General features: G+C 59.4%; 46 protein-coding genes and 2 riboswitches (1 of these 48 running past the window's edge). Of the genes, 21 read left to right on the top strand and 25 right to left on the bottom strand.

Annotation, left to right across the window (positions count from 1 at the left end; translation table 11 throughout):
• Positions 1-190: 190 nt before the first annotated feature.
• The 4 genes from ccmB to V6R85_RS13810 are packed head-to-tail and all read left to right on the top strand — an operon-like array spanning position 191 to position 2449.
• Entirely contained in the window at positions 191-850 is a 660-nt protein-coding gene (gene ccmB / locus V6R85_RS13825; RefSeq protein WP_003505065.1) for a heme exporter protein CcmB, read from the top strand.
• Between the two features lie 60 nt (positions 851-910).
• Complete coding sequence (locus V6R85_RS13820; RefSeq protein ID WP_111834639.1) at positions 911-1672, top strand: heme ABC transporter permease; 762 nt, start codon at positions 911-913, stop codon at positions 1670-1672.
• Positions 1673-1676: 4 nt separating this feature from the next.
• Positions 1677-1850 carry a heme exporter protein CcmD gene (gene ccmD, locus V6R85_RS13815; protein ID WP_035221713.1) on the top strand — a complete coding sequence of 58 codons (174 nt, stop codon included), beginning with the start codon at positions 1677-1679 and terminating at the stop codon, positions 1848-1850.
• Positions 1847-2449, top strand: coding sequence for a DsbE family thiol:disulfide interchange protein (locus tag V6R85_RS13810; protein WP_003505071.1), 603 nt, complete (start codon positions 1847-1849; stop codon positions 2447-2449). Before ccmD ends, V6R85_RS13810 begins: the two co-directional genes overlap by 4 nt.
• A 16-nt stretch (positions 2450-2465) precedes the next feature.
• Here the strand turns inward: V6R85_RS13810 and V6R85_RS13805 are convergent, their stop codons facing one another.
• The 7 genes from V6R85_RS13805 to V6R85_RS13775 all read right to left on the bottom strand — a co-directional run bounded on the left by V6R85_RS13805 (position 2466) and on the right by V6R85_RS13775 (position 9845).
• Positions 2466-3647 (bottom strand): GGDEF domain-containing protein, encoded by a 1182-nt coding sequence (locus V6R85_RS13805; RefSeq protein ID WP_162695550.1) that lies wholly within the window; start codon positions 3645-3647, stop codon positions 2466-2468.
• A 119-nt stretch (positions 3648-3766) separates the two neighbouring features.
• Positions 3767-4363 carry a DUF2585 domain-containing protein gene (locus V6R85_RS13800; RefSeq protein WP_111834638.1) on the bottom strand — a complete coding sequence of 199 codons (597 nt, stop codon included), beginning with the start codon at positions 4361-4363 and terminating at the stop codon, positions 3767-3769.
• Entirely contained in the window at positions 4360-5010 is a 651-nt protein-coding gene (locus tag V6R85_RS13795; RefSeq protein WP_111834637.1) for a septation protein A, read from the bottom strand. The genes V6R85_RS13800 and V6R85_RS13795 overlap by 4 nt, the downstream gene beginning before the upstream one ends.
• 2 nt (positions 5011-5012) lie before the next feature.
• Complete coding sequence (ftsY, locus tag V6R85_RS13790; protein ID WP_111834636.1) at positions 5013-6446, bottom strand: signal recognition particle-docking protein FtsY; 1434 nt, start codon at positions 6444-6446, stop codon at positions 5013-5015.
• A gap of 32 nt (positions 6447-6478) precedes the next feature.
• Positions 6479-7753: a tRNA (N(6)-L-threonylcarbamoyladenosine(37)-C(2))-methylthiotransferase MtaB gene (mtaB, locus tag V6R85_RS13785; RefSeq protein WP_111834635.1), complete on the bottom strand. Its 1275-nt coding sequence runs from the start codon at positions 7751-7753 to the stop codon at positions 6479-6481.
• Positions 7750-8652, bottom strand: coding sequence for a diaminopimelate epimerase (dapF, locus tag V6R85_RS13780; RefSeq protein ID WP_060725469.1), 903 nt, complete (start codon positions 8650-8652; stop codon positions 7750-7752). The genes mtaB and dapF overlap by 4 nt, the downstream gene beginning before the upstream one ends.
• A 122-nt stretch (positions 8653-8774) precedes the next feature.
• Positions 8775-9845, bottom strand: coding sequence for an MBL fold metallo-hydrolase (locus V6R85_RS13775; protein WP_080868365.1), 1071 nt, complete (start codon positions 9843-9845; stop codon positions 8775-8777).
• Between the two features lie 44 nt (positions 9846-9889).
• On the opposite strand from V6R85_RS13775, the gene V6R85_RS13770 reads away from it, so the two are divergent.
• The 6 genes from V6R85_RS13770 to trmD all read left to right on the top strand — a co-directional run bounded on the left by V6R85_RS13770 (position 9890) and on the right by trmD (position 13871).
• Positions 9890-10180, top strand: a complete 291-nt coding sequence (locus V6R85_RS13770) for a hypothetical protein (RefSeq protein WP_077998725.1) — start codon at positions 9890-9892, stop codon at positions 10178-10180.
• On the top strand, positions 10173-11741 hold the full coding sequence (gene ffh, locus V6R85_RS13765) for a signal recognition particle protein (RefSeq protein WP_099085819.1): 1569 nt from the start codon (positions 10173-10175) through the stop codon (positions 11739-11741). Before V6R85_RS13770 ends, ffh begins: the two co-directional genes overlap by 8 nt.
• Positions 11742-11752: 11 nt before the next feature.
• Positions 11753-12070: a chorismate mutase gene (locus tag V6R85_RS13760; RefSeq protein WP_003520511.1), complete on the top strand. Its 318-nt coding sequence runs from the start codon at positions 11753-11755 to the stop codon at positions 12068-12070.
• Positions 12071-12103: 33 nt separating this feature from the next.
• The gene (rpsP, locus tag V6R85_RS13755; RefSeq protein WP_003505093.1) at positions 12104-12481 is read left to right on the top strand and encodes a 30S ribosomal protein S16; all 378 of its coding nucleotides are present in this window, start codon (positions 12104-12106) and stop codon (positions 12479-12481) included.
• Between the two features lie 120 nt (positions 12482-12601).
• On the top strand, positions 12602-13168 hold the full coding sequence (gene rimM, locus V6R85_RS13750; RefSeq protein ID WP_020809776.1) for a ribosome maturation factor RimM: 567 nt from the start codon (positions 12602-12604) through the stop codon (positions 13166-13168).
• Positions 13169-13172: 4 nt separating this feature from the next.
• Positions 13173-13871, top strand: coding sequence for a tRNA (guanosine(37)-N1)-methyltransferase TrmD (trmD, locus tag V6R85_RS13745; protein ID WP_111834634.1), 699 nt, complete (start codon positions 13173-13175; stop codon positions 13869-13871).
• On the opposite strand, the gene V6R85_RS13740 is transcribed toward trmD, so the two are convergent.
• On the bottom strand, positions 13853-14599 hold the full coding sequence (locus V6R85_RS13740; RefSeq protein ID WP_111834633.1) for a sulfite exporter TauE/SafE family protein: 747 nt from the start codon (positions 14597-14599) through the stop codon (positions 13853-13855). The two genes, trmD and V6R85_RS13740, sit on opposite strands and share 19 nt — an antisense overlap.
• 268 nt (positions 14600-14867) lie before the next feature.
• On the opposite strand from V6R85_RS13740, the gene rplS reads away from it, so the two are divergent.
• From rplS to V6R85_RS13720, 4 genes are all read left to right on the top strand, one after another.
• Positions 14868-15407, top strand: a complete 540-nt coding sequence (gene rplS / locus V6R85_RS13735; RefSeq protein ID WP_003505101.1) for a 50S ribosomal protein L19 — start codon at positions 14868-14870, stop codon at positions 15405-15407.
• Positions 15408-15744: 337 nt separating this feature from the next.
• A complete protein-coding gene (locus V6R85_RS13730) occupies positions 15745-17478 on the top strand; it encodes a type I secretion system permease/ATPase (protein WP_080866478.1) in 1734 nt (577 codons plus the stop codon).
• Positions 17471-18784 (top strand): HlyD family type I secretion periplasmic adaptor subunit, encoded by a 1314-nt coding sequence (locus V6R85_RS13725; protein ID WP_060725366.1) that lies wholly within the window; start codon positions 17471-17473, stop codon positions 18782-18784. The genes V6R85_RS13730 and V6R85_RS13725 overlap by 8 nt, the downstream gene beginning before the upstream one ends.
• Positions 18785-18965: 181 nt before the next feature.
• Positions 18966-19928, top strand: a complete 963-nt coding sequence (locus V6R85_RS13720; protein WP_111834632.1) for a rhizobiocin — start codon at positions 18966-18968, stop codon at positions 19926-19928.
• Between the two features lie 122 nt (positions 19929-20050).
• Here the strand turns inward: V6R85_RS13720 and V6R85_RS13715 are convergent, their stop codons facing one another.
• A complete protein-coding gene (locus V6R85_RS13715; protein WP_003505106.1) occupies positions 20051-21328 on the bottom strand; it encodes an MFS transporter in 1278 nt (425 codons plus the stop codon).
• Between the two features lie 426 nt (positions 21329-21754).
• Here V6R85_RS13715 and leuC point away from each other — a divergent pair, with 426 nt between their 5' ends.
• Positions 21755-23164, top strand: a complete 1410-nt coding sequence (gene leuC, locus V6R85_RS13710; RefSeq protein ID WP_003505108.1) for a 3-isopropylmalate dehydratase large subunit — start codon at positions 21755-21757, stop codon at positions 23162-23164.
• 61 nt (positions 23165-23225) lie between these two features.
• Here leuC and V6R85_RS13705 read toward each other — a convergent pair whose 3' ends face one another.
• A complete protein-coding gene (locus V6R85_RS13705; RefSeq protein ID WP_060725364.1) occupies positions 23226-23732 on the bottom strand; it encodes a DinB family protein in 507 nt (168 codons plus the stop codon).
• Between the two features lie 97 nt (positions 23733-23829).
• On the opposite strand from V6R85_RS13705, the gene V6R85_RS13700 reads away from it, so the two are divergent.
• Complete coding sequence (locus tag V6R85_RS13700; RefSeq protein ID WP_003505112.1) at positions 23830-24426, top strand: TetR/AcrR family transcriptional regulator; 597 nt, start codon at positions 23830-23832, stop codon at positions 24424-24426.
• Positions 24427-24438: 12 nt separating this feature from the next.
• Here V6R85_RS13700 and V6R85_RS13695 read toward each other — a convergent pair whose 3' ends face one another.
• The 7 genes from V6R85_RS13695 to V6R85_RS13665 all read right to left on the bottom strand — a co-directional run bounded on the left by V6R85_RS13695 (position 24439) and on the right by V6R85_RS13665 (position 32745).
• Entirely contained in the window at positions 24439-25899 is a 1461-nt protein-coding gene (locus V6R85_RS13695) for a M48 family metalloprotease (protein ID WP_065695313.1), read from the bottom strand.
• Between the two features lie 307 nt (positions 25900-26206).
• Complete coding sequence (locus V6R85_RS13690; RefSeq protein WP_111834631.1) at positions 26207-26923, bottom strand: thiamine ABC transporter ATP-binding protein; 717 nt, start codon at positions 26921-26923, stop codon at positions 26207-26209.
• Positions 26920-28545, bottom strand: coding sequence for a thiamine/thiamine pyrophosphate ABC transporter permease ThiP (thiP, locus tag V6R85_RS13685; RefSeq protein WP_111834630.1), 1626 nt, complete (start codon positions 28543-28545; stop codon positions 26920-26922). The genes V6R85_RS13690 and thiP overlap by 4 nt, the downstream gene beginning before the upstream one ends.
• A gap of 19 nt (positions 28546-28564) precedes the next feature.
• A complete protein-coding gene (gene thiB / locus V6R85_RS13680; RefSeq protein ID WP_060727360.1) occupies positions 28565-29578 on the bottom strand; it encodes a thiamine ABC transporter substrate binding subunit in 1014 nt (337 codons plus the stop codon).
• Between the two features lie 37 nt (positions 29579-29615).
• A riboswitch (TPP riboswitch) is annotated at positions 29616-29726 on the bottom strand.
• 45 nt (positions 29727-29771) lie between these two features.
• Entirely contained in the window at positions 29772-30164 is a 393-nt protein-coding gene (locus V6R85_RS13675; protein WP_003505120.1) for a VOC family protein, read from the bottom strand.
• A 96-nt stretch (positions 30165-30260) separates the two neighbouring features.
• Positions 30261-32087 carry an ABC-F family ATP-binding cassette domain-containing protein gene (locus V6R85_RS13670; RefSeq protein WP_060727359.1) on the bottom strand — a complete coding sequence of 609 codons (1827 nt, stop codon included), beginning with the start codon at positions 32085-32087 and terminating at the stop codon, positions 30261-30263.
• Positions 32088-32091: 4 nt separating this feature from the next.
• On the bottom strand, positions 32092-32745 hold the full coding sequence (locus V6R85_RS13665; protein WP_003505123.1) for a thiamine diphosphokinase: 654 nt from the start codon (positions 32743-32745) through the stop codon (positions 32092-32094).
• A gap of 90 nt (positions 32746-32835) precedes the next feature.
• Positions 32836-32912: riboswitch (SAM riboswitch) on the top strand.
• Between the two features lie 83 nt (positions 32913-32995).
• On the opposite strand from V6R85_RS13665, the gene metA reads away from it, so the two are divergent.
• Together metA and V6R85_RS13655 are read left to right on the top strand one after the other, a co-directional pair.
• Positions 32996-33922, top strand: coding sequence for a homoserine O-acetyltransferase MetA (gene metA / locus V6R85_RS13660; RefSeq protein ID WP_003505125.1), 927 nt, complete (start codon positions 32996-32998; stop codon positions 33920-33922).
• A gap of 176 nt (positions 33923-34098) precedes the next feature.
• Complete coding sequence (locus tag V6R85_RS13655) at positions 34099-35118, top strand: aldose epimerase family protein (protein ID WP_060727358.1); 1020 nt, start codon at positions 34099-34101, stop codon at positions 35116-35118.
• Positions 35119-35133: 15 nt separating this feature from the next.
• Here the strand turns inward: V6R85_RS13655 and mtgA are convergent, their stop codons facing one another.
• A complete protein-coding gene (gene mtgA / locus V6R85_RS13650; RefSeq protein ID WP_020010807.1) occupies positions 35134-35880 on the bottom strand; it encodes a monofunctional biosynthetic peptidoglycan transglycosylase in 747 nt (248 codons plus the stop codon).
• Between the two features lie 137 nt (positions 35881-36017).
• Here mtgA and V6R85_RS13645 point away from each other — a divergent pair, with 137 nt between their 5' ends.
• Positions 36018-36932 carry a polyprenyl synthetase family protein gene (locus V6R85_RS13645; RefSeq protein WP_026363750.1) on the top strand — a complete coding sequence of 305 codons (915 nt, stop codon included), beginning with the start codon at positions 36018-36020 and terminating at the stop codon, positions 36930-36932.
• A 32-nt stretch (positions 36933-36964) separates the two neighbouring features.
• Here the strand turns inward: V6R85_RS13645 and V6R85_RS13640 are convergent, their stop codons facing one another.
• The 6 genes from V6R85_RS13640 to V6R85_RS13615 all read right to left on the bottom strand — a co-directional run bounded on the left by V6R85_RS13640 (position 36965) and on the right by V6R85_RS13615 (position 45503).
• On the bottom strand, positions 36965-37627 hold the full coding sequence (locus V6R85_RS13640; RefSeq protein WP_003505133.1) for an OmpA family protein: 663 nt from the start codon (positions 37625-37627) through the stop codon (positions 36965-36967).
• Positions 37628-37693: 66 nt separating this feature from the next.
• The gene (gene ispG, locus V6R85_RS13635; protein ID WP_003505135.1) at positions 37694-38944 is read right to left on the bottom strand and encodes a flavodoxin-dependent (E)-4-hydroxy-3-methylbut-2-enyl-diphosphate synthase; all 1251 of its coding nucleotides are present in this window, start codon (positions 38942-38944) and stop codon (positions 37694-37696) included.
• Between the two features lie 120 nt (positions 38945-39064).
• Complete coding sequence (locus tag V6R85_RS13630; protein WP_003505136.1) at positions 39065-40255, bottom strand: MFS transporter; 1191 nt, start codon at positions 40253-40255, stop codon at positions 39065-39067.
• A gap of 12 nt (positions 40256-40267) precedes the next feature.
• Complete coding sequence (locus tag V6R85_RS13625; RefSeq protein WP_087745164.1) at positions 40268-41068, bottom strand: DeoR/GlpR family DNA-binding transcription regulator; 801 nt, start codon at positions 41066-41068, stop codon at positions 40268-40270.
• Between the two features lie 129 nt (positions 41069-41197).
• Positions 41198-44659 carry a pyruvate carboxylase gene (gene pyc, locus V6R85_RS13620; protein WP_111834629.1) on the bottom strand — a complete coding sequence of 1154 codons (3462 nt, stop codon included), beginning with the start codon at positions 44657-44659 and terminating at the stop codon, positions 41198-41200.
• Positions 44660-44765: 106 nt separating this feature from the next.
• The gene (locus V6R85_RS13615; protein ID WP_003505141.1) at positions 44766-45503 is read right to left on the bottom strand and encodes a helix-turn-helix transcriptional regulator; all 738 of its coding nucleotides are present in this window, start codon (positions 45501-45503) and stop codon (positions 44766-44768) included.
• A 338-nt stretch (positions 45504-45841) separates the two neighbouring features.
• On the opposite strand from V6R85_RS13615, the gene V6R85_RS13610 reads away from it, so the two are divergent.
• Positions 45842-47608 carry a glucan ABC transporter ATP-binding protein/ permease gene (locus V6R85_RS13610; protein WP_026363748.1) on the top strand — a complete coding sequence of 589 codons (1767 nt, stop codon included), beginning with the start codon at positions 45842-45844 and terminating at the stop codon, positions 47606-47608.
• Positions 47609-48342: 734 nt separating this feature from the next.
• Here the strand turns inward: V6R85_RS13610 and V6R85_RS13605 are convergent.
• Positions 48343-56838, bottom strand: a complete 8496-nt coding sequence (locus V6R85_RS13605) for a GH36-type glycosyl hydrolase domain-containing protein (protein ID WP_111834627.1) — start codon at positions 56836-56838, stop codon at positions 48343-48345.
• 576 nt (positions 56839-57414) lie between these two features.
• Here V6R85_RS13605 and V6R85_RS13600 point away from each other — a divergent pair.
• Positions 57415-57671, top strand: partial view of a M20 aminoacylase family protein gene (locus V6R85_RS13600; protein WP_162695549.1) — the start only. The gene runs 922 nt beyond the window's last position; only the first 257 of its 1179 coding nucleotides appear in the window; its start codon is at positions 57415-57417; its stop codon lies beyond the right edge, outside the window.

Raw genomic sequence — 57671 nt, 5'->3', positions numbered from 1 at the left:
TGCGGCTTACCCCCCTCTGCCCTGCCGGGCATCTCCCCCTCAAGGGGGGAGATCGACTCGCGGTTAGGTCTCGACAATCTCAACGTTTGAGAATGAAGCGTCGGGAAAGCCTCCTGCTGATCTCCCCCCTTGAGGGGGAGATGCCCGGCAGGGCAGAGGGGGGTAACGCCGCGAACACGAGGACGCCCCAATGACCGCCCTCTTCCTCCGCGATATCAAACTCTCCATCCGCGCCGGCGGCGGCGCGCTGATCGGCGTGCTGTTCTTCATGACCGTGGTTGCCGTCATCCCGTTCGGCGTCGGTCCCGATCTCAACCTGCTCGCCCGCATCGGCCCGGCCATCGTCTGGATCGGCGCGCTTCTATCAGCTCTTCTCGGCCTCGACCGGCTGTTCCAGGCCGAACGGGATGACGGATCCCTCGATCTGATCCTGATGCAGGAAACCCCGCTCGTCCTGACCGTCTTCGTGAAATGCCTGGCGCACTGGGTCACGACCGGTCTGCCGCTGGTGCTTGCCTCGCCGCTGCTCGGCCTGTTCATGAACATGGACGAGGTGGCGATCGGCGCCGTCATGCTCACCCTTCTCGTCGGTTCACCCGCCATTACCTTCATCGGCGCGGTGGGCGCAGCGGTTGCCGTTGCCCTGCCGCGCGGCGGCCTTCTGGTCTCCATCCTCGTCCTGCCGCTCGCCATTCCCGTCTTGATCTTCGGCGTCAGCGCTTCCTACGCAGCCGTGCAGGACCCGGCGCCCTTCATGCCGCCATTTCTCATCCTCTGCGCGATCACGTTATTTTCAGCCGTGACCGGCCCTTTCTTTGCCGCTTTGGCATTGCGCAATGTTATGGATTGATGAAGCACCGATTGACAGGGATCAATTGCGGGACGGCCATTCTCGGGTTACACAAACGGCATGAACGAGCAGACCTTCACCATCACCAAATTCAGTGATCTCGCCAACCCCACGCGGTTCCTGGCGCTGGCGGCACGCATTCTGCCTTGGCTCGCGGCTCTGACAGCACTGGTACTGGCATCAGGCCTTTATCTATCCTTCACCACCGATGGCGATTACCAGCAGGGTTATACCGTGCGCATCATGTATGTGCATGTCCCCTCCGCCTGGCTTGCCATGATGTGTTATTCGGTCATGGCGATCTCTGCGATCGGCACCCTCGTCTGGCGTCACCCGCTCGCGGATGTCAGCCATAAGGCCGCCGCCCCCATCGGCGCCGCCTTCACGCTCATCGCACTCATCACCGGCTCGCTCTGGGGCAAACCCATGTGGGGAACCTGGTGGGTATGGGACGCACGGCTGACCTCCGTTTTCGTGCTTTTCCTGATGTATCTCGGGCTCATCGCACTCAACCGGGCCATGGATGATCCGTCCAGGGCGGCCCGCGTCAGCGCCGTGCTGATCCTCGTCGGTTTCGTGAATATCCCCATCATCAAATTTTCGGTCGAGTGGTGGAATACGCTTCACCAGCCGGCAAGTGTCATCCGCATGGGCGGTTCCGCCATCGATGCGGAATTTCTCTGGCCGCTTCTGACGATGGCCATCGGGTTCACGCTGCTGTTCTTCACCTTGCATATCGCCGCCATGCGCAATGAAATCTGGCGTCGGCGTGTCGCAGCGCAACGGCGGCTTGCCGCCCGCATCGCGAACCGGGAGGGCTGAGAGGATGACACACGCCTTTTATATCGGCATGTCCTATGCGGCCACCGGCCTCGTCGTTCTCTGTCTCATCGCCTGGGTCGTCATGGACGGCCAGGCGCGCAAACGGGAACTGAAAGAACTGGAGGCCTCCGGTGTGCGCCGCAGGGCAAGAGCCGGTTCCGCAGGTGACGCGCAATGACGCAGGCCAACCACGACGACACCAAAGCCAAAACGACGGGCCGTGCACGTTATGCGCTGGCGCTTCTCCCGTTGCTGCTGTTTGGCGGTTTCGCCCTCATCGCCGGCAAGATGCTCTACGATCAGGACGTGAACGGGCTTGACATCAGCGCCATTCCCTCGGCGCTTATCGGTACCAAGGCACCCGCCCTGTCGCTACCGCCGCTGGAGGGCTCGAACCTTCCGGCGCTGACCGATACCGCCATCAAAGGCAGGCTGACGCTGGTCAACGTCTTCGCCTCCTGGTGCATTCCCTGCCGGCAGGAGCACCCGCTGCTTCAGGAATTGGCGAAGGACGACCGCATCACCGTCGTCGGCATCAATTACAAGGACAAGCAGGATAATGCGCTGCGTTTCCTCGGCGAGCTCGGTAATCCCTTTGCGGCGATAGGCGTCGATCCGAACGGCAAGGCGGCGATTGACTGGGGTGTCTATGGTATTCCCGAAAGTTATCTGGTCGGCGCGGATGGCACGATCCTTTATAAAAAGGTCGGCCCCTTCGATGCCCGCAGCGTCGAACGGGACCTGCTGCCAGCCATCGCGGCCGCAGCCGGGAAATAACCCACTCCGCAAGGTATCACCCCTTGGTAACGACCCTCAGCGACGGGCCTTCAGCCGGCAGACGCATGCCTTCCAGCACGACTTGGTCGCGACCGCCACGTTTTGCGGCATAGAGACTATCATCGGCACGCTTGATGGCATCGTGGATTGAATGATCCCCCCTCGCGACGGCCGAGACACCGAAGCTTGCCGTGATCTGGCTGGTTACACCCCGGTTGCGCCAATCGAGCGACGAAAGACCTGTACGCATGCCATTGGCAAGTTGGCCGGCTGCGGCAGCCGTCTGGCCGGGCAGGAAGACAACGAATTCCTCACCGCCAAAGCGCGCCACCAGCGCATCCCCGGGCGCGTTTTTTCTGAGAAGATCGGAAAGGCCGATGAGAACGATATCTCCTGCCGCATGACCGTAGACGTCGTTGATGCGCTTGAAATGATCTATGTCGCAGACAATGACCGCGCCCTCAGGCGTATCGTTGCGAAAATCGGGAACACGGTGATCAAAGCCGCGGCGGTTCAGCACGTCAGTCAGAGGATCATGTTCCGCCGCATGCAGATGCCGGTCGACGGTGACGGAAATCTGGCTCGCAAGCACGGAAAGCGCAAGCAGGAAACCGAAAATGCTCGCGGCGAGCTGCATGTAGAAGGCATAATCCGACTCGAAGAATTCGCTGAGCTCGATCATTGAGCCCCCCGGCGTCATCACCAGCAGCATGCCGATGCGCACCAGCGTTTCCACCACCACAAGACAGGCAATTCCCACCATCAGCCTGTCGGCGAGCGCGACGGGGCGCTTTCGCACGAGCCAGACCGGGATCGCAAGCAAAAGGGCGCAGACGAGATCGCCAATGACGAGCTCGCGTTTCAGATCCGGCGTGATGAAAACATGGAAAGAGACCAGCAACACCGCAACCACGACGATCGACAGTCGGGCCGCGGTATGAAGCGGCCGGTCAAAATGGGTAAGCAGCGCGTGGCCATAGAGGAAGAAGGCGGAGAAGAACAACAGGTTCGAAAGGATCGCCTGGACTTCGAAAGGCAGGCCACCGAGCACCAGAGGCGTCGCAAAACCAAAGGCCGCCGAAAGATATCCGATACCCCAATAGCGGGCGGAAGCGTGACCGATCCTCTGCAGGAACAGGAACACCACGCCGAATGTCAGCATGATGAAGGGGAGAAGATAGGCGAAATTATCTTGCAACGGGTTCTGCCAGGAAGAGACGGGTCTTTGAACCCGGACGATACCGCAATGCCCTTAAAAAAAGCCTGCATGTCTCGCGTGGTTTCAGTCCATCCCGGCCAAAATCCTGGCGGCTGCGTTCACATTTGCGGGAGCGCGTTCTGCCATTCCTTGATCGCCTCCACAGGCCAGACCAGCATGACGACGTTCAGCGTCAGATTATCGCGGATCAGCCAGCCGGTGAAGATTTCGAAGAAGATGGCGATCACAACCGTCAGCCACACCGGCACGCGGGCGGCGAAGAGGAAACCCAGCACCATAAAAACCGTATCCATCGCCGAGTTCAGGATGCTGTCGCCGGTGTAACCCAGCGCCATGGTCGCCGTGCGGTAACGATCGATGATGAGAGGCGAGTTTTCAAGGATCTCCCATGCCGCTTCCACCAGAACCGCAAGTGACAGCCGCATGGAAAGCGGTTTGTTGCGGAAGAGCAGCCAGGCGAACCAGTAGAACAGGAAGCCGTGAATGATATGCGAGGGCGTATACCAGTCGGCCAGATGCTGGGAATTGCCCAGTGTGTTCACGCCCGGCTCGAACAGCTTCACATAACCGCATTCGCAGATCGGAATGCGGCCCATGGCATAGAGAATGACGATCTGCAGGAGAAGCAGCCCGGCGGCCACGCCGAACCATTTGAGCGAGCGCGAACGGGAAGCCGACATCTCTGCAATTGTCATTTTTCGTCCTTGTTGAGCGGTTCCAGCGAATGGCGCATGACGAGCGGCATTTGCGCCATGGTGAAGATGATGGTGATCGGCATCGTGCCCCACACCTTGAAGGCGACCCAAGTGTCGGTGGTGAACATGCGCCACACAACCTCGTTCATCACCGCGAGGAAGAGGAAAAACACGCCCCAGCGCAGCGTCAGCTTGCGCCAGCCCTCATCCGTCAGCCTGAAGGCCGAATTGAAGACGTAACCCAGCAGCGATTGCCCGAAGAACAGGCCGCCCAGCAGAATGACGCCGAACAGCGTGTTGACGATGGTCGGCTTCATCTTGATGAAAGTGTCGTTCTGCAGCCACAAGGTCAGCGCGCCGAAGACGAACACCACGATGCCTGATATCAGCGGCATGATCGGCAGTTTCCGAGTCAGCGCCCATGAAACCGAGAGAGCCAGCGCCGTTGCGATCATGAACAGGCCGGTGGCAATGAAGATCGGCCCGCCGAATTCCGTCAGCACGGGGAAGGTGGAGGCCAGCCATTCGCCCCGGGAATTGGCGAAGAAGAACACCATGAGCGGGCCAAGCTCGAGCACGAATTTCAGGAGCGGGCTGATTTCCGCAACCATCTTTTCGCTTTCCTTGGAATTGCTTTCAATATCCATACTCACACTCCCGCAATGGCCTTGGCGAAATCTTCCGCCTCGAAGGGCTCCAGATCATCAACACCTTCACCCACGCCGATGAAATAAACCGGCAGCTTGTGTTTGGCAGCGATGGCGACGAGGATACCGCCCCGCGCCGTGCCATCCAATTTTGTCATAATCAGGCCCGAAACGCCCGCGACATTGCGGAATATTTCCACCTGGTTCATGGCGTTCTGTCCCGTCGTTGCATCCAGCGTCTGCAGCACCGTGTGCGGCGCGTCCGGATCGAGCTTGCCGAGCACGCGCACGATCTTTTCCAGCTCCGCCATCAGTTCCGTCTTGTTTTGCAGACGGCCGGCCGTATCGATGATGAGCACATCGCTTTTCTGCGCCCGCGCCTGCTCATAAGCGTCGTAGGCAAGCCCCGCCGCATCCGCGCCGAGCTTGGTGCCGATGAATTGCGACCCGGTCCGATCGGCCCAGATCTTGAGCTGTTCGATGGCCGCCGCGCGGAAGGTATCGCCGGCCGCAAGCATGACCTTGAGGCCAGAGCCCGAGAGCTTGGCGGCAAGCTTGCCGATAGTGGTCGTCTTGCCGGTACCGTTCACGCCGACGACGAGAATGACATGCGGCTTGTGCGAGAGATCGAGTTCCAGCGGCTTGGCGACAGGCTTCAGGACCTTGGTGATCTCACCCGCCATGATGCGCGCCACATCTTCGCCGCTGACATCCTTGCCGTAACGTTCGGAAGACAGGGCGCCGGTGATGCGCATGGCGGTCTCCACACCCAGATCCGACTGGATGAGAAGGTCTTCCAGCTCATCGAGCGTGTCCTCATCCAGCTTGCGCTTGGTAAAGAGCGCCGAAATCTGCGTCGTCAGCTGCGACGACGTGCGGGCAAGCCCGGCCCGCAGGCGCTGAAACCATGTCAGTTTTACCTGCGGTGCGATAGGGGCGGGTTCCTGCCGTTCACTTGCCGACGAAAAACCCTTGGGCAATGCCGTTGGAACCGCAGGTTCGACGGCACTCGCAGCCTCCGCCTCGTCGAGCAGCGCATCCATCGCATCCGCATCCAGCACGACATCCACAGCTTCCGACAAAGCTTCGTCCTGCTCTTCCGCGGCGGCTTCCGCCTGTAGCAACGACAATGGAACCACGCCCATATCGCCGGAAAGCTCGGCACCGGGAAGAAGCGGCGCGTCCTCTTCCTCATCTTCTTCGGAGAGCACTACATCCGTCGCCTCGTCCGGGGCCGGGCCACCGGCCGTCTCCATCTCCAGTTCGGAAACCGGGTCCTTGTCGACAGCGCCATGCACTTGCGCGTCGCTCAGCGCCGCTTCGAAGGAGGCGTTTTCATTGCCGCGCTCAGACGCGGCGTCCTCTTGCGGCCGCTCTTCCGTTTCGGCCTTGTCCTTGCCGAACGAAAAGACTTTTTTGATGAAGCCGAGGGCCATGGTCGTTCCCGTGTCTTTTCTCTTTAGCCGCCTCAGGCCGCATTTGCCGCCAGAAGCTTCATGTTCAGATGTTTGCCGTTGTGGCCGGTAATCGCAACCTGCGCAAGAGTACGCGCAGGAAGATCAGGCGCCGCGACCAGCGTGAAATTATTGGTATGGGCAAAACCGTTGTTTTCGACGAGGATCGTCTGCATCGAACCGACCATACCTTGCAGATGCGTGAGCCGCAGCGCTTCTCCGCGTTCACGAAGCCTCGCCGCCCGCTCCTTCACCAGCGCGCGGTCGAGCTGCGGCATGCGAGCCGCCGGCGTGCCGGCACGCGGGCTGTAGGGAAATACATGCAGGCTGGAAATGCCGCATTCTTCCGCCAGCGTCGCGGCATTTTCGAACATCTCTTCCGTCTCTGTCGGAAAACCGGCGATCATATCCGCGCCGAAGGCGATCTCCGGCCGCAGCGCCCGCACGTCGCGACAGAAGCGGATGGCATCGGCCCGTGAATGGCGGCGTTTCATGCGTTTCAGGATCATGTCGTCGCCATGCTGGAGGGACAGGTGCAGATGCGGCATGAAACGCGGCTCATCAGCAATCAGATCCATGAGATGATGATCGGCCTCGATACTATCGATGGAGGAAAGGCGCAGGCGCAGAATATCCGGCACCTGCTTCAGCAATGTCTTGGCAAGATAACCAAGCGACGGCTCACCGGGCAGGTCAGCGCCATAGCTGGTCGCATCCACCCCGGTCAGCACGATTTCGCAATAGCCGCTTTCCGTCAGCCTGCGCGCCTGATCCACAACCGCACCCATGGGCACCGAGCGCGAATTGCCGCGCCCATAAGGAATGATGCAGAAGGTGCAGCGATGATCGCAGCCATTCTGTACCTGAATGAAGGCGCGCACATGCCCGTCTATGTGCTTCACCATCTGCGGCGCTGTCGCCTTGATGCTCATGATGTCGTTGACGCGCAGCTTTTCTTCCGCCGAGACGCCGAAATCCGGTAGCGCGCGATAGGAGGCGCTTTTCAGCTTTTCCTCATTGCCCAGCACCGCATCCACCTCGGGCATTTCGGCAAAGGTCTGTTTTTCCGTCTGTGCGGCGCAGCCGGTAACAATGATGCGTGCATGCGGATTGTCGCGCCGTGCGCGGCGGATGGCCTGGCGCGCCTGACGCACCGCCTCGCCCGTCACGGCACAGGTATTGACCAGCACGGCATTGTTGAGCCCGGCTTTTTCGGCCTCCGCCCGCATCACTTCCGATTCATAGGTGTTGAGACGGCAGCCGAAGGTTATGACCTCGACGCCACTCATACGGCCCCCTGTTCGGCCGCAGCATCACGCGACCAGACGCCGGTAACGGGATCGACCATGCCGGACCATTCCCATTCGGCAGGGCCGGTCATGATGACGTGATTGTCCTCACGCCAGTCGATGGTCAGCGGCACGCGGATGGGGCTGGAGGCGACATCGATGGTGACCTTCCGGCCGGTACGGCCGGTGCGGGCGGCGGAAACGGCTGATGCGCAGGCGGCCGAACCGCAGGCGAGTGTCAGCCCTGCGCCGCGCTCCCAGGTGCGGGTGCGAAGCGCACTGTCGGAAATCACCTGCGCCAGCGTGATATTGGCCTTCTCCGGAAACATCGGATGGTTTTCGAGCAGCGGCCCGAAACGTTCGAGGTCGAATTCCATCGGATCACGATCCACCCAGAAGATCGCGTGCGGATTGCCCATGGACATCACAGCAGGCGAGTGCAGGATCGGCGCATCGATCGGGCCAATCTGCAATTCGATGCGGCTGGTATCGTGGAACTCCTCCGAAAGCGGAATGTCGCTCCAGCGGAACCGCGGCAGGCCCATATCGACTGATATCATGCCATCTTCATGTTCGACGGCGTTCAGGATGCCCGCCACCGTCTGGAAGGTGAAGCTAGTCTTGCCCGTTTCGGAAGACAGCGCCTGCACCACGCAGCGCGTGCCATTGCCGCAGGCCTGCGCCTTCGTGCCGTCGCAATTGAGAATATCGATGAAGGCATCCGTGCCGCCAACACGCGGATCGTGGATCGCCATGATCTGGTCGAACTGTGTGGCAGCATCGGCGTTCAGCGCAATCGCCGCCTCCGGCGTGACCATATCTTTACGGCCGCGCATGTCGATAACGAGGATCTTGTTGCCAAGCCCGTTCATCTTCGCAAATTCGACCGTATCCGCCATCGCCTTAAACCTGAAAACTGTCTGAAAACCGGTTTGCATTCGGGATTTGCCCCGCGCTTTCGCCCTATATGGCGGAAAGACCGGCAAATTACCAGACTGTTGCGGCGCAAACGGGGCTGCGGTCAGACGGAAGGCACGTCGAAAACTTCACCGGGACGCATTGGCCGGAAACGGCTTTCGTCGACCCCCTGCTCCGTCAACGCAACCTTGAGGGCCGCAAGCGGCGCATCCACGGCCTCGTCCGTCAACTGTACTGTCCCCCAATGGTGCCCGCAAACATGCGCCGCGCCGCAAAGCTTCATTCCTTCCACGGCTTCCGCCGGGTTCTGGTGCTGGCCCTTCATGAACCAACGGGGCTCATAGGCACCGAAAGGCAGGTTGGCGAGACGGAACTCACCGTGCTTCTTGCGCGCGGCGTGATAGTTGAGGCCCTCGTGAAAGCCGGTATCGCCTATATGGTAGATTTTACCGCCTGGCGTTTCGATGACGAAGGCGGCCCAGAGCGCCATGCGTCGGTCGTTAAGACCGCGGGCCGACCAGTGGTGGCACGGTTCGAAATGAATTTTCACCGAACCTGTCTCCACCACATCGCCCCAATCGCCGACCTTGATACGCGCCGCCTCGACACCGGTGCGAATAATCGCGTCATTGCCGAGCGGCGTGATGAAAAGCGGCTTGTGCGCCACATGCAGGCGCTTCAACGTTTCCATATCCAGATGGTCGTAGTGATTATGGGTCACCAGCACCAGATCGATGGGCGGCAGATCCTCGAAACGGATGCCGGGCGGATTGACCCGTTTGGGACCGGCAAAACTGAAAGGGCTGGTGCGCTGCGACCACACCGGATCGACGAGAATATTCAAACCCGCCGTCTGGATGAGAAATGAAGCATGGCCCACAAAGGTGACGCGCATGTCCCTGCCTTCGATGCGGGCTTCCGGCTTTGCGAAGGGAAAGGGGCTCGGATAGCTTTCCGGCCATGTGGCGCGCTCGCCATTGAAGCGCCATTTCAGCAGCCCCATGAAATTGCCGGGCGGCGAACCGCCGGGGTTGAAGAAGCGCATCCCGTCGAAATGATCGGAGATCGGGCCGCTATAATAGGCGCTGGCGCTCGAACGGCGGGCATAAAGGCCACCACCCGCCAGAGCGAGCAGGCCAAGAGCGGAAAAACGAAAAAATTTTCGACGGTTCATGACAAATGTATAGGGAGCGAAAGAGGGCCGTTCAAGCACCGCCAATGGTGGCCGGCGACCAATCACGCAAAGATGAAATGCAGGCCTTCGCGCCTGAAACCCGGCACCGCCTTGACTTTTCCCGCGCTTTCCTGTTTATCGCCGCCAATCAGCTGGCAGTTTCACGACTCCAAGCCGCCGACCGGGACCCGCAAAGGTATAAAGAGATCCCGGAGGTCAACACCCGACAGCGCGATGCGCCCTCGGGTGCTTTTTGGCTTTGCGTCTTGTTTTTGGCAGCGAAAGCACCGACGTTTCGGAAACCCCGGAACGAAGAAGGAAGAAACGATGTTTGAAAACCTCCAGGACCGCCTTGGTTCCATTCTGAATGGACTGACCGGCCGTGGCGCGCTGACGGAAGCCGATGTTGCTGCCGCCCTGCGCGAGGTTCGCCGTGCGCTTCTGGAAGCGGACGTTGCGCTGGAAGTCGTGCGTTCCTTCACTGACAAGGTGCGTGAAAAGGCTGTCGGCGCAGCCGTTCTGAAATCCATCAAGCCCGGCCAGATGGTCGTCAAGATCGTGCATGACGAGCTTGTCGAAATGCTCGGCACCGAAGGCGTCTCGATCGACCTGCATGCGGCCGCCCCCGTCGTCATCATGATGGTGGGTCTGCAGGGTTCGGGCAAGACCACGACAACAGGCAAGATCGCCAAGCGCCTGACCGACCGTGACAAGAAGAAGGTGCTGATGGCATCTCTCGACACGCGTCGTCCGGCCGCACAGGAACAGCTTCGCCAGCTCGGCGTGCAGACCGGCGTCGATACGTTGCCGGTCATTGCCGGCCAGTCGCCGACAGATATCGCCGCGCGCGCCGTGCAGGCTGCAAAGCTCGGCGGCCATGACGTCGTCATTCTCGACACCGCCGGCCGTACCCACATCGACGAACCCTTGATGCTGGAAATGGCCGACATCAAGAAGAAGTCCAATCCGCACGAAATCCTGCTCGTCGCGGATTCGCTGACCGGTCAGGACGCCGTCAACCTTGCACGCAATTTCGATGAGCGCGTCGGCATCACCGGCCTCGTACTGACCCGTATGGACGGCGACGGACGCGGCGGTGCGGCCCTCTCCATGCGCGCCGTCACCGGCAAGCCGATCAAGCTGATCGGTATCGGCGAGCGCATGAATGAACTCGACGAGTTCCATCCGCGCCGTATCGCCGACCGTATTCTCGGCATGGGCGACATCGTCTCGCTGGTCGAGAAGGCCGCCGAAAACATCGATGCGGAAAAAGCCCGCGCCATGGCCGAGAAGATGGCCAAGGGCAAGTTCGACCTCAATGATCTGGCCGACCAGCTTGGTCAGATGAAGAAGATGGGCGGCATGGGTGGCATCATGGGGCTGATGCCCGGCATGGCTGGCATGAAGGACAAGATGGCTTCGGCCGGCATGAACGACAAGATGTTCGACCGCCAGATCGCCATCATCTCCTCGATGACCAAGGCGGAACGCGCCAATCCCGATATTCTGAAGCACAGCCGAAAGAAGCGCATCGCCGCCGGTTCCGGCACCGATGCCGCTGAAATCAACAAGCTTCTGAAGATGCATCGCGGCATGGCCGACATGATGAAGGCCATGGGCGGCAAGGGCAAAGGCGGCATCATGAAGCAGATGATGGGCGGCCTTGCCGGCAAGATGGGCCTCGGTGGTCTTGGCGGCGGCATGCCTGATCTGTCGAACATCGATCCGAAGCAGCTTGAAGCGCTCCAGAAGCAGGCAGAAGCCGCCGGTCTCGGCAAGCCGGGCGGGATGCCCGGCCTCGGCGGCATGCCGGGCGGATTGCCGGGCCTCGGCAGCGCCAAGCTGCCAGGTCTTGGCGGCATGCCGGGCCTGCCCGGCTTTCCGAAAAAGAAGTGAGGGGGACACCAGTGAACAATGCAGAGGTGAAAGCCCAGCTTTCCGAATACCGACAGTCGATCGACAATATCGATGCCGCACTGGTTCACATTCTTGCCGAACGTTTCCGCTGTACCAAGGCGGTGGGCGTGCTGAAGGCAAAATACAATTTGCCGCCGGCCGACCCGGCGCGCGAGGAATACCAGATTGAACGCCTTCGCCACCTGGCAAAGGATGCCAATCTGGATCCGGATTTCGCCGAGAAGTTCCTGAACTTCATCATCAAGGAAGTCATCCGGCATCATGAAGCAATCGCCGCCGAACATGGCGGCACCGAAAAGACCGCCTGAAAGGCGGACAAGCCATCCTAAGGAGTAAATGACATGGCACTTAAAATTCGTCTCGCACGCGGTGGTTCCAAGAAGCGCCCGTACTACCAGATCGTCGTTGCTGACGCCCGTTCGCCCCGCGACGGCCGTTTCCTCGAGAAGGTCGGTTCCTGGAACCCGATGCTTGCCAAGGACAACCCGCAGCGCATCGAGCTGAAGGCTGACCTCATCAAGGAATGGATCGCCAAGGGCGCACAGCCGACCGACCGCGTTCTGCGCTTCCTCGCAGAAGCCGGTCTTGCCGAGCGCGCCGCTCGCAGCAACCCGGAAAAGGCAAAGCCGGGCAAGCGCGCTCTGGAGCGCGTCGCTGAAAAGAAGCAGAAGGCTGAAGATGCAGCCGCTGCTGCTGCGGAAGCCTCTGCCGCAGAATAATCTGCGCAGAATCTTTTGAAGAACGGGTGGCGTGGTTTTCCATGCCGCCCGTTTTTTGTTTATTTTGGCGTCAACAAACCTTAAAGCTGACGCAACCACCACCAGAAGACGGACGGCCCGATGGCAAAGCTGGAAAACCCGGTACTCATGGCAAAGATCGGCGGCGCGCAGGGCCTGCGCGGTGAGGTCCGTGTCAGCACCTATACGGCCGATCCGATGGCGCTCGGCGATTATGGCAATCTGGTCACCGCCGATGGCCGCATCTTCGAAATTCTTGAGGTGCGCGAGGGCAAGAACGTTGTCGTCGTTCGTTTCAGGGGCATCAACGACCGCAATGCGGCCGAAGGCCTGAACGGGCTGGAACTGTTCATCGACCGCGATAATCTGCCCGACGACGAGCTTGACGATGACGAGTTTTATTATGCCGATCTCGAAGGGCTGGAAGCCGTTGATGCCGAAGGCAAAAGCTATGGCGCCGTCAGCGCCGTCTATGATTTCGGCGCGGGCGATCTGCTGGAGCTGAAAGGTGCGGGCCGTCGCCCTGCCCTCATACCCTTTTCGGAAGCAGCCGTGCTTGAGATCGATCTCGAAGCCGGGCGCATTCTCATCGACCCGATGGCCGCCGGACTGATCGACAATCCCGACGACAAAGACGAAACCGGCGCATCGCCTTTCGGCAAGAAATAAAGCAATGACTTTCAAGGCCACCGTTCTGACGCTCTACCCGGAAATGTTTCCGGGACATTTGGGATATTCGCTGGCGGGCAAGGCGCTGGAACGCGAACAATGGTCGCTTGAGGCCGTGCAGATTCGCGAATTCGCGACGGACAAGCACAGAAGCGTCGATGACACCCCGGCAGGCGGCGGTGCCGGCATGATACTAAAACCCGACATTCTTGCTGCAGCCATCGACCATGTTTCGGATGGCGATACGCGACCGCGCCTGCTGATGAGCCCACGCGGCAAACCACTATCGCAGGACCGTGTGCGCGAACTGGCGGTTGGCGACGGTGCGATCATCGTCTGCGGCCGTTTCGAAGGCGTCGATCAGCGGGTCATAGAGGCACGCGGGCTGGAGGAAGTGTCGATCGGCGACTACATCCTCTCAGGCGGCGAGCCGGCCGCACTGACGCTTCTGGACGCCATCGTCCGCGTCCTGCCGGGCGTCATGGGCAACGATCTGTCAGGTGTGCATGAAAGCTTCGAGGGCGGGCTGCTGGAACATCCGCATTATACCCGTCCGCAGGCATGGGAGGGCCGCGATATTCCCGCCGTCCTCACGTCAGGCAACCACGCCGCCATCGACAAATGGCGGCACGAACAGGCGCTGGCGCTGACGAAGGAAAGACGGCCAGACCTTCTTAAAAAGGCTCAGGCCGAGACGAAATAATAGGCCGTCAGCACCAGGCCGACCGCGATGACCAGCCAGCGAATGATCCATTGCGGCACGCGCCTTGCCGTGTGCACGCCCGCATAGCCGCCAAGTGCCGCTGCCGGGAACATGATGAGCGCCGCCCACCAGGATACGACGCCGCCGCTGACGAAGATCGTAATCGCGATGATGGCGATCACCACCGACAGCAGGTTCTTCAGCGCGTTCAGATGATGATAGCTGCCGCCCGAGGTGATCCCGAGGATGGCGAGCATCATGATTCCCATGCCGGCACCGAAAAAACCGCCATAGATGGAGGCGAGCCCCTGAAAGACGAGGCTCGGAAGATTGCCGGGAGACCGCTCCGCACTGACCTTCGGACGCAGCCACGGGCCAGCGGCGAAAACGGCGGTGGCGGCGAGAAGCAGCCATGGAACCAGCTGGCGGAAGGAAGGATTGTCGAGCGACAGCAGAAGCAGCGAGCCGGCCAGCCCGCCGACGACGGAAACGGCTGACAGCAGGATCGCCTCGCGCCAATGCGCACGGATTTCCGGCCCATAGGCGATGACCGAGGTGATATAACCCGGAAACTGCACGATAGCCGAAGTGGCATTGGCAACGATGGGCGGCAGGCCGGCCAGCGTCATCGCCCCGAAGGTCAGGAAAGTGCCGCCGCCGGCAATGGCATTGACGACACCCGACAGAAAGCCGGTCGCAAACAGCATGAGAACGATGAATGTGGACATGGCCCCTCCCAAGGTTTTCATGCCATATCCGGCAGAAAGCCGCTTCGCAACTGCAGGAACGCGGTGCGCAATTGATAAAATATTGTCACGAAAGGGATGACAAACGGCGCTGCCTCGTGTATGTGCCCGCGTGGAATTGGGGTTTACCCCTTTAACCGCAAGCAAAGAATGGCGAACCCGCTCCTGCCGCAAGGCATGATCCCAAGGCTTTGACCGAAGGACGAACCGTTGAGCGCTCTGGCTGTTTCAGAAGAAATCAGAGGTTAACATGACCAATATCATTCAGCAGCTGGAAGCCGAACAGGCTGCCAAGATCGAAGCAAAACGCACCCTGCCTGAGTTTTCTCCGGGCGACACCCTGCGCGTCAACGTTCGCGTTACCGAAGGTAACCGTACCCGCGTTCAGGCTTACGAAGGCGTTTGCATCGCCCGTTCCGGCGGTGGCCTTTCCGAAAGCTTCACCGTTCGCAAGATCTCCTACGGCGAAGGCGTCGAGCGCGTATTCCCGATCTACTCCCCGCTGGTCGAAGGCGTTGAAATCGTTCGCCGCGGTAAGGTTCGTCGCGCGAAGCTCTACTACCTGCGCGACCGTCGCGGCAAGGCTGCCCGTATCGTTGAAAACACCGGTACGCGCGCCCGCAAGCTGAACGAATCCGAGCGCCAGGCAGCAGCCGAAGAAAAAGCACGTCTGGAAGCCGAAAAGGTAGCAGCAGCACAGGCTCTCGCCGCCGAGAAGGCAGCAGCCGAAGCCGCAGAAGCCAAGGCAGCAGAAGAAGCAGCAAAGGCTGCTGAAACCGCAGCCGAATAAGATTTCCATTTCGATGGATTAAAGAAAAGGCGGCCTTCGGGCCGCCTTTTTTGTGGTGTCTCGCTGCAAACCTAAAGCCGCAGACTGAGAATTGGCAAGCGGCCTGGAACTATGTTGCACGAGCGGTTTTATGCAGCTTGGAAAATCGAAAGAAAACTCGCCTTACTGCCCGCCTGCCGCGCGACCTTTCAGTCATTTCTCATGAAAGGATGCAGAAAGATTCCAATCAACTACAGATACTTACTTAATTTTTTCGTGTGGGTGTTTTAGCCCATCCTCGAATAGCATTGCCTAATTCCCTTTATTGTGCAATTTTCTTGCTGTTTTAGGTGTTATTATGTTTTTATTTAATTCTTTTTTAACAAGAAATAAGTCCGCTTTCCTGGCAGTTGGCCTCGCCAGCGCGTTGATGAACATCCTTAATCTTTCCGGCTCACTTTTCATGCTGGAAGTTTACGACCGCATTCTGCCCAGCAAGAGCATTCCCTCTCTTGTGGCGCTGGTCGTTCTGCTGATCGTTCTCTACGCGTTTCTCATGGGGTTCGACGCGCTGCGAGGCCGTATATTGGCGCGCATCTCGGACAATATGGACGACGCGCTCAATCAGAAGCTTTTCAGGGCGTCGATCAGCGCCCCGCTCCTTGCTTCCGGGAAGATCGATGGGCTGCAGATCGTCGGTGATCTCGATCAGATCCGCCAGTTTCTCTCAGGGCCGGGGCCTGCGGCCTTTTTCGATATTCCCTGGCTGCCCATCTATCTCCTGATCTGTTTTGCCCTGCATCCGTGGATCGGGTTCGCTGTGCTCGGCGGAGCCGTGGTTCTCATCGTGCTGACGCTTCTGACCAATTGGCTGACCGAAAGGGCGACAAAGCAGGCTTATACTGCGCGAGGGCAGAGAAACGTCCTCGTCGGCAGCAGTCAGCGCAACATTGAATCCATCAAGACCATGGGCATGATGGATGCAGTGACGTCCATGTGGGACGAGTTGCACTCCAGATATCGCTCCGTCACCCTGTCGACTTCAGATACGGCCGGCATGCTCGGTGCCATGTCGAGAACCTTCCGCCTGTTGCTGCAATCCGGCGTCATGGCCATCGGCGCCGTGCTTGTCATCGACGGCCATGCATCGGCGGGCAGCATCATCGCAGGTTCGATTCTCTCTGCGAAGGCGCTCGGCCCTGTCGAACATGCAATCGCGAACTGGCGCAGCTTCATGACCGCAAGACAGGGCTGGAAACGCGTCAACGAGTTCCTGGAGCTGGTGCCGGAACCCACACCGCCGCTCTCCCTGCCGCGCCCGCAATTTACCGTCGCAGTCGATCGTGTAACGGGTGGGCCGCCCAATGGCGCACGCGATACGGTCGCCGATATTTCCTTCACGCTGAACGCAGGCGACGGGCTAGGCATCATTGGCCCAAGCGCGTCCGGCAAGTCCACGCTGGCACGCCTGATGACCGGCATCTGGCCCTATGAACGTGGCTCCGTCCGCTTTGATGGGGCCGCACTCAACCAGTGGGATTTCGAGTTTCTCGGCAAATCCATCGGTTACATGCCCCAGCAGGTGGAACTGATGCCGGGGACGGTGGCGCAGAACATTGCGCGCTTCGACCGCAATGCGACTGCGGAAGCAATCGTCGCCGCAGCCAAGGCTGCGCAGGTGCATGAGCTGATCCTGAACCTGCCCAACGGTTACGATACCTATATTGGCGACCGCGGCGAGGCTTTGTCGGGCGGGCAGAAGCAGCGCATCGGCCTTGCCCGTGCCCTGTTTGGCGAACCCTTCTTCGTCCTTCTCGATGAGCCGAACTCCAATCTGGACAGTGAAGGCGAAGGAGCCCTGCGCAATGCGATTGGCGACATCAGGGCGCGCGGCGGCATCGTCGTCGTCATTGCCCATCGCCCCAGCGCCATCGAAAGCGTCAATCTGGTGATGGTGATGAGCAACGGCCGGATGCTGCGCTTTGGCACGAAGGAGGAGGTGCTCGCGCAAATCCTGCGGCAGAACATCCGCCAGGTGCCTGAGGAGGAAGAAACGCGCAAGATTGAAAACCGGGTGAGCGAAAATGGTTGAAGCGGAAAAACCCGGCATGACGAATGCGTCCATTCTCAGACATTCGACGGCAGTGGTCGTTCTCGCCCTTGGCCTTTTGGTCGGATTGGGCGGCTGGGCTGCTTTCGCAAAGCTTGCCGGTGCGGTGGTGGCCACGGGCCGGGTTGTCGTTGAAGGCAATTCAAAAAAAATCCAGCATCTTTCCGGCGGCATCGTCAGCGAGATCAATGTCGCCGAAGGTGACAGGGTAGAGGCCGGCCAGATCCTCCTGCGGCTGAGCGCCACCGTCGTTCAGGCGAACCTCTCCATCATCGAGAATACGCTTGCGCAGCTCTACTCGCGTCGGGCCCGTCTCCGTGCAGAGATTGCCGAAGCACCGTCTTTCACTGTAACGGAAGACCTGGCGGCGCTGACGAGTTCGAAGGCGGCCAAGACCTTCATCGACAGCGAACAGAACCTTTTTAATAGCCGTCGCAACGCGTTGGTCGGCATGAAAAAGCAGTTGGGAACGCGCAAGGACCAACTCGGTGACGAGGCGCGTGGCCTCGAGGTGCAGGTGGAGGCGACGGACAATGAGCTTGCCATTGTAAAGGACGATGTTTCCAAGACGGACGAGCTCTTCAAAAAAGGGCTCGTGACGCTCCAGCGCCTCAATCTCCTCAAACGCCAGCTGTCCAATCTCGAAGGCCAGCAGGGCCAATATATCGCCGCTCGTGCGCAAACGGTGGGCAAGCTGAGCGAACTGGATCTGCAACTGCTTCAGCTCGACGAAGACCGCAAATCGGAAGTCACGAAAGATCTGACATCAATCGAAGCGACCGTTGCGGAATATGAAGAACGGCTGGCGGCGACGCGCGACCAGCTGGATCGCCTCGACATCCGCTCGCCGATTGCCGGTCGCATCTACCAGCTTTCAGTGCACAATATAAATGGCGTCATTCAATCCGGCGAAGTGCTGATGCTGGTGGTGCCGGAGCGGGATGAGCTTGCGATCGAGGCCAATATAACCCCGCGAGACATCGATCAGATTTACGTCGGGCAACCGGTCACCGTTCGCTTTACGGCGTTCAACCAAAGCACGACGCCGGATTTGAGCGCGGAGGTTGCTGTCGTTGCCCCCGATCTGCAGACGGATTCCCGAACTGGCACATCTTATTACGCGTTGCGCATCAAACCCAACAAGGCCGGCATGACGCACCTACCTGGCGGGAAGTTGTATCCTGGCATGCCGGCAGAAGTATTTATCCAGACCAGCGAGAGGAGTGTTCTTTCTTATTTCGTAAAACCATTCCAAGACAGGCTCAGAAAAACCTTCGTTCAGGAATGATTTATTTCAGAAAAAGCGGCTTTTAGAGAAAATTTCTCAATACACCAAATACGCGATTTTTCGAAAAAAACGTATTTCTTATATTGTATTATCGTTTTTTATGTATTAAATATTACCCGAAATAATTACTATTAATTTAATTTCAATTCATCAATTTCTCAAAGATTTATAGGAGTTTAAAATGGCGTTAAAAGTAACTTTCGGTAATGGCGGCGCCGCTTCGGTTTCCTCGCTTACCAGCCTGATCGACCAGGAAGCTTATAAGCTCCTCACGGAATCGACCGCTCAGGTCAAGAACGGTTCCTCGCTCGAATCCGGTAGCGTCAATGTCGGCGCTGTATCAGTTCCCGGCACCGGTGCAGGTGGTACGGTGGATGTCGGTTACGATGCCTCCTCGAACGGCTTCAAATTTGACGTATCGTCAGCATGGAATTCGGTAAAGAACGCTCTCGCCCAGTCCGACACCTCTGAAAACCTTATCTTCAAGGATTTCGTTCAGGTCGACGTTCATCTTGGCGGCACCGGTTCGTCCACCGTGGAAGTTCTCAATGCCAAGCGTGGCAACATCACGACCGGCGCTGGCAATGACACGGTCACCGTCTCTGTCGTTTCAAATGAAAAGACCTGGGTAAACAATTTCAACATCGATACCGGGGCAGGCAACGACACTATCAAAGTCAAGGCTGGCGCGGCATTTAACGACGCCTCTTCGGCTGGGACGGGCGGTCTTGCCGCCAATACAGGCGCTGTGAACGGCGGCGCTGGTATCACGGACGGCAGCTTCACCTCTGTGAAGATCAATGCGGGTGCCGGCAACGATTCCATCGACCTGAGCGAGGTAAAGCTTGCTTCGTCGCTGGTAACCGGCGGTAAGGGTATCGATCACATCATCGCAAGCGGTGGCGCCGATACCTTCGTCTTTAATCTCGGCGACATGGCCAAGAGCTTTGCGACTGATACCATCGAAGGCTTCAACGCCGCCGTGGACAAGCTCAAGCTGGTCGGCACGGTGATCGATAACTGGGCGGTATCGACGATCGATAACGACACCATCCTCAGCTACAACGTCACTGGCGAGCACAAGGGCGAAAAGATCGTTCTCTCCGGTGTTCACCTGACCGGTAGCGATTGGTTCACCGCGTAATTCTCTCGAAGAGAATTTCATTATTTGCCGCTTAAAATGATCGTGGCCCGGAAACATCCGGGCCACGATTTTTTATAGGTGCGACGGTCGGCAATCGTGTCAGCTGTCGCGATCTTCCAAAGTCAGGCGGCCCCGACCTGATTGCCCATTCTGCGCGTTGCGACGATGACAAGCACCCCGGCAAGCGCCAGGCAGAAAGCAAGGAAGAACATCGGCGCAATGGTGCTGCCGGTCTGATCCTTGATCCAGGGCACCACATTCTGCGCCACGAAGCCACCCAGATTGCCGACGGAATTGATCGCAGCGATACCGGCAGCCGCACCTGCTCCCTTGAGGAAGCGGCCGGGCAGGCTCCAGAATACCGGCTGGCCGGCAAAGATGCCTGCGGCGGCGATGCAGAGGAAAGCGAACTGCAGGACCGGATCACTGAGCAATGCCGACATCAACAGGCAAAACGCACCGATGAAGGCAGGGCCGACGATATAGGGCGTCTTGTTCTTTGCCTTGTCGGCTGCCAAAGGCACGACGAACAGGGCAACGGCGACGATCACCCAGGGGATGATGTTGATGAAGCCGTTAGCGGTGTTGGAAACGCCGAAGCTCTTCACGATCGTCGGAAGCCAGTAGCTGAGACCATAGGCGGCCAGCGGAAAGCCGACATAGCAAAGCGCCATGAACAGAACGCGCGGATTGACCAGCGCCTTGAAGCCGTCCTCCGCATGCTCTTCCATGCCCTTGTTCTCTTCGGCCAAGCGGTTCTTCAGCCAGGTTTTCTCATCCTGCGTCAGAAACTTCGCCTTTTCCGGCGTATCATCAAGATAAAAGAAGGTGGCGATACCGGCGATGACGGCCGGAATACCCGTGGCGAGGAATACCCATTCCCAACCGGCATAACCGAGGAAACCATCCAGATCGAGCAGCATGCCGCCAAGCGGCGCGCCGATAGCATTGGCAAGCGCGCTGAAGATCATGAACAGGCCGATCATGCGGCCACGATAATCGCGCGGGAACCAGAGCGTCATCAGGAACAAAACGCCGGGGAAGAAACCCGCCTCGCAGAGCCCGAGCAGGAAGCGCAGGATGTAGAACATCGTGGCGTTCTGCGTATAGGCAAGCGCGATGGTGACGGCGCCCCAGGAAACCAGAATGCGGGCGAACCATTTGCTGGCGCCGAAACGGTTGAGGAAAAGGTTGCTCGGCACCTCGAAGAGGAAATAGCCGATGAAGAACAGCGAAGCGCCAAGGCCGTAGGCATATTCGCTGAGGCTCAGCGCATCAACCATCTGCAGCTTGGCATAGCTGACATTCTGGCGGTCGATATAGGCGATGAGATAAAGAAGGCCAAGAAACGGCATCAGCCGCCAAGTGATCTTCGAGATAAGGGCTTTTTCGGATACCATATGCTTTTCCCTCCCTTCGATTGCTCGTCGAAATGCAAATGATAAGGGAACCCATCTATATGTGCGTTGCAAAATACGCAAGTTGCACTGCATCATAACCAGCGGCGACAACTAGAAGGCAGGCCCGTCAGGGGCTTCGGCCATGATGCAGTGCATATAGAAAATGCCGAGCCGTCGCGTTCAAGGCTGTACGCATTCATATTGCCGTAAAACCGGCGATCTGCTATGAACGCTGCCATGGGATCTAAATTCGGATGTCTCGCGCAGAATGTTTATGTGCTGCAGGACCACAAGCGTCTGCCGGCACGGTTCTTTGCGCGCGTTTCCGGGGCGCTCACCAGCCGACTTAGGCTCGCCTGACAGCAGCACGCTGTCCACCGCCTTACTGAACCCTCATTACCCTTTTATATGACAAGGCACAGAGCCATGAGCGCACCCCGCACCCTGTATGACAAAATCTGGGACGACCACGTCGTCAATCGTGATCCCGACGGAACCTGTCTTCTCTACATCGACCGTCACCTCGTCCATGAGGTGACGAGCCCGCAGGCCTTCGAAGGCCTGCGCATAGCCGGTCGCCCCGTGCATTCACCTGCCCGCACGCTGGCCGTCGTCGACCATAACGTTCCAACCACGGCCGACCGGCTGGAAGGTATCAAGAACGAAGAAAGCCGCATTCAGGTAGAAGCGCTCGCGCAGAACGCTAGGGATTTCGGCGTCGAATATTATTCCGAGCGCGACAAGCGCCAGGGCATCGTTCACATCGTCGGCCCCGAACAGGGTTTCACCCTGCCGGGCATGACGATCGTCTGCGGCGACAGTCATACCTCGACCCACGGCGCCTTTGGCGCACTGGCGCATGGCATCGGCACCTCGGAAGTGGAGCACGTTCTGGCGACCCAGACGCTGATCCAGAAAAAGGCCAAGAACATGCTGGTGCGTGTCGACGGCAAAATCCCGGATGGTGTTACCGCCAAGGACATCATCCTCGCCATTATCGGCGAGATCGGCACGGCTGGCGGTACCGGTCACGTGATCGAATTTGCCGGCGAGGCGATCCGTTCGCTCTCCATGGAAGGCCGCATGACGGTCTGCAACATGACCATCGAGGGCGGAGCCCGCGCAGGTCTTATTGCACCTGACGAAACCACCTTTGATTACATCAAAGACAAGCCGCGCTCGCCGAAGGGCGAAACGCTGGAACAGGCCATCGCCTATTGGAAAACGTTGAAGTCCGACGAAGGCGCACATTACGACAAGGTCGTGGTACTGAACGCGGCCAATCTGCCGCCGATCGTCTCCTGGGGCTCGTCGCCGGAAGACGTGACCTCCGTTGAAGGGATCGTTCCCAATCCGGATGATATCGAGGAAGAAAACAAGCGTACCTCCAAATGGCGTGCGCTGGAATACATGGGCCTGAAGCCCGGAACGCGCATCACCGATATCGCCATCGACCGCGTCTTCATCGGCTCATGCACCAATGGCCGCATCGAAGATTTGCGCGCGGCGGCGAAAATCGTCGACGGCCGCAAGGTCGCCCCCACGGTCTCGGCAATGATCGTACCCGGCTCCGGTCTTGTGAAGGAACAGGCGGAAAAGGAAGGTCTCGACAAGATTTTCCTCGAAGCCGGTTTCGAATGGCGCGAACCGGGATGTTCCATGTGCCTTGCCATGAATGACGACCGCCTGAAGCCCGGCGAACGCTGTGCCTCGACCTCGAACCGCAATTTCGAGGGCCGCCAGGGCTATAAGAGCCGCACCCACCTCGTCTCCCCTGCCATGGCAGCAGCGGCGGCGATCGCCGGTCATTTCGTCGACGTGCGCGAGTGGCAATAGGTTCCTGACACCATCGTTTCAGGAAAGCCACCCGTCCCACACAGGGGCGGGTGGCTTTTTATTATGCCCCCTGCAAACGCCGTTGCGGCTGCGTGCCGTGCAGAAACACAGCAAAAGTATCCCAGGGCGGCGTGATGGAGAGCTGGCTCAGAATACGCGCGACCTCCCCTCTGTGAATGCCGGCATGCAGGACCATATGCGAGATCATCTCGGCACGGGACATGTAACCTTTGTCACCATCCGTAAAGGTGAAGGCGACAAATTCGCCAAGCGATGCCGGTGATGTTTTCCCGATGTAGTCGAGATACCAGCCATCCAGAGCAGCGACATCCTTCGCAAGATCATCCAGCTGCGGTGTTGCCTCGGTATTGTCGGAGAGAAAACCGTGCGCCGCTCCGGTGAGATGGCCCGAAAAAATCCTTGCGACCACGTAATAATGATTGATCAGCCGAATTGCCATTTGCCGCTCGGATGCGTTCTGGACGGGATCGAGTTGTTGCAGCTTCTCGAACAAGTCCCTGTTCGCCCATGCGTGATAGCCGAGCAGGCTCCTGAGCAAATCCCTCATGACAATATCCTTTACATCTGAAAAATGTGAGCACTATGTTTATATTTTCGTCATGGAGGATGCCTTGTCTACTCGCATTGCAAAGCGGAAAACCGAGATGCGCAAGGAGCCGCGTCAGGAGCGTTCCAGGGCAACGGTCGATGCTGTCATCCATGCGGCGGCTCGCATTTTAAGCGATCACGGCTGGGCGGGTTTTACCACGAACAGGGTCGCCGAAACGGCCGGCGTCAGCATCGGCTCGCTCTATCAATATTTCCCGGACAAGGTTTCGATCGTGGAAGCGGTACGCCATCGTCACCTCGAGGACTGTCTCTCCATCATGAAGAGCATCGCGCAAAAGCGGCAATCGCTCGCTAGATTCGTTGAAGAGCTCGTGACCGGCATGATCGGGGTCCACAGCATCCATCCCGGCCTTCACAAGGTCCTTCTGGATGATGCGCCGAGCCACCAAGGAACGAACGATCCCAACAGCGCTTTCGAACAGGAATATCTCGGTCTCTATGCGGCAGCGATCGCGGCACATATGACAGCCGGTTCAAAGGTCGAAAGCGGAACCGCAGCGCGGATCGTATCGGATGCCATTGACGGCATCATTCACAATGCCGCCCGCCGCGGAGAGCTGCAGTCGCCCAAAGTCAGGCGGGAAATGATCGCACTGGTTCACGCCTACCTGTCGCAGGCAACCGGCGAATAGGAGGCCGCAAGCTTATTCCGAAATGATCTTCACCCGTTGCCCGGGCTGGATTGTGGCGGTGGCGCTCATGGCGTTGATCATGCGGAACATGTCCAGCTTCCGGTCGGTTCCCATCATCCGCGCCGCCATCGTCGCCACGGTTTCACCGGGCTTCACCGTCACCACCCGCACCCTGAGCGGCTTCAGCGAGGCTATTTCCTGCGGCGTCATCTTGCGGAAGCTGGTGCGCAATGTGTTGGCGATGGAATCGAGCTGGGTATTGCCCTTCGGCACGGCCGTCAGGAAACGAAATATCTGCTGGCCGACGCGAATGACGGTCACGTCGAAATCCCATTTATCCGCGCTTGCCCGCGCCGTCGCAGCCTCCAGACCGTTGATCTGGGTTTCCTTGACGGTTTCCGGCAACAGGCCGGCAACCCAGCCGCTGGTCAGATAATTGGCAAGGCTTGTCTGTTTCGGATCGGCGACGCCGTCGAAGCGGATGGCCATATCGCCCGGCCCCGTCGCCAGAACGGCCTCAACCTTGTTGTCGATGACGAAACCTTCCGGCACATCGAAACGAATGCCGAGCGTTCCGTGCAGGAATGTCTGGCCCCGGACATACCCTTCCTGCGGGCTGTCGCCATAAAGCAGGCCGTCTATGCCGTCCAGAAACCACTCGCGACCACGATCCCCGACCTGGCCGTCCTGGCCGAAGGCGCGGGCATGACGGCGCGCAAGCTCGATACGCTGCGGCGTGTTGGGGTGGCTGGAAAGGAAGTCGAGGCTCTGGTCGTTTTCAGGATCGGCCGAGGAAAACCGCGCATAGGCCGCCATGGAATCCAGAAAACGCGGCGAGGCAAAGGGGTCATAACCGGCCTCGCCCAGCATCCGCACGCCGATCACATCCGCCTGCAATTCCTGCTGACGCGAAAAGGCCGCGAGCCGCAGCTTGCCGCGCGCAAGCGCCTGCTTGCCGGCGAGATCACTCGACAGCACTTCGGCAACCACGCGGCTGGCAATCACCTCCGCCTCTTCCCGGCGCTGGCGTTCAATGCCATGGTTGGCGGTGACATGGCCCATTTCATGCGAAAGCACGGCAGCCACTTCCGAAGCATCGTTGGCAAGCGCCAGAAGCCCACGCGTCACGTAAAGATATCCGCCCGGCAGCGCAAAGGCATTGATGGCCGGCGAGTTCAGGATGGTGATGCGGTAGGACTGTTGCGGATTTTCCGAAACCGCCGTCAGCGCGCCGGCGATGCGGGCGACGAGCCTTTCCGTCTTGGCGTCACGATATTCGCCGCCATAACTCGCCACGATGCGCGGATGCTCGCGCGCACCCATCTGGGCGCGGGGATCATTCTTCTGCACTTCTTCCACGGTCTGCGGATTATCCGAGGGACGCAAGGTGGACTGGTAGGCCGGGCTGAAGAGAGACTGGCACGACGACAGGAACACCGCAGACGCTGTCAGCACGGAACAGGCGGCAGCCATCCTGCCCGAACGGCGAAGGCCTGAACGGGAGAAGAGCCTCCACTGTGCAGTCATGCTATTTCTCATTCTCTATGCCTGCCCCTAACGTTCCTGATCATCCGTTAATTGCAGACCAGAATAACAGATTCGCCCCAACGGGCGATGAATGCCAAAACGGTAAAAACGATCCATCAAGTCCGGAATATTCCTGAAGAACGCAATAATTCCCATCTTTTCTCGGGCAACAACTTGAAACTGGCAAGTGCAAATTAGCGCCATTGAAGTCATCTAAAGCGATTGCCAGCGGCACGCGTCGAAAATAAGGCGATCACCCGTTCAGAAAACTGTCGACCGCCTTCACATTTTGTGTGGCGAAGAAATCTGCGGTCGAACCGGTATAGACAACACGGCCGCGTTCAAGAAACACCACCCGCTGCGCCAGCTTCTTTATGTCTTCGGGATGGTGGGTGACAATAATCACCGTGTTTTTTGTTTCGGCGTGCAAGTCGAGAAGCAGGGAGGTCATGCCCGCCCGCAATCCCGGATCGAGTGCTGCAAAAGGTTCGTCGAGCAACATGACAGGTTTTTTCCTGACCAGCGCGCGCGCCAGCGCCGCCCTCTGTCTTTCTCCACCGGAAAGCGTGCCCGGCAAGCGTTTGTCGAAACCCGCAAGACCGACACGGACGAGGGCCATCTCAATCTCTTGCCGGTCTTCCACCCGCAATTTCAGCCTGGGGCTGACACCGAGAGCGACATTGGTGAAGATATCGAGATGGGCGAAAAGATTATTATCCTGAAAGATTGATGAGACCGGTCTTTCCGAAGGATCAAGCGCGGTCATGTCCTGCCCGCCGATCATCACGCGCCCGGAATCCGGTTCCTCGAAACCGGCGACGAGATTGAGAAGCGTGGATTTTCCCGAGCCGGATGCCCCGACAACGGCGGTTATCTGCCCCTTAGGGAACGAACAATCAAGTTCGAAATCCTGTGTTCCAAGCCGTAGCCTGACCTTGTCCAGTTCAACGGCAAAATCATCGCCTGTCATATGCTCGCCCTTGCTGATTGGGATTGCCGTGAAACGCCGCCTGCGGCAAGCAGCAGGCAGACAATGCCGAGAAGGAAGGCATAACCGGCGGCATCATTGGTGCGATAGCTGCCCATATTGCTATAGACCAGCCACGGCAGGGTGACGAAATTTTCCGAGCCGAACAGGGCAACCGCGCCTAAATCGCCGAGCGACAGGGCCATGGCGAAGGAAAACGCCATGGCCAGCGACCGCCACAGAACCGGCAGATCGGCAAACCGCAGCCGCGTGAGGCCCTGAAGCCCGAGACTGGCGGAAAGCCGGCCGGTGCGTAAAAAATGACTGGTGAAGGCCGGCTCCAGCACCCGCATGGCAAGCGGCAAAGCCATCAACATATTGATAAGCGCCACGAGAACGGGAGCATAGAAGCTGACATCACCGAAAACCCGCAATAACAGGAACCACCCGCTTCCCAACACGACAGGCGGCACCAAGAGCGCCAACGAAGACCCCGCCCCAAGCATGGCGGAGAGCAAGCGCAGAGGCTGCCCCACCTGCCGTCTGGAGCCTACAGCCTGGCGCGCGCCGATGATCGCCATGCAGTAGAGCACGACAAGGGCTGCGGAAAGCGCGGCGATTGCAAGGCTGGTCGCCGCCGCGCGCAGAAAAATCGGTGCAGACAGAAGACGCGGCAGATCGGCACTCAAACCCGAGACAGCTATGGCGACAAGCGGCAGGCCGATCAGCAGAATAGCGAAGACAATGGCCGCCCCATCCCACAAACGTGCGCCGATGCTCTTGCCATCGAAACGGCGAAGGGAACGACCAAGCGAAGGGATTTCCGCTTCGGGCGACGGCAAAAAGGCGAGAAGGCCGAGCAGAATTGCGGTGAGGGCAATCTGCAAAACCGAAAGCGCAATCGCCCGCTGCGGATCGAAATCGAACCGCAGCGCCTGATAGATCGCCACCTCCAGTGTCGTGGCTGCCGGCCCGCCGCCTAAAAGAAGCACGAGCGTGAAGCTGGTGGCGCACAACATGAAGATAAGCCCGGCAATGCCGGGAACGAGACGCGCGACCGCCGGCCATTCGATAAAACGGAAAACCGAGACCGGCCCCATGCCGAGGCTTGCCGCCATGCGCCAATATTCGCCTGGAATACGTTCAAGCCCGGCCAGCATCAGCCGGACCGAAAGCGGCAGATTGAAAAACACATGGGCGATAAGGATGCCGGAAAGGCCGTAAATGCTGAAAGGTTCATCCGCACCGGCAAAAACGAGGGCCGTATTCAAAACACCCTGCCTGCCCCAGATGGTGATGATGCCGAAGGCGCCAACGATGACAGGCAGACCCATCGGCACCGCCATCAGCCTGATGATCCAGATCCTTCCCGGAAACTCGCGTCGCCGGGAAAGCGCCAGCGCCACCGGCAGGCCAAGAACAATGGAAAGAAGGGTGGAAAGCGTTGCCTGATAAAGCGTGAAACGCAGGATGCGCAGCGTATAGGCATCCATGATACCGGCAGCAGACGCGCCCGCATCAAAAGACAGGAGGGCCGCAACGGCGAGCGCCATGAACAGGAAAACGGCGGCAAAAGCCGCCGTTCCGAAAATGATCGATCGCCGATAATCGCGACGCAGCATCATGTGCGGGCGTGCCTCCTCCTCAATTCATGCTCATGGCCGTGAGCCATTCATCGATCCACGCCTTGCGGTTCTTCGCCACCTCTTCCGGGTCCATCAAGAAGGTCTTCTGCGGCACGACGAGCTTGGAAAACGCCTCGGGCAGGGGATTGGACGTTGCCGCAACCGGCATCATCCAGTTGTTTTCCGGAATGGCATCCTGAAAACCTGATGTCAGCGTAAAAGCGAGGAACTGCTTTGCCAGATCTTTGTGCGGCGCGTTTTTGAGAAGGCCGGACACTTCGATCTGGATATAATGCCCTTCGGAAAAAGCCGCGGCCTGATAACGATCCGTTTTTTCGGCGACCATATGATAGGCGGGCGAGGTGGTGTAGGAGAGCACCATCGGCACCTCCCCCTTGGTGAAAAGGCCGTAGGATTCCGACCAGCCCGGCGTGACGGTGAGAATGCGCTTCCTGAGCTTTGCCCATGCTTCCGGGGCCTTGTCACCGTAGACCGATTTTACCCACAACAGCAGGCCGAGCCCCGGCGTGGAGGTGCGCGGGTCCTGAATGGCGATCTTCTGCGAGGGGTCGCCTTCCACCAGCTCTTTCAGGCTCGCCGGTGGGTTCTTCACCGTCTGCGTGTCATAGATGACGGCAAAATGCCCGTAGTCGTAAGGCACGAAAACATCGTCCCTGTAACCGCCCGGCACCTTGGCCGCCGACGCATCGACGCCGCTAACATCAAAAAGACCGGTCTGTTTCGCCTCGGCAACAAGATTGGTGTCGAGACCAACGACCACATCCGCCCTGGACCCTGCGCCTTCAAGCTTCAGACGGTTAAGAAGCGCCACACCATCCGCAACACCGACGAAATTGACCGTGCAACCGCAGACCTTCTCGAAGGCTTCTTTTACCTTGGGACCGGGACCCCATTCGGAAACGAAACTCTCATAGGTATAGACTGTCAGTTCCTGTTTGTCCTGCGCGGCGGCAAGACCGGGCAGGAACAGCGAAGCGGCAACAAGGGAATTCAGGAAAAGACGACGGCGCACGGGTATCTCCTCAAAACAAAAAGGGAAATAGCCGCCTGCCTTGAAGCCGTCTAATCCCTCCGCCGGTATGAACCGGATCAGGTTCTTCGGGTTGGCAAGCCTCTCAGCCTTTTGCACGCAAGCGCAAAAGACACCCCGTTAGATCAAGATGATGGTGTAGTCCGGTCGTCCCTGCTTGGCAAGATGGCCGCCGTCAGCCCTGCTCCGTCATATGCACCAGCTCCCAGACGTGCCCGTCGGGATCCTGAAAACTGCCGGCATACATGAAGCCGTGATCCTGCACGGGTTTCCAATCACTGCCACCGGAGGCAAGCGCCGTTGCGATCATCCGGTCGATTTCGTCGCGGCTTCCCGCCGTGAGACAGGTCAGAACCTCGGTGGTGCGCGTCGCATCGGCGATGTCGCCGTTGATGAAATCGCGGAAACGCCCTTCCTGAAGAAGCATCACGAAGATGTTTTCTTCCACGATCATGCAGAGCGTGCGGTCGTCAGAATATTCCGGATTGAAGCTGAAACCGAGAGCCGTGAAGAAGCTTCTTGATTTCTCGATATTCTTGACCGGCAGATTGACGAAAATCATGCGCATTTTCACAACTCCTCCAAACGAACCAGCATAGAACGGCAATTCCGCTTTTCTGTCAAAGACCGAAGGAGGGTCGATCAAACGAGGGGCCTGCGGCCTTCAGCCTTCCAGTTCCTCGCGCAGCATCTCCAGCTCCAGCCATTCTTCTTCCATGGTCTCGAGCTTTTCACGCAGCTTCGTCATTTCCTTCGCCAGCGTGTTGAAAGTGGCCGGATCCTTGGTGAAGAGATTAGGATCAGCCATGCGCTCCTCGCGCTTGGCGATTTCGCCTTGCGCCTTTTCCATCTCCTTCGGAAGATTTTCGAGCGCGAATTTCTGCTTGAAGGAAAGCTTGCCCTTGGCCTTTGAAGGATCCTGCGACGCGGAGGCCGAAGGTGCGGCCTTCGCTTTTTCCTGCTTCTCAGCCTTGCGTTTTTCTTCCGCAGCACCCTTGCGCTGCGCCATCATGTCCGAATAGCCACCGGCATATTCGATCCATCGCCCATCCGGCTGGTCCGGATTGACCGGGGCGATGGTGGAGGTGACGGTGCGGTCAAGGAAATCGCGGTCGTGGCTGACGAGAATGACCGTGCCGGAAAATCCAGCGACGATTTCCTGCAAAAGATCGAGCGTTTCGATATCGAGATCGTTGGTCGGCTCGTCGAGGATCAGAAGATTGGTCGGCCGCGCCAGGATGCGTGCCAGAATAAGGCGCGCGCGCTCGCCGCCGGAAAGGTTGCGGATCGGCGTACGGGCCTGTTCCGGCTGGAACAGGAAATCCTTCATATAGCCCGTCACATGCTTCAATTCGCCGTTGACCAGCAGGTTTTCGCCGCGACCATCGGTCAGATAATGCGCGAGCGTATCGTTGGGATTGAGATCCTCACGCTTCTGGTCGAGCGTCGCGATCTCCAGATTGGTGCCGAGCTTCACCATACCGCTATCGGGCTCAAGCTGGCCGGTGAGCATCTTCAGAAGCGTGGTTTTACCGGCGCCATTGGGGCCGACGAAACCGATACAATCCCCGCGATGGACACGCAGCGAAAACGGCGCGACGATCACGCGCTCGCCGTAAGCCTTGGTGATGGCCTCGGCCTCGATGACCAGTTTGCCGGATTCGCGCCCTTCGGTGACGGTCGCCTGCACCGTGCCCTGCGGCCCCTTGTGGCCACGATATTCCGCGCGCATGGCCTGAAGCTCACCGACGCGGCGCATGTTACGCTTGCGCCTCGCGGTCACGCCATAACGCATCCAGTGTTCTTCGCGTTCGATGGCCTTGCCGAGCTTGTGCTGCTCCAGCTCTTCCTCTTCCAGCACCTTGTCGCGCCATTCCTCGAAATGGGCAAAGCCGCGATTAAGACGGCGGGACTGGCCACGATCGAGCCAGACGGTCGAAGTCGAGACTTTTTCGAGAAAACGGCGGTCGTGCGAAATCAGCACCAGCGCGCTGCGCGTCTGCTGCAAATCGCTCTCAAGCCATTCGATGGTCGGCAGATCCAGATGGTTGGTGGGTTCGTCGAGCATCAGGATATCAGGTTCCGGCGCCATCACGCGGGCAAGGGCCGCACGTCGCGCCTCACCGCCGGAAAGGCTTGCCGGATGTTCCTGCCCCGTGAGGCCGAGATGTTCAAGAAGATAGGTGACGCGATAGGGATCGTCGCCGGGTCCGAGCCCAGCCTCGGCATAGGCCTGCACGGTGTCGTAACCGTTGAAATCCGGCGCCTGTTCCAGATAACGGATGGTCGCGGACGGATGCCGGAAAACCTCACCCGACTGCGCTTCAACGAGACCCGCAGCGATCTTCATCAGCGTCGACTTGCCCGAACCGTTGCGCCCGACAAGGCAGATGCGATCGCCCGGCTCTACCTGGAGATTGGCGCCATCGAGCAGCGGGGTCACGCCGAAGGTCAGCTTGATGTCATCGAGTTTCAAAATTGGGGGTGCCAAGGTGTCAGGCTCCGGTCAGATCATAAGGGCGGGCGAGCACGATGGCTTTTCCGCTTTTCAGCGAGAAATGCACGGGGCCGCCATTCGCGACATTGGAAATAGTGCGGGAGGAGCCGAAAGCAAGCGCGAAATCCTTCAGCGGATAACGCACATTGCCGATATCAAGCCCCGCAAGGGCGGTAAATCCGGCAACAGAAAACAGCGAAGCGGGCGGCAGATCGACATCCAGCAAACCGGGAAGCAGCGGCCGGGCCTCTTCTTCACCTGACGTCAGCGTAACGTCGATACCACGTTCGGCCAGCGCCACCGCGTAAAGAAGGTGCTGCAGCGCATGGTCGCTTCTCTCGCCTCCAAGCGCACCGACAAGCACCAGCGAATGCGCTCCACGGGAGAGAGCTTCCGATACCGCGATCTCGCCATCCGTCACCGCCTTTGCGGCCGGGTACGGCTGCCGCGCCACATCTGGCCAGGCGTCCAGCAACTCTTTGCTGGCGGAATCGAAATCCCCGACCCACAGCTCCGGCGCAAGGCCAAGCGGCCGGGCATGGCGCATGCCGCCATCGGCCGCAATCACACGGCTATCCGCGACCGCCTCTTTCAGACGATCGGTCACCGTGACATCGCCGCCAAGCAGAATGGTGAAACGCTCTTTATCCATGCCCTGCCTTACCGCACCTCGGCCAAAAATGGAAAGCCGAAACCCCGATGAAATCAGCCTATATTGATTTTCGCCGGCTTCGGGATTATGAAACGCCTCAGTGGTGATTTGCCGACCGGCTTGCAGCCACTTTAAAGAAGTCGCTAAAGGGTCGAGGAAAAAGGCAATTTCCTGGGACCGGTCGCGATTTCGCTGCCGGTTTTTTTGTTTTCGCAACGTTCTTTACGTGATCCGGAAAAGAGAGTTCGACATGCCGATCAAGATTCCCGATACGCTTCCCGCTTTTGAGACCCTCGTTCACGAGGGCGTGCGGGTCATGACCGAAACGGCTGCTATCCGGCAGGATATCCGCCCGCTCCAGATCGGGCTTCTCAACCTCATGCCGAACAAGATCAAGACGGAAATCCAGATGGCACGCCTCGTCGGCGCTTCGCCGCTGCAGGTGGAACTGTCGCTGGTGCGGATCGGCGGCCATCGCGCCAAGAACACGCCGGAAGAGCATCTCCTGTCCTTCTACGAGACGTGGGAGGAAGTGCGCCACCGCAAGTTTGATGGTTTCATCATTACCGGCGCCCCCGTGGAGACGCTGGCCTATGAAGACGTGACCTACTGGAACGAAATGCAGAAGATTTTCGAATGGACGCAGACCAATGTCCATTCGACGCTGAATGTCTGCTGGGGGGCGATGGCCGCCATCTATCATTTCCATGGCGTGCCGAAGCACGAACTGAAGGAAAAGGCTTTCGGGGTCTATCGTCACCGCAATCTTTGCCCCTCGTCGATCTACCTGAACGGCTTTTCGGATGATTTCCAGGTTCCTGTCTCGCGCTGGACTGAAGTACGCCGCGCCGATATCGAAAAACATCCGAGACTCGAAATCCTGATGGAGTCAGAGGAAATGGGCGTTTGTCTGGTGCATGAGAAGGAGGGCAACCGGCTCTATATGTTCAACCATGTCGAATATGATTCGACGTCGCTTTCGGATGAGTATTTCCGGGACGCGAATGCCGGCGTGCCCATCAAGCTGCCGCATGACTATTTTCCGCACAACGACCCGGAACTTGCCCCGCTCAACCGCTGGCGCAGCCATGCCCATCTGTTTTTCGGCAACTGGATCAACGAGATATACCAGACGACGCCCTATGATCTAGAAGCCATCGGGCAACTGGCCGCTTAAAGCGCGTCGCGTTTGGTCAAACGCATGCGACGCGCTTTCTTCTTTGTTTTAAGCATGTCTTTGTCCCAAAACCGCAGGACACTTTTGGGAGACATGCTTTGAATTGCGGGATTGCGAATTGCCGGAAAATGACGCAACGTCCGCCGGCAATTCATGGCAACCGGGAGAATGATGTTATGGGCGACGCGGCGGCACGGGAGAATTTCGGTTTCACGGCGACCGGCGAAAAAGTCGAACGCGTCACCATCTCGAAAGGCGGGCTGACGGCCAAGGTCATCACCTGGGGTGCCGTCATTCAGGATCTGCGTCTTGAGGGCCACCAGCCGCCGCTCGTGCTCGGCTTCGACAAGTTCGAGGATTACAAATATTCCTCCTATTTCGGCGCCACCCCCGGCCGCAACGCCAACCGTATCGGTGACGGCCGGTTCTCGATCGACGGGCACGAATACCAGCTGGAACTGAACGAAAAGGGCGTAACCCATCTGCATGGCGGCAGCGACGGCATGGGCAAACGCAACTGGATGCTGATGGAACATGGCGAAAGCCATGCGATTCTGCAGATAATCGATCCCGATGGCCGCGCCGGTTATCCGGGCAATTGCACGGTCACGGCCACCTATACGATCCTCGACGGCGGTGTGCTTTCGGTGGTCTATGAAACGGTGACCGACAAGCCGACCATCGCCAATGTCTGCCAGCATTCCTATTTCAATCTCGATGGGGCAGATACCGCACTTGGGCATGAGATCAGCATCGCTGCTGACTTCTACCTGCCCACCAACGACAAGCAGATACCGACGGGCGAAATCCGCTCCGTCGAAGGAACCGTGTTCGACCTTCGCCAGACAACACCGATGCGGCGCAAGGAGAATGGCGAGCAGGTCCTCTACGACCATAATTTCTGCCTTTCGCCCGAACGTCGCGCCAAGCGCAAGGTCGCCCGCGCCTATTCGCCGGCCTCCGATATCGCTCTTGAGGTTCACACCACCGAACCCGGTGTACAGCTTTATTCGGCCTTTAAACTGGACGTCCCGGTTCCCGGCCTCGATGGCCGTCACTACGGCCCCTTTGCGGGTTTCTGCCTGGAAACGCAGATTTGGCCAGACGCCGTCAATCACCCGGATTTTCCGCATGCAATCCTGCGGCCGGGCGAAACGCTGCGTCAGGAAACCGACTATATTTTCAAGAAAGGCTGAACCAGCGCGCTAGGGTCAGTCCAGCACGCAGCCGACATAGCCGCCGGAGGCGCGGGCGCGACGCTCGATAAGGCCGGCAAGCCGTTGCAATCCGCGTCCCGGCTTGCTGGCGACGCGGTCGATGGGATTAGGTAGTGAAACAGCCAGCAGCGCCGCCTGGCGGGAACTGAGCTTTGCGGCCGGCACCTTGAAATGGTGCTGTGCTGCGGCCTCAATGCCGTAGATGCCAGGTCCCCATTCGGCAACGTTGAGATAAATCTCCATCATCCGTTTTTTGGACCAGACGAAATCGGCGGCGATCGCCAGCGGCAATTCCAGCCCCTTGCGCAGGAAAGAGCGGCCGTTCCAGAGGAACAGGTTCTTGGCCGTCTGCATCGGAATGGTGCTCGCGCCACGGGTGGAGGCCCCGTCGAGCGCATTGCTGACCACGGACTGCATCTGGTTCCAGTCCACGCCGCCATGGAAACAGAATTGCCCGTCCTCGGACATCATCACCGATTGAACAAGGCGCGGGGAAATATCCTCGAGCGGCACCCAGCGTCTGTCATAACCCTGAAAGGTCACCAGATCGGCGAGCATCAGCGTCGAGACCGGCCGGAAAAACGGCAGTGCATAGACCGGGATCAGCAGATAGGGCAGGATCAGCAAAGCCAGCAAGGTCATGATGATGCGCTTTGCCAACGTGCGAAAATCCACCTTCGGACTGCTCCGGTCTTCCGCCAGCACGGCGTAATCTGCGTCGCTTTCAGGCGTACTGCTCAATATTCGTCAAAGCCCCGCACCAATTGAAGCCTTTCATAGTCCATTGCCGCCTTCAAGGCGAGTCCGGTCAAATAGTTGCGCCTCTGGAATCACGAAAAGGTTTGCCTGCATTCGCGCGGCATGCCAAAGAGCGCGGCATGGACGCTGCGATGACAAATTTCGAAACGAAGCTGCGCGAAAACGCGGCTAAAACCGAAGCCCTGCTTGGCCGCCTGCTTTCCGGCGAAGCACGCGCAGACGAGATCACGCGCCCACAAAACCTGCTCGACGCCATGCGCCATGGCGTGCTGAACGGCGGCAAACGCCTGCGGCCCTTCCTCGTCATCGAAAGTGCCGCCCTTACGGGCGGAAATGCCGAAGCCGCCCTTTATGTCGGCGCCGCGCTGGAATGCCTCCATTGTTATTCGCTTGTTCATGACGATCTGCCCGCCATGGATGACGATGACCTGCGCCGCGGCCAGCCGACGGTGCATCGCAAATTTGATGAGGCGACCGCCATTCTCGCCGGCGACAGCCTGCTGACGCTTGCCTTTGATATCATCGCCTCGGACGAAAATCCGCTCGCGGCCGAACGCAAGGCCGCGCTCGTGCTTTCGCTTGCCCGCGCAGCGGGCATCGGCGGCATGGCCGGCGGCCAGGCCCTCGATCTCGCTGCTGAAAAGACAGCGCCGGATGAGGCCGGCGTCATTACATTGCAAGCTATGAAAACTGGCGCACTGCTGCGTTTTGCCTGCGAAGCGGGCGCAATCATCGCCGGAAGCGATGTTTCCGAAAGGCAAAGGTTGCGTCACTTCGGCGAAAAGATCGGCCTCGCCTTCCAGCTTGCCGACGATCTTCTGGATTTGACGGCCGACGCCGCCACCATGGGCAAGGCGACCGGCAAGGATGCCGCGCGCGGCAAGGGAACGCTCGTGGCATTGCGCGGCGAAGACTGGGCGCGCCGCAAGCTGCAGGAGCAGGTGGCGGAAGCTGCGGAACTGCTGGCTCCCTATGGCGAAAAGGCCGCGATTCTCATCGCGGCCGCAAGATTCATCGCTGAACGGAAAAGCTGAGCCGGTTCTCCTCTCAGCTTCCCATCATCCAATCAGCCCTTGAGCGGCGAAATCAGCACTTCGACGCGACGGTTCTGGGCGCGACCGTCAGACGTTGCATTCGAGGCGATCGGCTGCGACGGGCCGAAGCCGAGCGTCGAAATACGGCGCTGGTCGACGCCGCGCGCGCCGATATAATTCGCAACCGATGCGGCGCGACGCTCGGAAAGCGCCTGGTTATGCTGCAGGCTGCCGGTGGAATCGGTGTGGCCGTTGATGTCGATGAGCGTGCGGTTGAACTTGTTCAGCACAATGGCGACAGAATCGAGCGTCGGGTAGAATGGCGGAATGACCTGATCCTGGTCCGTCGCGAAGGTGATGTTCGACGGCATGTTGAGAACGATGCTGTCGCCGCGGCGAGTAACCGAAACACCCGTTCCCTGAAGCTGGGCGCGAAGCTCGGCTTCCTGACCATCCATGTAATTGCCGATAGCGCCGCCGGCGAGCGCGCCGATGCCCGCGCCGATAAGCGCGGCATTGCGGCGACCGGTCGGCGAACCGCCGACAGCCAGACCACCCAGAGCACCGACCACGGCGCCGATGCCGGCACCGCCGGCGGTGTTCGACATCTTCTGCTCACCCGTATAGGGATCGGTGGTGGTGCAGGCGGAAAGATAGGTCCCGCAAAGGGCGACGATCGCGATTTTTTTGATCATGTGTTTTTATGCTCCGAGAGGTTCAGGAGGTATGACAGTGGAATTCCGGCCTTTTCACGGTACTCTTTACTCCGCCGCATCTTTCCGGCCAAAACGCTTTTCGATGTAATCGATCACAAGCGCTTCAAAATCGGCGGCGATATTGGGGCCACGCAGGGTTAGCGCCTTCTCTCCGTCGATGAAGACGGGCGCTGCGGGGCTTTCGCCGGTTCCGGGTAACGAAATGCCGATATCGGCATGTTTGCTTTCACCGGGGCCATTAACGATGCAACCCATGACGGCGACATTGAGCGCCTCGACACCAGGATATTTCTCACGCCAGATCGGCATGTTCTTGCGAATATCGTTCTGGATATTCTGGGCAAGTTCCTGGAAGACGGTGGACGTGGTGCGCCCGCAGCCGGGACATGCCGCAACGACCGGAATGAACTGACGGAAACCCATGACCTGCAGCAATTCCTGCGCCACCTGCACCTCGCGGGTGCGGTCGCCATTCGGCTCCGGCGTCAGCGAAACGCGGATCGTATCGCCAATACCATGCTGCAACACGTAACCCATGGCGGCGGATGAAGCGACGATGCCCTTCGAGCCCATTCCCGCTTCGGTGAGACCGAGATGCAGGGCGTGGTCGGAGCGTTCCGACAGCATCGAATAAACGGCGATGAGGTCCTGCACCTGGCTGACCTTGGCCGACAGGATGATGCGGTTACGTGGCAGGCCGATCTCTTCGGCAAGCTCGGCGGAAATCAACGCCGACTGCACGATCGCCTCGCGCGTGACCTGACGAGCGGAGAGAGGGAAGCCCTGCTCCTTGTTCTTGTCCATCAGGGTCGTCAGCAATTCCTGATCGAGCGACCCCCAGTTGACGCCGATTCGCACCGGCTTGTCGTATCGGATCGCCATTTCGACGATCTCGCCGAACTGCTTGTCCTTCTTGTCCTTGAAGCCGACATTACCGGGATTGATGCGGTATTTCGCCAGCGCCTCGGCACAGGCAGGGTGATCGGCGAGAAGCTTGTGACCGATATAATGGAAATCGCCGATCAGCGGCACATCCATGCCGAGACGCAGCAGCCGCTCGCGGATTTTCGGCACGGCGGCAGCGCTCTCATCGCGGTCGACGGTGATGCGCACCATTTCCGAACCGGCCTGGAAAAGCGCCGCCACCTGCTGCACGGTGGCGTCGATGTCAGCCGTATCGGTATTTGTCATCGACTGCACGACGACGGGCGCACCGCCACCGACGATGACACCGCCCACGTCTACGGCGACGGATGCGCGGCGGGGCTTCGGATCGTAATCGGCATGTGACGTCATGGCGGTCTCTGGAGCTTGCGGCAAGGTCTGGCAATTGAGGTGAAACAAGGGGGCCTCCTTGTCAACACCCAACGCGCTGGAGCTTCTACTTTACCGCAATCATGGCAAAATTCGAGACGCCTATTCCTTGCCCGCACCATCAGCATGCCGGGCGAGCCGTGAAAGTAGCAGAACGACCACATGCAGCAGCGGCAGAGCGAGAAACACGCTGGCAAGACCGGTATGTTCAGCGATGAAGCCGATCGCCGAGGGCGCTACCAGAATGCCGGAATAACCCATGGTGGTGACGACCGAAAGGCCGATGCCAGGCGCCAGTCCCGGCATATTGCCCGCCGCCGAAAAGGCGATCGGCACCATGTTGGAAATACCGATACCGGCAATGGCGAAACCGATAATCACGAAAGTGGAATTTCCCGCAAGGCCGGCAATCAGAAGACCGGTGATCGACATGACCGAGCAGAAACGCAGGGTTCGGACCGCCCCGAACCTGTCACGCACCAGATCGCCGGCAAACCGCATGATCGCCATGGTCATGGAAAATGCCGCGAAAGCGAAACCGGACTGCGAGACGGAAGCGCCCAGTTCGTTGCGCAGATAAAGGGCACCCCAATCGAGGATGGCACCCTCCGGAATCATCGAGAATAACGCCATCAGGCCGATGATCCAGGGCAGCGGCGTCAGCGGCAGGCCGCCTTTCGGGCGTTCCTCCTCAGGATGCGGGCGATCCGCGAGAACCCGCGGCCATGCAATGACCAGCAACACCAGCGCGATGACCGTCAACGCAACGGCATGCCCCTGCACACCGATCGCCGTGATGAGATAACCGCCAAGACCAGCGCCGATCAGACCGCCGAGGCTCCAGAAGGCATGGCACGACGACATGATGGCGCGGCGCATATCCCGTTCCACCGCCACGGCATTGGCGTTCATGGCGACATCCATCGCCCCCGTCAGCCCGCCGAACAGAAATACCGCGATCACCCCCGCCCACACCGTGCCGGCCCAGGAAATGAAAAGCAGCGTCGGCAGAAAGATCGCGGCGGTGACGAGGCTCACCGTGCGCGAGCCGAAACGGGCAATCTGGGAACCGGCAATGGGCATGAAAACCAGCGAGCCGATGCCGAAGACCAGAATGATGAGGCCGAGCGCGCTTTCACTGAGGGAAAGGCGCGCCGCAAATTCCGGAATCTTGGGCGCCCATGACCCCATCATGAAGCCATTCATCAGGAACAACAGGGAAACGCCCAGCCTGTGCCGTGTCAGATAGGACGAACGCATGCCTGTCGGCGAAAATGTCGTGGGGCCATTCATCGGCAATATCCTTCAGACTTGACCGTGGGAAAATCGGGCGGCGTCATCGTCGCCGCAATGAATCTGTACGCCCTTTGCCGACAGCGCCTCGACGAATACGCGGTCGGCATCCTGCTCCAGCACGAGGGAAAGAGGTGGAGAAAAATCATGCACATGGAAAGCAGCCTTATGGCCGAGCTTTTCCGTGGTAATCGCTGCGACGATCCGCTGGCTGGCGCTGCAGGCAAGCCGCTTGAACACCGCATCTTCAAAAACATCCGCCGACAGACCCGTCTCGGCCGCAACGCCGCACACACCGAGAATGCAAAGATCGGGCCGCATCAGTTCGAGCTGCCGAAGCGCCATGGCGTCGATAGCCGCACCTACAGCCGGATCGACTTTTCCGCCGATCAGCACCAGATCGATATTGGCCCGCCCCGTCAGTTCGGCGGCAATGGCTGGCGTATTCGTCACCACTGTCAGGTTGAGACCGGCAGGGATCGCGCGTGCGATGGCGAGATTGGTGGAGCCGGCATCGATGAAGACGACCATGCCGGGTTCAAGCAGCGGGACAGCGGCACGCGCCAGCATGGCCTTGCGGTCCGCATCCTCGGCAATGCGCGTCTTCAGTGGCACCGTCTTGCTGTCGGAAAGCAGCGCCCCGCCATAAACGCGCAGGCATTCCCCGCGGGCCGCCATCTCACGCAGGTCACGACGCACCGTGTCTTCGGAAACGCCGAAGTTCTGCGCAAGATCCTGCGCCAGCACACGGCCGCTTTGCCGTAGCTGCGCGAGGATAAGCGCCTGCCGCTCGCTGACGAAATGATCACTCATGGAGACTCATGCATAAACAGGAACAAACGTGCACGAACATGCATATTCGAGTTTCCACCGAAGCGCAATAAAAAACGCCCGCCGAAAAAGACGGGCGTCTGACTGTGTAATGAGAGATTCGAACGGCTTTTATTCGGCGTAAGCGATCAGCAGATCCTTCGCATCGATCTGGTCGCCGGGGCGCACCAGAACTTCCGCGATCTTGCCGTCGCGTTCGGCGTGAAGCGCGGTTTCCATCTTCATGGCTTCGATGGAGAGCAGCACGTCACCGGCCTTGACCTCCTGACCCTGATTGACGAAGACGCGGCTGATAACGCCGGGCATCGGTGCACCAATATGGACAGCATTGCCCGGTTCGGCCTTGCGGCGCACGGCGGAGCCGGAAGCACCATGGGCACGATCCGGCACCTTGATGCGGCGCGGCTGGCCGTTGATCTCGAAGAACACCGTCACCATGCCCTTGTCATCAATGCCGGACGAGGCCTGATTGACGATGACAAGCGTCTTGCCGCGCTCGATATCGGCAAACAGCTCCTCGCCATCCTCCATGCCGTAGAAATAGGCATGGGTGGGCAGCACGGAAACGGGGCCGTATGTCTCGGCGGTGAGCGCGAAATCGGTGAACACCTTCGGATACATGAGATAGGACGCGAACTCGAAGTCGTCGACCTTGCGCTCCAGCTTGGTCTCGATCACCTTCCGCTCCGCGTCGAGATCGGCATCTGCCAAAAGCGAACCCGGACGAACGGTATAGGGCGCTTCGCCCTTCAGCGCCTTTTTCTGCAGGGCTGCCGGCCAGCCGCCTGGCGACTGTCCGAGATCGCCTTTCAGCATCGAAACCACCGATTCCGGGAAAGACACTTCACGATCGGGGTTTTCGACATCGGCGACCGTCAGATCCTGGCTGACCATCATCAGCGCCATGTCACCGACGACCTTGGAGGACGGGGTTACCTTGACGATATCGCCGAACATGCGGTTGGCATCGGCATAGGCCTGCGCCACCTCGTGCCAGCGGCTCTCCAGACCCAGCGACCGCGCCTGTTCCTTGAGGTTGGTGAACTGGCCGCCCGGCATTTCGTGCAGATAGACTTCCGAAGCCGGTCCCTTGAGATCGCTTTCGAAAGCCGCATACTGGTTACGAACAGCTTCCCAGTAGAAGGAAATGCGGCGGATCCATTCCGTATCAAGACCCGTATCGCGTTCCGACCCTGCCAGCGCCTCAACGATCGAACCAAGGCATGGCTGCGAGGTGTTGCCAGAGAAGGCATCCATCGCAGCATCCACGGCGTCGACGCCGGCATCCACAGCGGCCAGAACGGTGGCGGCGGAAATGCCCGAGGTATCATGGGTGTGGAAATGGATCGGCAGACCGGTCGCCTCGCGCAACGCCTTGAACAGAACCTTGGCGGCAGCCGGTTTCAACAGACCCGCCATGTCCTTGACGGCGATGATATGAGCGCCGGCTTTTTCAAGCTCGGCGGCAAGGCCGGTATAATATTTGAGATCATATTTCGGACGCGCCGAATTCAACAGATCGCCGGTATAGCAGATGGTCGCTTCGCAGAGCTTGTTCTCCTCGGCAATCGCATCCATCGAAACGCGCATATTCTCCACCCAGTTCAGGCAGTCGAAGACGCGGAAAAGATCAACTCCGCCCTTTGAGGCCTGGCGGACGAAATATTTCACGACATTATCAGGATAATTCTTGTATCCGACGCCGTTTGCGCCGCGCAGCAGCATCTGCAGCAGCAGGTTCGGCGCGCCTTCGCGGATAAGCGCCAGGCGCTCCCACGGGTCTTCAGTCAGGAAGCGCATGGAAACGTCGAACGTCGCACCACCCCAGCATTCCAGCGACAGAAGTTGCGGCAGCGCCTTGGCGTAAACACTCGCGACATGGGCGATGTCATGGGTGCGAACGCGGGTAGCGAGAAGCGACTGGTGCCCGTCGCGCATGGTCGTATCGGTGACCAGCACGCGCTTTTCATTACGCATCCAGTCCGCAAAGCCCTTCGGGCCAAGCTTGTCCAGCAGCTGCTTTGTGCCGTCAGGTGTCGGCGCATCGATATAAGGCACGATGGGCTTCGCCGCCTTTTCGGACGGCCTGGCGCGACCCTTGGTTTCCGGGTGGCCGTTGACGGTCACGTCGGCGAGATAGGTCAGAAGCTTGGTGGCGCGGTCCTGACGCTTGACCTGTGCGAAGAGCTCCGGCGTCGAATCGATGAACCGGGTCGTATAGGTGTTGTTACGGAAGCTGTCGTGACCGATGATGGCTTCGAGGAAGGTGAGGTTGGTCGCCACGCCGCGAATACGGAATTCGCGCAGCGCGCGGTCCATGCGGTTGATCGCCTCATCCGGTCGCGGCGCCCAGGCCGTCACCTTCACAAGCAGCGGATCGTAATAGCGGGTGATGACAGCGCCGGTATAGGAGGTGCCGCCATCCAGACGGATACCGAAGCCCGAAGCGGAACGGTAGGCGGTGATACGGCCATAGTCCGGAATGAAATTATGTTCCGGGTCTTCGGTCGTGATGCGGCACTGCAGCGCATGGCCATTGAGACGGATGTCCTCCTGGCGCGGAACGCCGGATTCCGCCGTGCCGATGGCGGCACCTTCGAGAATATGAATCTGCGCCTTGACGATATCGATACCAGTCACGACTTCGGTGACGGTATGCTCCACCTGAATACGCGGATTGACCTCGATGAAGTAAAATTTGCCGGTATCGGCATCCATCAGATATTCGACCGTGCCGGCGCCGATATAATTGGTCGCGGCGGCGATCCTCAGGGAGTAGGCGGCCAGTTCCTGGCGCTGCGCTTCGGACAGATAGGGTGCAGGCGCACGCTCGACGACTTTTTGATTGCGCCGCTGGATCGAACAATCACGCTCGAACAGATGCACGACATTGCCATGCGTATCGCCGAGAATCTGGCTTTCGACGTGACGCGCACGCTCGACCAGCTTTTCGAGATAAACTTCATCCTTGCCGAAGGCGGCTTTCGCCTCGCGCTTGGCCTCCGTCACCTCGCGGGCGAGGTCCTGCTTTTTGCGGATGGCGCGCATGCCGCGACCGCCGCCGCCCCAGGAGGCCTTGAGCATCACGGGATAGCCGATTTCTTCGGCCATGCGTTCCACTTCCGCTATATCATCAGGCAGCGGATTGGTGGCGGGAACAACGGGGACATCAACCGAGATCGCCAGATTGCGGGCGGCGACCTTGTTGCCGAGCTGGCGCATCGTATCCGCCGTCGGTCCGATGAAGGTGATGCCGGCCTTGTTGCAGGCCTCCACGAATTCGGGGCTTTCAGACAGGAGACCGTAACCGGGATGGATCGCGTCTGCTCCCGAGAGCTTGGCCACGCGGATAACCTCCTCGATCGAAAGATAGCTCTCGATCGGCCCCATGTCCTTGGCGAGATGCGGCCCTCGGCCAACCTGATAGGATTCGTCCGCCTTGAAGCGGTGCAAAGACAGCTTGTCCTCTTCCGCCCAAATCGCAACGGTTTTAATCCCAAGCTCATTCGCTGCCCGGAAAACGCGGATCGCAATTTCGGATCGGTTGGCAACAAGTATTTTCGATATCTTCAAGACGGTCTCCCCACACGCCAAAACAAAACTTCTGCTGCACTGCGGAATTAAGCAGCAAAACCCGGTCTTGGAAAGGGCAATTCCGGCGAGAACTGTCCTGTTTGCGCTAGCTCAGCAATCCATGACGAAAAGCAAGCGCTACGGTGTGCTGTCGGTTCTTGGCGCTGAAACGGCGCTGGATTCCGTTGATATACCAGTCGACCGTGTGGTTGGAGATCGATAGCTGACGTCCGATTTCCGTCGAGGTCATGCCGTCTGCCATCAGCGTCAGCACCTCCATTTCGCGCCTCGTAAGCTCGAGAGCGGAAACGTCGGGGGCATTGCTGAAGCCATGAGCCTGCCCGGAAAGATCGAGCAGGCGCCAGAACACGGCACGCGTGGCAGCATCAAGCAGCTCCACCTGCAAGGAGGGCAATTGCCGATCCTGACCGCCAATGAAGACCGCACCGATGAATCCCGCACGACCGTGCACGGGAAAGGCATAGCCGCCCTGCAGACCGTAGCGGCCTGCGTCGTGGAAAAAGACGCTCGCCCTTTTGCGATGCATCGCACGCGGCAGGCCCTCAAGCGCTTCCTTCCATTGAAACGGCTTGTGCACCATGCCGATCACCTTGCGGACGGGATCGACGAGATTGTACTTCTTGGCCCTGTAAACCTCCAGCCAGCCTTCAGGCAGATGTTGCGCGAGAATGTGTCCACTGGAGGCGATCTCCCCGGTCATCCGCCTGCTGACGAGAAAATATTCGAAACCGTATTCGCGAATGAGCGTTGCAAATTCGGAGCGAACGCGGTCGGCGCTTCCCGCCTGGTAACACGCTGAGATGAAGTGAAGAATATCATGCATAAAGACACGGGGTCCGGAGCTTGGCTTGAAGGGAATGACACGGAGGACATGGTCCCGCGATGACGTCATGTTACTCGGGCGCCGGTCGGTTGAGATTGAACATATCGTCGTTATCAATCCCTGAAACGAAGATGCTAAATCTTGTGACGGCAGGCCCCGGGAAACATCGGGTTCGGTTTTTTCGGTTCGCACGCGCGGTCAATCTGTTAAGCCGCCATTCAGACAGAAAGAGCGATAATTACACAAAATTCGCCGTCTCATGCAACCTTGCTAAAGTAGCATGGCGTTGAGGCCGAACAATAAACCGCTTGAAAAGACGCACGGACTGGATTGAAAATTTGACCTTGTTTCAGGTTTATACACGCGCTCTGCGCTATCTGACCGTTCATAAATGGCGTGTGACGGTTGTCGTCATTGCCAACGTCATTCTTGCAGCGATCACCATCGCCGAACCCGTACTGTTCGGCCGGATCATTGACGCCATCTCTTCCGGCACCAATGTCACGCCCATTCTCATTCTGTGGGCGGGTTTTGGCGTCTTCAACACCGTCGCTTATGTCGCGGTCGCCCGCGAGGCCGACCGGCTGGCCCATGGCCGGCGCGCTTCGCTGCTGACGGAAGCCTTTGGGCGCATCATCTCCATGCCGCTCTCCTGGCACCATCAGCGCGGCACGTCGAACGCCCTGCACACGCTCCTGCGCGCCAGCGAAACGCTGTTTGGCCTCTGGCTCGAATTCATGCGCACGCATCTGGCCACTTTCGTCGCGCTGGTGCTGCTTGTGCCGACCGCCATGTCCATGGACATGCGCCTCAGTTTCGTTCTGATTGGCCTCGGCATCGTCTACTGGTTCATCGGCAAGTGGGTGATGGGCCGCACCAAGGATGGCCAGGCTTCGGTAGAGGAGCACTATCACAGCGTTTTTGCCCATGTCAGCGATTCCATCAGCAACGTGTCGGTGCTGCACAGCTACAACCGCATCGAGGCTGAAACGAAGGCGCTGAAATCCTTCACTGAAAAACTCTTGAGCGCACAATATCCGGTGCTTGACTGGTGGGCCTTTGCGAGTGCTCTGAACCGCACGGCCTCCACTGTTTCGATGATGATCATCCTCGTCATCGGTACCGTTCTGGTCAAGAACGGCGAATTGCGCGTCGGCGACGTCATCGCCTTCATCGGTTTTGCCAATCTCCTGATTGGCCGTCTGGATCAGATGCGGCAATTCGTGACGCAAATTTTCGAAGCCCGCGCCAAGCTCGAGGATTTCTTCGTTCTGGAGGATTCCGTCAAGGAACGGGAAGAGCCGGGCGACGCCCGCGAATTGTCGAATGTCTCCGGCACCGTGGAATTCCGCCACATCAATTTCGGTTTCGCCAACACCAAGCAGGGCGTTCATGACGTCTCGTTCACGGCGAAGGCCGGCGAGACCGTTGCGATCGTCGGTCCGACGGGCGCCGGCAAGACAACGCTCATCAACCTTCTGCAGCGCGTCTACGATCCCGATTCCGGCCAGATCCTGATCGATGGCACCGATATTTCGACGGTGACGAAAAATTCGCTCCGCAATTCCATCGCCACAGTATTTCAGGATGCCGGGCTGCTGAACCGCTCCATCCGCGAAAACATCCGCCTCGGCCGTGAATCGGCAACCGATGCGGAAGTGATGGAAGCAGCGGCGGCAGCGGCGGCAACGGATTTCATCGACAGCCGCATCAATGGCTATCTGACCCAGGTCGGTGAACGCGGCAACCGCCTGTCCGGCGGCGAGCGCCAGCGCATCGCCATTGCGCGCGCCATCCTGAAGAACGCTCCCATTCTGGTTCTGGACGAAGCGACCAGTGCGCTGGACGTGGAAACGGAAGCCCGCGTGAAGGCCGCTGTCGACGCGCTGAGAAAGAACCGTACGACCTTCATCATCGCCCACCGCCTTTCCACGGTCCGCGATGCCGATCTCGTCCTCTTCCTCGATCAGGGCCGGATCATCGAAAAGGGTACTTTCGATGAGCTGAGCCAGCGCGGCGGACGCTTCACCTCGCTGCTGCGCACCAGCGGCCTGCTGACAGAAGATGAAGGCCAGCAGCCCCGGCCAAAGGCCATAGCTTCCTGAGTGTTTGGCTGACAGAATGAGAACAGGGCGGACAGCATGCTTGTCCGCCCTTTTTTCTTTGCCCGCTTCCCGACGGCAGTGCCAGATCACAGGTCTCCTATCGGAGAATTCCGGTCAAGGAACTGGCCAGCCAAAAATCGATCTGCCCGAATGGGAGGACATTTCCCAGAAAGGCAACGATACCTGCTGCGAGATTAGTTAGGAAAACTCCGAGCACCACGCCAAGCGTTACTCCGACGCTCGTCTTCCGCGGGTAGCGCGCCAACCAACACGACAACGCCAGGGAAAGAATGGCGAGCAACACCAACAGTGCAGGTTCTGTGAAAGAGGTGTTGAATTGCAAGGTAACTCCCTTTCCGATCGACCGAGAATATCGCGAAACACGCGGAGACCAATCAAGATTCCTGAGTGCAAATCCTGAAGCCGACCATAGATGACAGGTTCCTGCCGTTGCCCGTCTTCAATAATTAATCACTCGCAACTGCTGCTTTTTTCCGAAAAGATTGACGACAGGTCGGACCGGACAAATCCGGCACTGCGCCGTGAAGGCCTGCCTGCATGACCTTATCTCGGTGCCGCAGGACCTTTCAGCCGACCGCTGCGAAGGAGACCGGGCTTCCGGGCCATGATCCGGCCGATGTGCCAAGTTGGAAACCAAGCTAGCACCATAAAAATTCAGGCCCCTGCGTCACCACAGGAGCCTGAGTCTAAAAGCGAACAGAGGCCTGATCGTCTCAGTCGAAGGGGATCACCCTGTCGCCTGCCGACAAAGCCTTGCCATCGACGGATACGGAGACTTCCGCCCCACCGGCCTTGCGGCTGACGGCGATGTCCCTTGCCTTCCCGTCGAGCGTGATCTTCACCGAGAAACCGCTCCAGTCCTCCGGCAGAGACGGCGCAATATGCAGCTTGCCGTCGGTGCGTGTGATGCCGAGAATACCCTCGACAGCGGCGCGGTAGAGCCAGCCGGCCGAACCCGTGTACCAGCTCCAGCCTCCACGGCCCGCATAAGCGCCTTCACCGTAAACATCCGCGGTCACCACATAGGGTTCGACCCGATAGGTTTCTGACGATGCCGCATCGAGCGCATGATTGACCGGGTTGAGCAGCTTGAAGCAGTTCCATGCCTCCTGCGCCCTACCCTGCTTGGCGAGGGCAAGAACCACCCAGGTTGCGGCATGGGTATATTGCCCGCCGTTTTCACGCACGCCCGGCGGATATCCCTTGATGTAACCCGGATCATGCGGTGCACGCGAGAAGGGCGGCGTGAACAGCCTGATAATGCCGGTCTGCTCATCGACCAGATGCTCCATGACGGCATCCATGGCCTGCCGCGACCGACCCTCTTCGCCTTCGCCGGAGAGAACGCTCCAGCTCTGGCCAAGGGAATCGATCCGGCACTCCTCGCTTTCGGCGGAACCGAGCGGCGTGCCGTCATCGAAATAACCGCGCCGGTAATAGCTGCCATCCCAACCCGCTGTTTCCAGCGCGTTGCGCAGCCTTTCCCGATGCGATGCCCATTTGCCGACGCGGTCGGCATCGCCACGCTTTTCCGCAATCTCGATGAAATCGCGCAACGCCCCGGAAAGGAACCAGCCGAGCCAGACGCTGGTGCCCTTGCCGCCGACGCCGACGCGGTTCATGCCGTCGTTCCAGTCGCCGCCGAGGATCAGCGGCAGGCCATTTTCGCCGGTGCGATGAATGGCGAGATCAAGCGCCAGCGCCGCATGTTCGTAAAGCGTGGCGGATCTGTCGCTGATCTCCGGCTGGAAGAAAGCATCATGCTGGCCGGGCATCAATGCCGCCCCCTTCAGGAAGGGGATGCTTTCATCGAGGATCGCGACATCACCCGTGGCCGAGACATATTGGTTGATCGCATATGCGAGCCAGACCACGTCATCCGAGATGGTCGTGCGAACACCGGCGCCCGTCAGAGGCAACCACCAGTGCTGCACATCGCCTTCGGGGAACTGGCGACCGGCTGCGCGCAGGATCTGCTTGCGGGCGAGATCCGGCTGGTAGAGCAGGAAGGCTAGCGTATCCTGAAGCTGGTCGCGGAAGCCGAAGGCGCCGCTCGACTGGTAAAAGGCCGTGCGCGCCAGAATGCGGCACGCCAGCGCCTGATAGGGCAGCCAGTTATTGACCATGTGATTGAAGCCGGCATCGGGCGTGGAAACCTGCAGCTGGCCGGTAAAGCCGGTCCAGAATGCCTTGCTCTCGTCCAGCACCGTCTGGAAGTCCGCGTTGCGAACATCCTTCACCAGCGCTTCGGCCTCTTCCGCATTGTCGGCATCGCCGAGAATGAAGGTCATGTGCCGTTCTTCACCGGGCTTCAGATGGATTTCCTGCATCAGCGCCGCGCAGGGATCGCCATCGACCTCGGTGCTGCCGCTGAGTGCGCTACCCGACACGATGCCCTGCGGGGCCTGTGCCGAACCGAAGCGGCCGATGAATTCCCGGCGGCTGGTGGTGAAGCCGCTCACCTCACTGTCAAGCGTCAGGAATGCCGTGCGGGCGCTATAGTCGATGCTGTAGGGGTTCGACGCGAAGATCGCATTGCTGCCGGCATCGTGTCTGCTCAGAATGAACGGCGCGGATTTCTGGGCGTTGTTGCCCAGCACCCATTCCACATAGGCGTAGACCTTCAGGCGCCGGCTTTTTGAACCCTTGTTGCGAACGATGACCTGCGAGAACTTGACCGGTTTTTCGCGATCAACGGTCTGTGTCACTTCGACTTCAAGTGTATCGGCCACGCCTGTCAGCACGGAGTAACCTAGGCCATGGCGGGTTTCGAACATGGCTTCCGGATCGCGCGACAGCGCGGCGCAGGGAGTATAGAGCTTTCCTGTCTCCACATCGACGACATAGAAGGCCTCACCCGGCCGGTTGACGACCGGATCGTTGCTCCAGGGCGTCAGCTGATAGTCGCGCGAATTGCGGCTCCAGCTGAAGCCGGCGCCTTCGGCCGAAATGTGGAAGCCGAAACTCTCGTTCGAGATGACGTTGATCCACGGATGCGGCGTGGACTGCCCGCCATTGAGGCGCACAACATATTCCTGGCCGTTCCTGGCGAAGCCGCCAAAACCGTTCCAGAAATCGAGATCACCCGCATCTTCGACCTGTTCCGCAACCGGGAAGGACGGTACCGGCAGACGGGCCTGCGCAGCGTCGCTTGTGCCATCGGGGCCGCGATGGGCCGCAAACAGCGAGACCGCACGGTTGATCTGGTCGACAATCTTGCCGTTGCGCACGTGGAGAACGACGCGGGAAGCGGCGAGAAGCGCGCTCCACGTCTCTTCGTCCATCAGGTCGCGGCGCACGGAGAAGACGTGCGGACGACCGCCATCGGCGGGATTGATGCGGCGCTGCGCCTCGGAAATATGATCCAGCGCATGCTGCATGTCCTGTGCATAGGATGCAGCCCGTTCGTTGACGATAACGAGATCGAAGATCACGCCGCGTGAACGCAGATATTCATGGGCGCTCAGCGCCTCACGGGCGATATCCATGTCCATATCGTCGTTGATGCGCAAGCTGAAGATCGGGAAATCGCCTGAAATCGCGAGCGGCCACAAAGCACGCTGCGAGGCAAGGCCGGTTTTCAGCGTTTCCGAATCCGCACGCAGATGCATGTCCGGATAGGTCAGATAACGGCCGAGATGCTGGAAGGCGGCCGCCTGCTGCGAGGTGACGCCCACATGGCGCATCTGCACCTGCGTGCGTGTCCAGGCGTGCACGAGTTCATGGGCAAACGCGTCCGGATGACGATAACGGTCGATCGCCTTGTCGACCTCCTCGCGGCTTGGCGCGGCAATCGTCCAGAAAATCACGCTCACCTTCTTGCCCGCCGGCACGCGTACGGTGCGGCGCAATGACAGGATCGGATCAAGCGTGAAGCCGTCGTTGCTGGAAAGCGTCGCACCGGCATCGAAAGCCGCCGCTTCGCGCAGCGAGCGGCCGCGGCCGATGAACTTGGCACGATCGGTCTCGAATTCCGTCGGGCGCGACGGGCCGGCATTGTCGGCGGCAAGATGCGCGATGACGGTGCCGGGCTCGTTCGGGCTGCGACGGTTGCGCCAGGCGCGGATGACATCACCGCGGCGGCCGATCTCGGTCTGCACGAACATGCGCGAGAACAGCGGATGGGCGTTGTCGTCATCTTCAGACGCAATGACGGGCTCCATATAGGAGGTCACTTCGATATAGCGATCCTCGGAACCGACATTGAGCAGCGTGACGCGGCGGCCTTCGGCATCGTGCTCGGTGGCGACAATGCATTCGACCACGCTCTGCAGATCGCCGGTGGTCTTGTGGAACTCGGCCTTGTCGTCGGTGAAGATCGTCTTGGTCTTTTCGCCTTCGATAACACGCGGCTCTGCCGTCGCACTCCACCATTGTCCGTTGGTGGTGTCGCGCAGGAAGATGAAGGTGCCCCAGCGGTCTTCGGTCGGATCGGCCTTCCAGCGGGAAATCGCCTGACCGTTCCACTTCGAATAACCGGCACCCGTCGAGGTGAGCATCGTCGAATAATGGCCGTTCGAAAGGAACACCACTTCGCGGTCGCGCGCGGCCGGGTCGACGATGGAGCGCACTTCCGCACGCAACAGGTCCGCCTGTTCCTTGCCGGGGGTTTCCGGCTCGTATTTCGCGCTCATGACGGGCACTTCGCGCGGTGCCTTTTCCTGCAACAGCAGTTCGGCCGCTTCAATCACCGGATCGGAATGGAAGAGTTCGCGCAGCACGCCATCGAAAGCGACGTTGGCGACGGCCGCAATCGACATGCCGTGGTGGTGGGCATAATAGTTGTAGACCACCGCGCAGACCTTACCATCAGGCACACGTGTCGGTGTGAAATCCACCGCATCATGGAAGCCGTACTGGCCAAGCGCGCCAAGCTTGCGCAGCTTGTCGAGGTTCTCAAGCGCACCATCAGGATCGTACTGGCTGGCGAGGATCGACGCATAGGGCGCGATGACAGCATTCTGGCCGAGACCGCGCTTGAGGCCAAGCGTCGGCACACCGAAGTTGGTGTACTGGTAGTTCATGTTGTGATCGCGGGCGTTGAACGCCGCTTCGGAAATGCCCCATGGCGTGCCGAGGCGGCGGCCGTGGTTCATCTGTTCCTTAACGATCAGATTGTTGGTCTGGTTGAGAATGCCGCCCTGACGCTCCTGCATGACGAGCGGGGGCATCAGATATTCGAACATCGAACCCGACCAGGAGACCAGCGCGCCCTGCGCACCGATCGGCACGACCTGACGGCCGAGACGGTACCAGTGCTCTGTCGGCAGATCGCCCTTGGCGATGGCAAACAGGCTGGTCAGACGGCATTCGGACGCCAGAAGGTCGTAGCAGGCCTCGTCCAGCTCCTTGCTTTCGACGCGATAGCCAATCGACAGAAGACGGCGATCCTTGCGGTACAGGAACGTGAAGTCCATCGAGAAAGCGAGGTTGCGGCTGCGGTCGCGCAGCGATGCGAGACGCTGGCGCAACGGTTCCATATTGGTGAGATCGATGGCGCTGTCGGAAATATGCGCCTCACAGCAATCCACCAGCAATTGCGCCCAGCGGGTCACTTCCGCGCTCTGCGCAGACTTCACTTCGTGATCGACATTGGTAGCGAGTTTCTGGATGTCGCGCGCAAGCACCGCCAGATTGATGACGCGGATCGATGCGAATTCATGCTCGCGCTTGACGGACGCCAGAGCGTTCGAGAACCCGATGATACGCTCTTCGAGACGGCGATGCAGCGGACGCAGGTTCTTGCGGTCGTCAGGCAGCGCTTTCAGCGTTTCGCGCAGGATGCCGGCCAGATCGCCGATACCGTCCAGATTGCCCTGAAGATGCGCGGAAGGCGCTTCCGCCCACTGGCGGCAGGCCGACGAAACTGCAATCAGGTGACCGGCAAGATTGCCGCTGTCCACCGCCGAAACATAGCGGGGTCCAAGCGTCTGCAACGTGTCCGTATGGTACCAGTTGTAGAGATGGCCGCGATGTTTCTCCATCTTCTCGACGGTCTGGATCGTGTTCTCGATCCGCTCCAGAGTATCGGCAAAGCTGATCCAGCCGAACTGGCGCGCCGAAATGATGGAAAGCAGGTAGACGCCGATATTGGTGGGCGACGTGCGCGAAGCGACGATCGGCTCCGGCGTTTCCTGGAAGTTATCAGGCGGCAGGTGGTTTTCCTGCGGCGTCACGAAGGCCTCGTAATAACGCCATGTGCGGCGCGCGATCTTGCGAAGCTCGAAGGAGACGTGTTCCGAAACGAACAGCCGGTCTTCGGTTTCAGCCGACTGGCTGACATACCAGGCAACGGCAGGCGACAGAACCCAGAGAAGCGTGAAGGGAATGCCGATCAGGAAGGCATTGTCACCCGGCAGCGCCGCGAACAGCAGGCCGAGCATCGCCACTACGGGCGCATGCCACATCTGTCGATAATAATCGATGATGCTGCCCTGCGCGCTCGACTGCATGCTGGCGGCGGTACGCCATTCCAGCATCAGCTTGTGGCTGACGAGCAGGCGGTAAAGCGAGCGGGCAATCGCGTCGGTCATCATGCAGGCGGCATCGGCGATGAAGACGATGCGCAGCGCCACCTGTGCGTTGGTCGCGCGGATTTCCGACCAGATGGTGTGGAAATGCGCCTGCGGCACGATATCGGTGGAGCGCGGCACGAGACCGGAGAGCAGGGAAAGCGTGGGGGCTACGAACAGCGAGAAGATCAGCAGGATCTGCCAGATCAGCGCACCGAGCGGATCCATGAAATACCAGCCGAGGATCGAGGCAAAGAACCAGGCGATCGGCGTCAGCGAGCGACGCAGGTTATCGACCATCTTCCAGCGGCCGATCGCGGTAACGCCACGGGCACGATCGAGGATAAAGGGCAGAAGCTGCCAGTCGCCACGCGCCCAGCGATGCTGGCGCGAGACTTCAACCTCATAGCGGGTCGGGAAATCCTCGACCAGTTCCACGTCGGTCACCAGCGCGCAGCGCGCGAAGGAGCCTTCGAGCAGATCGTGGCTGAGAATGGAGTTTTCCTCGATCCGGCCCTTCAGCGCCGCCTCAAAGGCATCCACATCGTAAAGGCCCTTGCCGGTGAAGGTGCCCTCGGACGTCAGGTCCTGATAGACGTCGGAAACGGTGAAGACGTAAGGATCGATACCGCGGTTGATCGAGAAGACCCGCTGGAAAACGGATGCGTCCTTGCCGGTGGTGAGCGAGGGCGTTACGCGCGGCTGCAGCAGACCGTAGCCTTCGACAACCCGTCCGGACACCGGGTCAATCACCGGACGATTGATCGGGTGGTGCATCTTGCCGACAAGCTTGGTCACCGCATCGCGCATCAGGCGCGTATCGGCATCCAGTGTCATGACGTATTTCACGCCCTCCGGCACGACATTGGCGCCGCCGAGGAACGTTGTATCCTTGTCGCCGCGCAGCAGCATGTTCAGCTCATGCAGCTTGCCGCGCTTGCGCTCCCAGCCCATCCAGCAGCCTTCAGCCGAATTGTAGATGCGGCGGCGGTGCAACAGGTAAAAGCGTGTCTTGCCGTCAAAGGCATAACGGCTGTTCAGCGCCGCAAGCTCACGCTTGGCATAATCGAGAATTTCGAGGTCATCGTCGGACTGTTCATACTGCGCATCGCGCCAGTCGCTCACCAGCGAGAAATAAATCTCGCCATGCGGATTGGCGAGATAATGCACCTCGATATTGCGCATCATCTCATCGACACTGTCGCGGCTGGTCAGCATGCAGGGCACGGCAACCAGCGTGCGGGCGTCCTGCGGAATACCGTTCTTGAACTCGTATCCGACCAGCCGGAACGGCTTCACAAAGAAGGTGACGAGCGTGTTGAAGAGGCCGGTCGCGCCCTCGGATGCCGGCAATGCGAACATCAGCAGGAAGGCGGTCACCACATACCAGGGCATGCCCGCCTGCGCCAGGAACCAGCCAACGGCGAGCATGGCGAGCGCGGTGATTAGAAACACCGGCGCCGCAATCGCAAGCCAGTTGAACTTGCGCATCGCCCGGACGATACGCTGCGACACCAAAGGCCGGTAACCCAGCGCCTTCTCAAGCTCGAAACGACGCTGGCCCACGAGCACGGAGCCGACATTGACGGGATGTGTCTCGTCCGCCTCCACAGGCGTATCAGCGCGCGCCATTTCGACAGCGGCACGCGCAACCTCAACTTCAGTCTTGGGAGAACGGCGCGCCAGAAGTTCGATAGTATTGCGGTAGGTGTTTCGCGAACCGAAATCGAGCGTTTCGTAATCGGTCTCTTCGCGCAGAACCTTGTCGATGTGGCTGACTTCCTCGAACCACACCGACCATTCGGTATCGTCGATTTCGCGCAGGCTCTTGACGATGTTGCCCATCGTCACGTTGCCGGATGCAAGACGGTTATGTTCCGACATCATGACGTTTTCGGCGTCCGTGCCGGCAGCATGCAGGCGCTCTTCGAGCCATGCCACCGCAAAACCCGATGTCTGGGAGCCGTTGCGGAGACGATAAAGGAATTGCGTTGCGAAAGTCGGGTCGTCGACCAGCGTATCGACCTGCTTCAAAAGGGCCGCGGAGGCCTCCGCATCGTTGAGACGAATGATCTCGTCAACGACCTCGTTCGCCTTCTGGCGCATGCGGCGCGAACGCTCCACACGGATGGAGATGCGGCGAAGATTTTCGATGAGGACAAAACGGATGATCGACGGCAGCGCCCACAATTCGCCGATCTGCAGCGTCTTTGAGGTCTGGTAGCCATCCACCAGCGCCGTCATGTTCTCGCGCGAAACCGTGCTGTGGGTATGGGCGACATAAAGCCAGCCGAGCGCCATGACCCGCGGGATCGTCACCCCGCCCACCGTCATCGTCGGCAGCTGGCGATAGAACTTGCGCGGAAAATCGCGGCGAACTTCCTGGATCGCCTCTTCGATGACGTAGTGATTGTCGAGCAGCCATTCCGCCGCCGGCGTTATCGTCGCGCCATTTTCCGCGTCGACCGCCGTTGTGCGGTAGACCCGCAGAATTTCCTTCTCGTTCTCGCGATGACGCTCGAAGAAATCGAACTCCATGAAGCCGGGAAGGCTGTCGGCGCCATCGCGCGAAAGCGCGGCGCCCGCATCATGCAGTTCCTCGACCGTCATATAGGACGCGCGGATCGAATCGTTATGATCGATCTGCTTCGTCTCGGAATCACGGGCGGCGGCGGTCGGGGTAATATGAAATGACATCGGGCTCGTATTCTGAACTTTAGGGAAACTTGTTCGACTTGACCGGCATTTCGTCCATGGCGGGAACACATACGAAAATCAGGCCACGCTATATTTATGACTTATCCTGAACCTTCGGTGAACCGGACCGGACGCCGTGCGGAACGGATCGTCAGGCGGGTGGTATCCGCAGGTGCAGCATGTTGCAGTGAAATTATTCCGATACGATCGGAAAACCGCAGATCGGTGCGGACAGGAGATTTTCGATAACAGGAAGAAAATGGCATCCTGCGGCCCGGCAATGCCGTTCCGACCGAATTTCGCACCCTCCCCGACGGCGAAAATTGTTCGCGCAACGTCGATAATCCCCCGTTGACAACCTGAAGGGCAACGCGGAACCGAGACTGCCCGCGCTACATCCGAAAGAAGCTAATGCCCCAGGACGTCAATAGTTCCATGCCACCTGTCGCGGCACGATGCAAGCGCTGAATTTCAGGCCATTTCCGCGCCGATGACGACACTTTAGAATACATAAATATGCTGATATGTCCTTTGGGAAAGACGCCGGAAAAAACGGCCAAACCCGGGATTCTGAAAATGACGAAACAGACCGCGAATATCGCATCCTTTGCCAACCATATGCCGGATGTGGTGGCCATACGCCGCCACCTGCACCGCAATCCGGAAATCGGTCTTTCGGAGTTCAAAACCTCGGACTTCATTGCCGGGCAATTGGTGGAAATGGGTTATGAGGTGACGCGCGGGCTCGCCGGCACCGGTATCGTCGCCACGCTCAGCAATGGCGACAGCACGCGCACGCTCGGCATCCGCGCCGATATCGACGCCCTCCCGAT

The organism is Agrobacterium sp. CCNWLW32, from assembly GCF_037083425.1.
Classification (GTDB): domain Bacteria; phylum Pseudomonadota; class Alphaproteobacteria; order Rhizobiales; family Rhizobiaceae; genus Agrobacterium; species Agrobacterium radiobacter.
The sequence above is the reverse complement of the archived record's forward strand: the minus strand, read 5'-3'. Positions and strand labels throughout refer to the sequence as shown.

Bases quoted from the DNA above. Each gene is read 5' to 3' on its own strand.
- V6R85_RS13810 (WP_003505071.1), top strand. From the start codon at position 1,847: ATGACGCAGGCCAACCACGACGACACCAAAGCCAAAACGACGGGCCGT.
- ccmD (WP_035221713.1), top strand. From the start codon at position 1,677: ATGACACACGCCTTTTATATCGGCATGTCCTATGCGGCCACCGGCCTC.
- ccmB (WP_003505065.1), top strand. From the start codon at position 191: ATGACCGCCCTCTTCCTCCGCGATATCAAACTCTCCATCCGCGCCGGC.
- V6R85_RS13665 (WP_003505123.1), bottom strand. From the start codon at position 32,745: ATGGATAAAGAGCGTTTCACCATTCTGCTTGGCGGCGATGTCACGGTG.
- V6R85_RS13770 (WP_077998725.1), top strand. From the start codon at position 9,890: ATGGTGGCCGGCGACCAATCACGCAAAGATGAAATGCAGGCCTTCGCG.
- V6R85_RS13700 (WP_003505112.1), top strand. From the start codon at position 23,830: ATGCGCAAGGAGCCGCGTCAGGAGCGTTCCAGGGCAACGGTCGATGCT.
- V6R85_RS13715 (WP_003505106.1), bottom strand. From the start codon at position 21,328: ATGGTATCCGAAAAAGCCCTTATCTCGAAGATCACTTGGCGGCTGATG.
- V6R85_RS13705 (WP_060725364.1), bottom strand. From the start codon at position 23,732: ATGAGGGATTTGCTCAGGAGCCTGCTCGGCTATCACGCATGGGCGAAC.
- rplS (WP_003505101.1), top strand. From the start codon at position 14,868: ATGACCAATATCATTCAGCAGCTGGAAGCCGAACAGGCTGCCAAGATC.
- ftsY (WP_111834636.1), bottom strand. From the start codon at position 6,446: ATGGCCCTCGGCTTCATCAAAAAAGTCTTTTCGTTCGGCAAGGACAAG.
- metA (WP_003505125.1), top strand. From the start codon at position 32,996: ATGCCGATCAAGATTCCCGATACGCTTCCCGCTTTTGAGACCCTCGTT.
- V6R85_RS13775 (WP_080868365.1), bottom strand. From the start codon at position 9,845: ATGAACCGTCGAAAATTTTTTCGTTTTTCCGCTCTTGGCCTGCTCGCT.
- V6R85_RS13625 (WP_087745164.1), bottom strand. From the start codon at position 41,068: ATGAGTGATCATTTCGTCAGCGAGCGGCAGGCGCTTATCCTCGCGCAG.
- leuC (WP_003505108.1), top strand. From the start codon at position 21,755: ATGAGCGCACCCCGCACCCTGTATGACAAAATCTGGGACGACCACGTC.
- mtaB (WP_111834635.1), bottom strand. From the start codon at position 7,753: ATGAGTGGCGTCGAGGTCATAACCTTCGGCTGCCGTCTCAACACCTAT.
- thiP (WP_111834630.1), bottom strand. From the start codon at position 28,545: ATGATGCTGCGTCGCGATTATCGGCGATCGATCATTTTCGGAACGGCG.
- V6R85_RS13720 (WP_111834632.1), top strand. From the start codon at position 18,966: ATGGCGTTAAAAGTAACTTTCGGTAATGGCGGCGCCGCTTCGGTTTCC.
- V6R85_RS13800 (WP_111834638.1), bottom strand. From the start codon at position 4,363: ATGACAATTGCAGAGATGTCGGCTTCCCGTTCGCGCTCGCTCAAATGG.
- rimM (WP_020809776.1), top strand. From the start codon at position 12,602: ATGGCAAAGCTGGAAAACCCGGTACTCATGGCAAAGATCGGCGGCGCG.
- rpsP (WP_003505093.1), top strand. From the start codon at position 12,104: ATGGCACTTAAAATTCGTCTCGCACGCGGTGGTTCCAAGAAGCGCCCG.
- V6R85_RS13675 (WP_003505120.1), bottom strand. From the start codon at position 30,164: ATGCGCATGATTTTCGTCAATCTGCCGGTCAAGAATATCGAGAAATCA.
- V6R85_RS13615 (WP_003505141.1), bottom strand. From the start codon at position 45,503: ATGCATGATATTCTTCACTTCATCTCAGCGTGTTACCAGGCGGGAAGC.
- V6R85_RS13605 (WP_111834627.1), bottom strand. From the start codon at position 56,838: ATGTCATTTCATATTACCCCGACCGCCGCCGCCCGTGATTCCGAGACG.
- V6R85_RS13820 (WP_111834639.1), top strand. From the start codon at position 911: ATGAACGAGCAGACCTTCACCATCACCAAATTCAGTGATCTCGCCAAC.
- V6R85_RS13645 (WP_026363750.1), top strand. From the start codon at position 36,018: ATGGACGCTGCGATGACAAATTTCGAAACGAAGCTGCGCGAAAACGCG.
- V6R85_RS13740 (WP_111834633.1), bottom strand. From the start codon at position 14,599: ATGTCCACATTCATCGTTCTCATGCTGTTTGCGACCGGCTTTCTGTCG.
- V6R85_RS13730 (WP_080866478.1), top strand. From the start codon at position 15,745: ATGTTTTTATTTAATTCTTTTTTAACAAGAAATAAGTCCGCTTTCCTG.
- trmD (WP_111834634.1), top strand. From the start codon at position 13,173: ATGACTTTCAAGGCCACCGTTCTGACGCTCTACCCGGAAATGTTTCCG.
- ispG (WP_003505135.1), bottom strand. From the start codon at position 38,944: ATGACGTCACATGCCGATTACGATCCGAAGCCCCGCCGCGCATCCGTC.
- V6R85_RS13630 (WP_003505136.1), bottom strand. From the start codon at position 40,255: ATGAATGGCCCCACGACATTTTCGCCGACAGGCATGCGTTCGTCCTAT.
- V6R85_RS13695 (WP_065695313.1), bottom strand. From the start codon at position 25,899: ATGGCTGCCGCCTGTTCCGTGCTGACAGCGTCTGCGGTGTTCCTGTCG.
- dapF (WP_060725469.1), bottom strand. From the start codon at position 8,652: ATGGCGGATACGGTCGAATTTGCGAAGATGAACGGGCTTGGCAACAAG.
- V6R85_RS13690 (WP_111834631.1), bottom strand. From the start codon at position 26,923: ATGACAGGCGATGATTTTGCCGTTGAACTGGACAAGGTCAGGCTACGG.
- ffh (WP_099085819.1), top strand. From the start codon at position 10,173: ATGTTTGAAAACCTCCAGGACCGCCTTGGTTCCATTCTGAATGGACTG.
- V6R85_RS13655 (WP_060727358.1), top strand. From the start codon at position 34,099: ATGGGCGACGCGGCGGCACGGGAGAATTTCGGTTTCACGGCGACCGGC.
- V6R85_RS13795 (WP_111834637.1), bottom strand. From the start codon at position 5,010: ATGGATATTGAAAGCAATTCCAAGGAAAGCGAAAAGATGGTTGCGGAA.
- V6R85_RS13640 (WP_003505133.1), bottom strand. From the start codon at position 37,627: ATGATCAAAAAAATCGCGATCGTCGCCCTTTGCGGGACCTATCTTTCC.
- V6R85_RS13725 (WP_060725366.1), top strand. From the start codon at position 17,471: ATGGTTGAAGCGGAAAAACCCGGCATGACGAATGCGTCCATTCTCAGA.